Here is a 57,671-nt window from a genome sequence, read left to right as displayed (position 1 = left end):
ATATCTGGCACCCGTACAGCACCACTAACAGCAATGTAGAACTCTTTGCGGTAGAAAGTGCCGAGGGTGTTCGGCTGAAGTTGAGTGATGGCCGGGAAGTGATTGACGGTATGTCATCCTGGTGGAGCATGGTGCATGGTTACAACCATCCTGAAATGAATAAGGCCCTGAAAGATCAGATAGATCGCATGTCCCATGTGATGTTTGGTGGTCTCACTCACAAACCTGCGGTTGAGTTAGCTCGTCGCCTGATTGATCTGACACCTGATTCCATGCAGACGGTTTTCTTTTCCGACTCCGGTTCTGTGGCGGTAGAAGTGGCCATCAAGATGGCCATGCAGTACTGGCAGTGCAGGGGTGAAACCGGCAAGACCAAGATGCTCACTTTCAAAGGTGGCTACTATGGTGATACGACTGGCGGTATGTCGATTTGTGATCCTGAAAATGGCATGCACCATCACTTCACAGGCATTCTGCCGGAGCATTATTTCGTTGAACGGCCTGCCTGTAAGTGGGGAGATGAATTCGAAGAGGCTTACATAGAACCGTTTAAACAACAGTTGGAAGCACTATCTGGCCAGGTGGCAGCCGTTATTGTTGAACCTATTGTTCAGGGCGCTGGTGGCATGTATTTCTTCTCACCAGAGTTTTTGAAGCGGGTGAAAGAGCTTTGTGACGAACACGGTGTTCTGCTAATTCACGATGAAATTGCTACCGGCTTTGGTCGAACCGGCAAAATGTTTGCCTGCGAGCATGCGGGTATTGAGCCAGATATTATGTGTGTGGGTAAAGCGCTGACCGGTGGATATATGTCGATGGCAGCAACACTTTGTACCGCTCATGTCAGTGATACCATTTCTGCCAAAGAGCCGATGATGCATGGCCCAACATTCATGGCCAATCCACTCACCTGTGCCGCTGGTGTTGCCAGCCTGGAGATTCTTGGACGCGGTGACTGGCAGCATCAGGTAGCGAATATTGAAGAGATTCTTCAGGACCAGCTGTCTACTTGCCTTGAGCTTGATATTGTTCAGGAAGTTCGAGTACTGGGAGGCATCGGCGTTGTTGAGTTGAAAGAGCCGGTCGTGATGTCGGAGATTCAGTCAGAGTTTCCAAAGGAAGGTGTCTGGGTCCGACCTTTTGGTAAGCTGGTTTATGTCATGCCGCCTTATGTGATTTCTGATGAAGATTTGAAGTTCCTTTGTCAGGGAATCTATAAAGTTCTTGATCGTATGTACGGCAATAACTGAAATGTTAGGTTGGGGGTAGGTTAAGTGAGGGCTCTCAATCAAGCCCTTATTCCATGTTCTCTTCCAGCAAAGCGGGAGAAGACTTCAACTCCTTGTTGACCATTGCGGTCACACAGGAGTCAGACCAGACATTGATGGCACTTTCCAGCATATCGATAAACGCATAGAAAGGCAGAATTAACACCATCAGTTTCATATCCACACCCATGGCTGCCAGAAAGGCACTGGAGAGCATATAGCAGCCCATAGGGACGCCGGCATTACCAATCGCAGCCAGTGTGGCAATCAAAATCCATGAGAACAGCTCGATTCCTGAAAATTGAATACCATTGCTCTGGCAGACAAAAAGCACCGTAATCAGAATATAGGCCGCACAGGCATTCATATTGACTGTGATGCAAAGAGGCATGCTGAACCGGGCTACTTTGCCATTAATACCCATTCGCTGTTCAGCACAGTCGATAGCTGAAGGCAGTGCGGCGCTGGAAGACTTGGAAAAGAAAGCAACCGTCAGTGCTGGCAGCATTGCTTTAAAAGACGACAATGGCGATAAACCCTTGGCTTTCAACAGTGCAGGCAGAATAACACCAGCCTGAATCAGGTTGGCCATCAATACACAGCAAAGATAAAGGGCCAGCCCCTGAAGTGTCTCCTGATTCTGAACGTCCTGAACGAAAAGGTTTACAAAAGCCCAGACCGCCAGAGGCATTAATCTCAGGAAGAAACCGGTCATTTTCATGACTGCGGCGAATAGACTCTCAAACAATTGGTTTAGAGTTTGCTTATGATCTTTTCTCAGGGAAAGTGTTGCTGCACTTAACACCAGAGCCAGAAACAGTACGCCCATCACGTTGTTGTTGTAAAAGGGAGCGATGAAGTTTTCCGGGATCAAACTGAGTAAATAGTGCCAGTAGTTGACGGTTTCAACGGCACCTTCAATAGGGCTGGTCAGCATGATACTGGTTCTGGCCGGATCAAATAAAAGATAAAGCCCAAGTGCCAGAGTTGCTGCCAGTAAGGTCGTCATGAGGGTGTACTTTAGTACTTTTCCACCCAGTTTCTTTACATCAGAGGTTCCTCCCATTCCGGACAATGTTGCCAATAAAGAGAAAAAAATGATGGGCAAGCTGACCAGTTTCAAAAGGCGGATAAAAATATCTGCAATAACAGCTCCGGCCTGATTCAAAAAAGCAATATCAAGCCAGCCTGTCATCAGGCCAATCAGACCGGAGATGATTAAAACCGAGCCTGAATTAAGGTTCATGGATTTGTGACTATCGCACATCAAAGAGACTCTTATTTGAATGATATCTGAGAGTTAAGGTTAGCTTCAGTACCCAAGTCCGTAAGGCTATTTCGATATTTGAATATTCACTTCCTAATTAGCTCTTGCTTTGGGTTTAGTTTGGCTACACTTGTCGAGCGATGCAGTGATAGAGCGCTCTAGAACAGCTGTTCAGGCAGAGTTTTATGGCGAGTTTTTGTGAAAGGTTTCTGTTTCGAGCTCTTATTACGAACTCTAATTAATGGTACGACTTGTTCTGGAGGTTGACGATGGCTATCCGTTTAGATCCGCCCTGGCTGCTGGAAGAACAGGAAGAAGAACAGGAGTGTTATGAGGACGGCTTAATACTTCCTCCTCTTATTCGAATCGAAGGCTTCTCTGACGAAGTGGAAATGAGCCAGAGAAAAAGAGTCAGCTCCTCTCTTATTCAACTGAACAGCCACAGCTCTTTTAGAGCTGGCGTAACACTTGAACTGGGTAAACTGCCGGAAAGGAAAGTGAAACGGAAGGTTTTGCTTAGATACCCGTAAAATTCAGGTAGGAAAAAGGACAGAGTTAATGGCAGCGAAAATTATAATATTTAGACACGGCGAAGGTACTCATAATACTGGTGAGTTTTACAGCTCTGATCCTGAGCATCCCAATTACCGAAAAGCAGTACTGACAGAATTAGGTAAACAGCAGGTTCTGTCCTCTGTTAAACAGGTAGCAGCTGATCTGGAAGAGAAGAATATTCTTGCTGTGTTAAGTTCACCTTTGCCGAGAGCGCTGGAAAGTGCCCAGATTGCCATGGACTATCTATCGGTTCCAGCAACACTGTTGGAAAGTGACCGTCGTTTGATTGAAGCCAGAGCCGGTGAGCGTGAAAGTACGATCTACAGTGACTATCAGGATGAAGACTTCTGGTTTCCAGAACATCCGGAGTCTTTTGGTGGTGAAACAAACGAGCAGATCAGCTCTCGTGTGATCAGTTGCTACCGCGATCTGATTGATCGCTACTCATATAAAAGCTCAGACAAGAGCACAGAGCAAGGCGGTGTTATTCTAGCCTTCAGTCATGGTGTGCCTATCTATATGCTGATCGAAGCTGTATTAGGTAAGGGAAGGGGCTTTAAGCTGGCAACGGCTGGTTACATCAGCCTGCCTGTCAAAGCGATCTGATACAGCCTGGTAACATCTCTTTTCAATACCCTGACCCTGAATCCCCTGTCTATGGATAGGCATAAAGATATCTCTGAATTAAAATAGCCGGTCATTTCAGGATGAGGGCAAGCGGCTATGACTTCCAACAGTCAGGAAACAGCGAATGTGTGTACCATGGTCAGGGAAACCTTTCCGGTTGGCCCGTTGCAATGCAACTGCACCATTATTGGTGACACAATTACCAAAAAAGCGATAGTGATCGATCCGGGCGGTGATCCGGATGTCATTCTGGCCAAACTGGAAGCTAATGGTTTAAGAGCAGTTGCCCTGATTCATACGCATGCCCATCTTGATCATTTTCTGGCCAGTGGTGAGATCAAGAAGAAGACCGGCGCACCTATTCATCTGCACGAAGAAGACAAGTTTCTTTGGGATAACCTGGAGACACAGTGTCGTAGATTTGGTGTGCCCTACAATCCTATTCCCGATCCTGATTTCTGGCTGAAAGATGATCAGGAACTGCCCTGTTGTGATGGTGTTGCCATGCATACGCCCGGTCATACACCAGGCTCCATGTGTTTCCATTTTGAAAAAGCTGGTGTTCTTATTGCCGGGGATACGTTGTTCCGTCGTTCCATTGGCAGAACGGATCTATGGGGCGGTGATTTCAAAACCATTGAGAAGTCGATACGCCAGCGTTTGTATATCCTCGATGAGGAAACCACTGTGGTTGCAGGTCACGGCCCTAATACCAGCATTGGTGAAGAGTTACGTGAGAACAGTGTTATTCGTGGCTGAACCAGAGTAACTACCCCAATGTTTGAATACATATATTGATGAATAGTATTCAAACATTCCGATATATTCAGAGAGAGAAGTATGCTGAATTCAATGAAAAAGCTGGCTGTTGTTGGTGTGACTGCTGCTGTACTGGCAGGCTGTCAGACCACCAACCCTTACACCGGACAGCAGGAAACCAATAAAACATCAACCTATGGCGGTGTTGGTGCCATTGCCGGGGCGGTTATTGGTGGTCTGGTTGATGGTGAGAAAGGGGCTCTCAGAGGTGCTGCGCTAGGTGCTGCTGCAGGAGCGGGTTATGGTTACTATACCGATCAGCAGGAAGCGGCTTTAAGACAGGAACTTCAGGGAACCGGAGTTCGTATCAATCGTTATGGAAACGATATTCAGCTGGTAATGCCTTCCAATATTACGTTTGGGAGTAATCAGTCTGCTATCAAATCGAGCTTTTATCCTGTGTTGGTCTCTGTTTCAAAAGTTTTCAAGAGATACGATAAAAACCTGATCGAGATTATTGGTTATACCGATAGCACTGGCAGTCCGTCCCTTAATCAGCGTTTGTCTACGAATAGAGCAAAGAGTGTTGCCAGGTACTTTGAGTATCAGGGTGTTTCCTCAACACGGGTCACCTATTTCGGTGAAGGTGCTTCCAACCCGATTGGCAACAATAAAACCAAGGCTGGCAGAGCCATGAATCGCAGAGTTGAAATTAATTTGAAGCCAGCACCTCAACGCTAATCAGTTAGAGACAGTGATTTAGCGTATCTCTCTTATCATGACGGCAGAGGTGCTTTCCTGTTTTAAGGAAGGTACCTCTATTAGTAACCTGCGATTAGTAGCAACCCACAATACAATCCTTCCTGCGGTTGGCTGATAATAAGCACTCTATTCACTGACACCCACTGTGTCGGTAGTCTCACTGAGTATTTCTAGATGATTCGTAAACTGCCTCTCTGGGTCTGGGTTGGTGGCGTGTTACTGACTTTGTCTGCCGGGTTAGTGAATTCGGTTGCTCTGCTCAGCTTTTCTAATCAGGCGGTCACCCATGTTACCGGTTCCGTGACTCTGGCTTCGACGGCTCTGGCACAACAAAACTGGGCTGTGCTCAGCCATCTGTCCATGGTTGTGTTCTGTTTTTTCCTTGGTGCTGTTCTTGGCGGAGTTATTACCCGTGGCAGCAGGCTCAGGCTGGGTCGACGATACGGTGTGGCATTAATCGTTGAGTGCTTTCTGTTGCTGGTTTCAATGATGTTGTTCAAACACAGCTCTTTCTGGGGGCAAATGTTCGCATCACTGGCCTGTGGTTTGCAGAATGCTCTGGTCAGTACCTTCAGCCATGCGGTTATTCGAACGACACATATGAGCGGGATAGTGACCGATCTTGGTGCAAAAATTGGTTACTGGCTCAGTGGTAGAGGAATTGATAAACGACGTTTTGCTTTGTACCTGTTGCTGTTGTCAGGATTCTTCACGGGTGGCGTACTGGGAGCCTGGTGTTTCGGGCTGGTAGGTTATAAAACACTTATATTAGCTGCTCTGATAACAGGGCTTTCCGGAATTTTGTCATTGATACATGTGATGGGTATTCGCAGAAGAAGCGAGAGTTTGGTGATCAGTTAGGTAGTGAAGGAGAGAGAGGAAAGGAAGGGTGGATGCCGGTGTATTCTCATACGCTCGGCATCAAAAAGATTCAGCCAGCCATTGAAGATTGAGTGACCGGGCTGATGGAGTCTGCATTCTGAACTGCAGTCTGTGGCATTGCATAATAGCTTTTACTCTCTCTCTGGCTGGTAGGGCAGGGGTGGCTGCCTCGTGAACAGAATATGCAGCAGTCTCCAGCCTGTGGTGTCATCAGTGTTCTGCAGCTACGGCATTCATAAAGGTATACACAGGCATCCTGTGGCATGGTTTCCGGTTCGTTATGACCGCAGTTGTTGCAGGTGACAGTAGACTGGTTATGAGTGTGTAGTTTCATCATACTTTTCTCTTCATTTTTCTTTTCTATGGGGCGTAATAAACAGATGTCGGCCTCCTTTCTGATAGCTTTAGTAAACTGATCATGATTTTAAGCAAGAAATATGACAGTTATGTGAGAGCCTCTCTTACTAAGTAACTTATCCAGTTCCGCGAAAATTCATTTTCTGCTCTACACTTTCATACTTGATTCAGCCTGCTATTGCCTATCGTCTGAAGTCATTTTTATTTTCCCTCTGTGTAGCTGTGGAGCTGCATGCCGTTTCTGATGTCACTGAGGAATCATTGATGAAGAAGTTGCTTTATTACCTTTCTTTACCTGCTTTCTGCTGCCCGTTTTCCGGAACATTGTCTGCCGCACCGTGCGGTGCCGAGATAACGGGTAGTTGTGATATCACTGCCAGTAAAACAGCCGAAGGCCCTCTCTATACGATAAAAAATGGGGCGACAGGAACCGTCAATGTCAATGGTGAACTCAATGCCCAGTATCGAGGTGAGGTGTTCAGGTTTGAAGGTACCTCAACGGTTACTCTTAATATCAATAGCAGACTGAGTTCCGATGCAAATACGATTCTCCTTTTGGAAGGTGCTCGTACTGGTGCAATCAATTTTAAAGGCAGTGGTCTGGCAGTATCACGACAGAGGCACGCTATCTATGCACAGGCAGGAAGTGTATATCAGATTGATCTGGGCTCCAGTACTGGTCTCAGGTTACAGAGTACCGCTGATGGTTATCCGGCTATTAGAGTTGCCAACTCAGCTTCAGGGCAAATAAAAATTGATGGTGGAGTGCAGTCGGAGTCAGGTCATGCATTGTTATACGCAAATGATTCTGGTCATTTATGGAGTGGAAAAAGACTCCCCGTCGGCAGTAATAAACTGACGGTAACAAGTTCGGGCAGATTGCAGTCCGCAGCTAACAAAGGCCATATATCTTATGGTCGGTTCTTTTATAATGTAGGCAGAGAGCCTGAAGCCGGGCAGTGGAATAAGGCCAACTCTTTTAGATCACCGCTGACGTTTGATATAGCGCCTCAATCCGACTTACTGGTTCAGGCCAGAGATATTCCTTCTGATAACACATTCCTTTCCTCAGGGAACAGCTTTAACTTTGGCAGTGGCAGTAGAGTCAAAGTGCTGGGCAAACCAGCGATGAACAAGGTGTATAATCTGATATCAGCTCCCTCCGACTTGAATAAGCCAGCGCTGGTTTTGGAAAACCCTCTCGTGAGGCTGGAGATGCTATCCGGGCTCTCTGCTAAAGAAATTAAGTTCAAGGCTGTTCCTCAAACTATGGCCCAGAGCCGTCAGGAGCTCAGGAAGATGGGCTGGTCTGACCAGAGTGCAGAAGCGGCTGCAACGAGCATGGAGTTTGGGTCGAGAGAAGTGCAGTCAATGCTTTATGAGCAGTCTGATAATCAGGCGAGTCTCAAACAGTTAGTGACCCAGTTAACACCTGATTCATCTCATTCAGTAGAGCAGGCTATTTCCTTTGGACAGCAAGCCAGAAATCAGATTAGCCAGAGAGTGGCAGCTTCGGGCTTGCAGCAAACAGGTATGAATGCTGGTGATGGTATTGAACGACCTGCTGTCTGGGCTGAAGTTCTCGGTTACAAAGGGAAATTAAATTCCCATGGAGAAGACCCGGGTTATGACTCTGATGTCAAAGGGCTTGTGGCTGGTGTAGATACTGTGTCAGAGGAGCTGTGTACATTGATGGGATTTGCTTTGTCTTACCAGAAGGCAGATACCGACTATTCAAAAAGCAGCAGTACCAATACCGATAGCTGGTTGATTGCTCTCTATGCCGACAAAGACTTTGGCGCTATTGGTATGGAGTCCATAGTCAGCTATTCATGGGCCGATAATTCCTCAAAGCGCAGATATGCGAATAAGGAAGACAAGGCAGATTATAAATCCACAGCAGTGACGGTTCAGGTATTGGGTTACCTGCCTTTACCGGTTCAACCATTGATGGGGCTGAATATCAGCTACGTCAATGTCGACGACTACCATTATCGACAGCTGGATCAACGCATCAAGAGTGTTTCTGAAACCGTCATTGAGGCGGGCTTTGGTGTTCGGTATTTCCCTCAGGAGGAAGGCTTTTCTCCCAGAGCTAAAGCGATGCTCTGGTACAACTTCTCGAACAGCGACCTGGAGACTCGCTATACCGTCGGAACCAGTCCCGTTGCGGTGGTTTCAAAAGGTAAAACACCAGACCGGCTGACTCTGGCAGGTTCTCTGGGGTTCGATTATCGAATGAATGCGATGCTTGTAGGTTGTGATCTGAATGGTGCCTATCGGGAAAACTACACAGAGACTGGCATCACCTGTCGTGCACGGTATGAGTTTTAGGAGCAGATGGCATGACTATTAAACGACTAACAGCTGCACTGGGCAGTCTGACTTTATCTTTTCTGATTGGTTTTTCTCCAAACGCACTCTCTGCACCAAAGACCATTCAGCAAGTTCGTGGTGACTCAAGTCTCAAAGGAAAAGACGTAACCCTGGAAGGCGTTGTGACTCATATAACAGCGGACAGTAGAGGGAAATCTGGCTACTATCTTCAGGATGGAACATCTACATCACCGACATCATCAGCGATTTATGTCTATGAAAAAGGAACCAAGGTTACTAAAGGAAATACTGTAGAAGTCAAAGGCAAGCTGGGAGAGTACAAAAATCAGCTGCAGATAACAGGCTCAGTGACATCTACGGATAAAGGGGCCGGGTCACTACCGACAGCTGTTGTCCTTCAGGCAAGCGAAACAGGCTATTCCGGAGCTGACCTGGAGAAAATGGAAGGTATGCTGGTCTCTGCCCAAGGGTACACTCTGAGCAAGGCATACAGTTTTGACTACGGAAGAAAGAAAAATAATCTGTTTGTTGCTGACTCCGTCCAGTTCAAATCGACACAGTTATATCCGGGAGGAAAGGCTGCTGAAGATCATGCTGCTAAGAATAAGGCGCGTCGTTTGGCAGTGATTGAAAGTGGTAAAACACGATCAGGCGAAATTAATTACTATGCCGCTTTTAACTACTGGGCAAATTATCTCAGAGTGGGCAGTAAGTTAGGTGATTTCAAAGCTATAGTAAGCCAGCGAGACAGTAGTTATGAATTGCTGGTGGATTCTGATTGGGCCCCTGATAGCGTGACATTACCGGCCGGAAAACTGGCGCGACCTACTGCTTCATCCATTCCTGACAGACAACAAATTTCAGACCTTCGCTTGGCAAGCTTCAACTTACTTAACTGGTTTACGGACGATGTTATTGAAGGTGCACCTGAATCTCCAGGCAACAGAGGTGCTAAGTCAGTAGAAGATGGCTTACTGCAGTTAGAGAAACTGACCTCGGCGATAAGGCTTATGGATGCAGATGTTCTGGGTTTGCTGGAAGTCGGTAATAACGGTTCAGGTGATAAGTCAGCCATTGGGTTTCTTGTTTCCAGTTTAAATCTTCTTGAGGCCGATGAAACCAGGCGGTATCAATTTGTCTACCCTAAGAATGCCAGTCAGATTGGAACTGATGCGATCTCTGTAGGCTTGATTTACCGACCTGTTAGAGTGACTCCCAAGGGAGAGGTAGAAACTCTTGAAATGCCAAGAGAGGTGAGTGGCAGTAACGATGTTGTTGGCATGCGTGAAAGCCTGATTCAGGAGTTTTGTCTGAAGGGGCAGCCAGGTAAGTGTTTAACCATCGCTGTCAGTCACTTCAAATCCAAACGCTGCAGTGGTTGTGCTGATGATCCTAAAGGTGGCCCCGATGAACAAGGCTGTTGTACAAGATTAAGATCGACTGCAGCGAATGTACTTGGCAAACGGCTACAGGCCGAAGCTCAATCTGGCGATGTATTGTTACTCGGTGACTTTAATGCTTATGCAAAAGAAGACCCTGTACGTATTTTGACCGAGGATACCATTTCACCGGCTATTGTGACTTCCTCCCGGGCATTTTTTGTCAGTGGTAAGCCGCTTGAACAGTCAGAGCAGATAACGAAAGGCTTCAGCTATAAGCCACTCACGCCTGTTCCAAATCCTTTACCAGCAGAAGGTCAGTACGCTGAAAAAATACCATTCAGCTATTCATACAATGGTGAATTGGGAAATCTTGACCATGGTCTTGTGAGTGTAAGCCTTCATGGCAAGATGAGGCAGGCAGACGACTTGCATATCAATTCACTGGAGTCGCCATTGTTTGAATACTCAGGAAGGTATACAGGGGGAAGTGAGTACAAGGGAGGACTGATGAAATCTTCAGGGGAGTTGAGTTCAAGTGATCATGATGCTGTCTGGGGGGATTTCAGGCTTTAATATTGAAGGCATGGCAAGAGAAATTGGAAGCACTCGGTTTGTTTAACCGAGTGCTTCCAGATCAAGCATCAGGCTTTTTCAGCAGAAGCCTGAATAGCCGTCAGAGCGATGGTATAAACAATATCGTCAACCAGAGCACCGCGGGATAAGTCGTTAACCGGCTTGTTCAGACCCTGCAGCATAGGACCAACACTGATAACGTTGGCACTGCGCTGTACAGCCTTGTAGGTGGTGTTACCGGTGTTCAGATCCGGGAAGACAAATACTGTTGCACGACCAGCCACACTTGAATCCGGGGCTTTACTGCGAGCTACTGATTCAACAGAAGCCGCGTCGTACTGCAATGGACCATCGACAATCAGGTCTGGACGCTTTTCGCGCACCAGCTGAGTTGCTTCACGAACACGCTCAACGTCCTCACCGATACCAGAAGAACCAGTGGAATAACTGATCATTGCAATTCTTGGTTCGATACCAAAAGCAACCGCAGAGTCAGCACTTTGAATGGCAATGTTCGCCAGCTGCTCAGCGTTAGGGTTAGGGTTAACGGCACAGTCACCGTAAGCCAGAACCTGATCAGGCAGCAGCATAAAGAACACGGAAGAAACCAGTCCACCAGCGTCTTTTTTGGGTTTGATCAACTGGAACGCAGGACGGATAGTGTTGGCTGTGGTGTGTACTGCACCGGAAACCAGACCGTCAACTTCATCGGTAGCCAGCATCATTGTGCCAAGCACAACGGTATCTTCCAGTTGCGCTTTAGCCATAGGTTCGTTCAGGCCTTTATGCTTTCGCAGCTCAACCATAGGCTCAACATAACGACCACGGGTGCTTTCCGGGTCCATAATGATCAGTCCTTCAGGCAGTGAGAAACCGTTGTCTCTGGCCACCTGCTCAATCACTTCACGCTTACCCAGCAGGATGCATTCGGCAATTCCGCGCTCCTGACAGATAACAGCCGCCTGAATGGTTCTTGGCTCATCACCTTCCGGTAGAACGATACGCTTGCGAGCTTTCTGAGCACGACGTACCAGACTGTAGCGGAATGCTGGTGGAGACAGACGACGCTCAACCAGGCTGGCACAGTGTTTCTTGAACCAGCGAGTGTTGAGGTTTTCAGCGATGGTGTTCATTACTTTCTCAAGACGTTCGTTGTCGTCCAGAGGCAGTTCGTCGCTCATGCGGTCAAGGCGGGTTGCTGTGGTGTAGGAATCATCCTGAGACAGCAATACCGGCAGGCCGGTTGCGATGGCTTTGGAGCAAAGACCAGAAACTGCATCGGAAATGCCGATGCCGCTGGTCAGCAGCAGACCGGACAGAGGCACGCCGTTCAGTGCTGCCATAGCAGTAGCCAGAACGATGTCATCGCGGTCACCAGGGCAGATAATCAGGTTGCCCGGCTTCAGGTGGTGAATCATGTTGGTGGGTGTACGGGCACTCAGGGTGTAGGAATTTACACGACGAGTGGCCATTTCACCTTCATGCAGAATCTCGGCACCCAGGTGATTGGCAATGTCCAGAGTACGCGGAGAGGACAGAGCCGGATCCTGACTGACATAACCCAGAGGCAGGAAGTCCTTGCGGGCAAACTCTGGCAGGCACTGAATCTGACCATCAGGTGTCAACTTGTCAGCGGTCTCTTTGCTGAGCTTGTTCAGAATGTAGCCGACCATGTTCGGGTTCTTGATGCCACCAAAACTGTCTGCTGCAATTTCCAGCTTGTCTGCAACGTCTTCCAGAGAGTCTTCACCCTGCTCGGATACCAGAATGATATCGGCGTTCAAGGTTTGAGCCATATCACTGTTCAGGCGGTTGGCGTAAGGCATGTTGCGGGTGGGTACCAGACCTTCCACAACAACGACCTCAGCACCGTCGCGGGCTTCGTCGAACAGAGCGACGATGTCTTCCATCAGCTCGTCACCCTTGTTGTCACCCAACAGGTTCTCAACACGGGCGGTGCTGATTGGAGTAGGTGGCTCATGGTCCATGATGCGCTGGGCCAGACGTGTGGAACGTTCAGGTCCCTTGTCCATGGTGTGCAGCTGGGCGATAGGCTTGAAGAACTTGACTCTCAGACCGAGGCTGTCGAGAGCACGCACCAGACCCAGAGAGACGGAGGTCAGTCCAACTCCGTAGCGGGTAGGTGCCAGAAAAAATGTACGCATGACGTTTATCCAGAATTGTTGGCCGACATCAATGGCAGGTAAACAGTGTGACCGCTGAGACGACTATATCTTTTTATAATAGAAAGCTGACATAAAAGTCAGCTTTCTTTAATAAGCTTGAAGACTCAGGCAGTCAGAGCTTGGGTATCACGGGAGATCATCAGCTCTTCGTTAGTTGCAACAACCATTGCAACAGTAGAACCTTCCTCAGTGATCACACCGCTTTTGCCACGGAATGTCTCTTCGTTCAGCTGTTCGTTCAGCTTGAAGCCAAAGATGCTCAGACGCTCAATAACCTGCTTACGCAGAGTGGCAGAGTTTTCACCGATGCCGCCGGTGAATACCAGAGCGTCGATACGACCCAGAGCGGCAGCAAAACCAGCCAGCTTCTCAGCCAGTACGTGGCTGAAAACGTCCAGGGTCAGCTGTGCGCGCTCGTTGCCTTCAGCAGCAGCGTCTTCAATAACGCGGCAGTCGCTGTCCATTTCAGACAGACCCAGCAGGCCACTCTTCTTGTTCAGCATGTCGGTGGTTTCGTCCAGGCTGTAACCCAGAGTTTTGTTCAGGTAGCTGAACAGGTTAGGGTCAACATCGCCGGAACGAGTACCCATTACCAAGCCTTCCAGAGGCGTCAGGCCCATAGTGGTGTCAATGGACTTGCCGTTCTTGATAGCACAGGCAGAAGCACCGTTACCCAAGTGAGCAACCAGAATGCAACTGTCGTTGATGTCCATACCCAGCATATCAGCTGTAGTCTGGCCAATGTAGCGGTAGCTGGTGCCGTGGAAACCGTAACGACGTACACCTTGTTCCTTGTACAGGCTGTATGGAACGGGGTACAGGTAAGCTTCAGCAGGCATGGACTGGTGGAAAGCAGTGTCAAAGACAACAGCATTTGGCAATCCAGGGAAGATTTTCTGGCAAGCGTGGATGCCGGTCAGGTTAGCCGGGTTGTGCAGTGGAGCCAGCTTAATGGTGTCTTCGATGGCCGCCAGAACTTCATCTGTTACCAGGCAGGATTCAGTGAAGGTTTCACCACCGTGTACAACACGGTGACCGATTGCAGAGATACTTTCGATCAGGTTTTCCTGCTTCAGTACGTCCATCAGAGCAGAAATAGCTTCTTCATGAGCAGCCTGACCCAGGTCCTTGCTGCCTTTCTGACCGGCGATCTTCCAGCGAATCAGTGCTTCGCTGCTACCCATACGCTCAGCGATACCGTTGATGGTCTCTTCTTCAGTGGCCGGGTTGATGACTGCGAACTTCAGGGAAGAACTGCCACAGTTAATAACCAGAATGCTGTCTTTGCTCATTGATTGCGTACCTAACGAAACAGGGCTGAGAGGGGGATGTGCACCGAGATCAGAATTTACCGTGAAGGTCAGCAAATTCACTGGTGCTATTTGGCGGTTCGATTGTCGTCTATCCGGAACAAGAGGTGAAACTTAGCTGATCGCAGACGTTCACCTTGTGGAATACCGGCTGGAAAGCGAACTGATGCCTTACAAGATAGTAGGAATTATAACGATTGATACAGGTCAATGGACTGCGTAATGATGCGTATCAAGTTACGATCTGAACAACATTGATCGCAGTCATATCTGTATATTCATGTCTATAAAGTAGCCGTTTACAGGGGATACTCAAGCCCGGCCCAGTCCGATGCCAGTTCTGGCAATGCCTGAATATAGACGACCAGCATTTCCTGATTCAGCCAGGCACCGACTCCAGCTGCCACCATAAGACAAACTGGCAGGTAAGCACCAATAGCTCGAGTAATACCACGAGGTTCTGGTGGAACATCGCCGTACATGTTGGTCATTTTTGAGCCGCTGGAAAAACTGATCCACAGTAACAGCAACAGGTTGACTACAGGTATGACCAGAAAGAACCAGAGCCAGCCACTGCGCTCCATATCGTGAAGTCGGGTTATGGTGATATAGACCATGATTAATAGAGCCAGTGCATGAATACCCAGTACCATGGAAACTGTTTCCTGAATGGTAAAGGTACCGCCTACCAGTTGTGGCAGATACTCAGGAAGAAACCAGGCGATCAGATCTATAGCAACAACCAGCCAGCACAAGGCCAGAAAACGACAGCGTCCTATCCGACCAAAAGGTTGAAGAGGTTGTCTTTTCTGCTTTAAAGAAGTTTTCTGTGCCGGAGTGGCGGAACGATTATCAGCGGTAATATTGTCGTCAAAAGCGGCTTCATGAGTGCTGCCTTTATGGGAAGGCGCTAATGTTCTGGAGCCATCCATGCTGACAATTCGGCATTCAGCACCGACCTTATTGATGGCCTTTTCGTATTTTCTGGCTTCACGTTCGGTGGCAGGTTTACGAATAGAATAGGCTTTACCAGAGAAGAGGCGTTCCATTCGCCCGTCATCCGCTTTGAAGAGATGTTGGAGGCGGGTTCGAACCTCATCAGAGTCGAACCCGGGCAATACTTTGCCTTCAAATAGAACCTTGTAGTCTTTGTTTCCCATGACCCTGATCCGTAGACTTGCGATAATTCGCAGTCTTTATCGGCCAGATCGGGTCATATTTCAGGGGCTATCTTTCAGATACGGTCAGCAGGCGGCTATCAGATTCTGTTGAGCAGCAAAGACCGCCAGACCACCCTGAGAGGTTTCACGGTATTTAGCCTGAAGGTCAAGACCGGTCTGGTACATGGTTTCAATGCAGGAATCGAAGGATACCGCGTGCTCACCATTACCACGCATGGCCAAACGTGCAGCTGTGATAGCCTTGATAGCTGCCATACCGTTACGTTCGATGCATGGAATCTGAACCAGCCCGGCAATCGGGTCACAGGTCATGCCAAGATGATGTTCCATACCAATTTCGGCAGCGTTCTCAACCTGTTCAACAGTACCGCCCTGAACGGCAACCAGAGCACCAGCTGCCATAGAGCAGGCAGAACCCACTTCAGCCTGGCAGCCTGCTTCGGCGCCAGAAATAGAAGCGTTCATCTTGATCAGGGCACCGATAGAAGCAGCGGTAGCAATAAAGTCACGAATGCCTTGCTGGTTGTTTCGGGACAGGAATCGGCTGTAATAAGCAATAATGGCCGGAATTACACCGGCAGCGCCATTGGTTGGTGCAGTGACGACACGACCACCACAGGCATTCTCTTCATTAACGGCCATAGCGAACAGAGTCACCCAGTCCATAATGGCAAAGTGATCGTTCAGCATGGCTTCCGGATTAGCGGTCAGTGTCTTATGCAGATCAGCGGAGCGACGCTTGATGCCACTCATTGGCAAAGAGCCTTTCATGCGAGTGCCGCGATCGATGCAGGCACGCATAACGTCCCAGATGGCATCAATACCTTCATTCACAGCATTCAGATCACCGTTATGACGAGCTTTTTCATTTTCGATAGTCAGCTCGGCAATAGTCATATCGTGTTTTTTGCACAGAACTACCAACTCTGCAGCAGAGCTGAACGGGAAAGGTATTTCAGATTCGGTGTTGCCTTCAGCGCTGTCGTTGTTTGTGGTGGCATTGCTTTTAGAAGCATTGTATTCATCGGCACAAACAATAAAGCCGCCACCAATAGAAAAGTAGGTTTTGTAGTAAACGACAATGCCATTTTCATCGGAAGCAAAAATGCGCATGGCATTCGGGTGTTCTGGCAGGCTTTCACCATTGTGAAAAATCAGCTGGGTATCGTAATCAAACGGAATTTCATGGACACCGGCCAGTTTAATTTTCTTGCTGCTTTTGATCTCTTCAAAAATGCGGTCAGCGTCGTCCGGATCAATCGTGTCAGGCTGGTAACCGGCCAGACCTAACAGAGACGCCTTGTCAGTGCCATGACCAATACCGGTCAGGGCCAGAGAGCCGTACAAACCAACCCGTACGGAAGAAATACTGTTAAGAATTCCCTTTTCTTCCAGCTCATTCAGGAAACGTTTACCTGCCCACATTGGGCCCACTGTATGAGAGCTGGACGGTCCGATTCCGATCTTGAAGATATCAAAGATGCTAAGCATGCTGGTTAATCGCTGTTCAAAAGATATTTGGGCGCATAGTGCGGGATAGAAACGAAAAAGGCATTCCGGAGCAATACTGAAATTACTGCGGAATGCCTGTTATTCAGAGTTTAATTCTGAGAGTTGCTGTTGCTTAAGCTGAACGATTCAGCTTTGAGCGAGAAGTTATTCACCACAAGGTGTGGTGAATAACTTACATATTGAGAAATTACAGCAGCTGAGAAGCGATGAAGCCGGTGATCGCGATGATACCCATGATCAGGGTGAAGATGTTCGCTTTGGATTCGTACTTTTTCATGCTTGGAATGCGCTTAACAGCGTATACCGGCATGATGAACAGGATGGCAGCGATAATTGGCGATACGATTGATTCGATCATACCCATAACGCTCACATCCAGGTAAGCAACCAGCCATACTGCCAGAGTGATGAAGATCATGATGCCGCGATCCAGAGCTTTCTGGTTCAGCTTCTTCCCGGAACCTTCAAACTGCTTGCTGATCAGACCGGTCAGACCTTCGCGGGTACCCATGTAGTGGCCGAAGAAAGAAGAGGTGATCGCAACGATAGCAACGATCTGTGCCAGCCAGCCGAACATGGCGTTGTCAGTACGCTCAGCGAAGTAGCTCAGGATAGAGATGTTTGCCTGCTTGGCAGCCATCAGTTCAGCCGGGCTCAGAGTCAGTACACAGCTGTATACGAAGAACATAGTGAAGCCAACCAGCATCATGGCTGCACGTTTCAGGGTTTTGCTGGCCTGAGCTTCAGCGTTGTCGCCCAGATCCTTGCGGTAAGCCGCAGAGAAAGAGGACACTGCTGGAGAGTGGTTGAAAGCAAATACCAGAACTGGAATGGTCAGGAACAGAGTCTTGATGAAGCTTACTGCGTCAGGAGCAACGCTGAACTGAGCGGCAACGTTCCACTGAGGAACCAGGTACAGAGACAGGCCAACCAGTACGGCAATCAGCGGGTAAACGATAGCAGAGGTTACTTTCAGAACCATCTTCTGACCGCAAACCATAACACCTACCAGACCTGCAACCAGAACAAAGCTCAGCAGTGCGCGGTTAGGGGCGGCTTCCCAACCCATCTGGTTAACCAGAAGGCTGGAAACAGTGTTGGTGATACCAATGCCGTAAATCAGCAGGATAGGGAAGATAGCGGCGAAGTAACCGAAAGTGATCAGGGAGCCAGCTTTAGGACCGAAGTGTTCAGCTACTGCGTCGGTGATGTCGGCATTCGGGTTGGAAGCAGACAGGCAGAAGCGGGACAGACCACGGTGAGCCAGGAAGGTCATAGGACCGATCAGCAGGGTCATAAAGATCAGTGGCCAGATGCCACCCAGACCGGCGTTGATTGGCAGGAACAGTACACCGGCACCAACAGCTGTACCGAAAAGAGTCAGACACCATTCAGTGTCACGTTTGGTCCAGCCTTTGGACTGAGCCGCGCTGCCAGTCTGATTCTGTGAGATTGCCTGTGCGTTAGCCATTGTATCCTCGGAAACCCGAAATTTAGATTAAGTTCAGAATTAAACTGCGACGACTTTCGTGTATTTCAATGACGCACTCGTAAAACTCTTTAATGAGGTCAGTTCATTAAAACTATTCATTAAAACTATTCATTAAGAGATATGAATTGAAATCAGGTTACGTCGCTGGATTCTGTATTGAATGATTCGTAACGGGGGCGAACTTTACAGATATTGGCTTTACAAAGTATTGACTGAGACTGGTTTGTTGAATTCTGGATTCGTGTTAAATTATGCGAACTTTCAGCATTAATAAAATTCCCTTCGGTTTCTTCTGACTCTTCTTCCAAATGTGTCTGCTTTTTGATCTGATTGATATGTAATCAATCGTTTGATCTAGGTGTAGATAGCTTTTTAATCAAGTTTAATGAACTGTTGTTCAAAATTAATCGTCGATCGGGTTGGTGTTGATGATTTTTTTAGCAGGATAATTAATTGAGATGGGTCAATTTTTTAAATTATGATATTAACTTTTTTTAGTTTTTCGCAAAACTTTTAAATAGAAAATAGTATTGATGAAAAAGAAAAAAGCGGTCACCTGAAAGTAGTGAACCGCTGCTCAGATCTTATACCTATCACACTCAGAAAGGTCTGACGACAACCAGTATCACAATGCCCAGTAAGAAAAAGACAGGAACTTCATTAAACACTCTGTAGAAGGTGTGTGAGCGAGTATTACTGTCAGTAGCAAACTTCTTCATGAAGGCGCCACACATATGATGATACCCCACTAACAGAACCACCAGCGTCAGCTTGGCATGAAACCAGGCACTGCTCATATAAAAAGCGGGTGAGTAAGTCATCAGCCAGATGCCCAGGGCGATGGTGGCAATCATAGAAGGGGTACCAATACCACGATACAACTTTCGTTCCATGATTTTGAAGCGGTCTTTGCTAGCCTGATCGTCACTCATGGCGTGATAAACAAACAGTCTCGGCAAATAAAACAGCATGGCAAACCAGCAAACCATGGCGATAATATGAAAGGCTTTAACCCAGAGCATAAAGAGATCCCATCTTCGTTTTAAGCATTAGCCGCTGAGAGTAGCAGAAAAAACGCCAGCGCTTCGACTGCAGTAAGGCTAAATACGAAAACTCTTTTTTAATATTCTCTGGCTCAAACCCTTTTCTCAAGTTCGCTGTCTGGCAGGTGAAGCTTGTCCAGATAGTAACTCTCAACATCTCTTCGAGTGATAACGCCGCATATTCTTCGCCCGGATTTTTCCAGGCTGACGACAGGTAAAGCATCCAGAGATTGTCGGTTCATCTGATCCAGAGCCTCATAAAGGGTTGCCTGAATCTGTACAGGACGGCTGGCTTCCGGCTCTATGGTTGTGTGTGTTGAGCTAATCAGAATATCGTTGCTATCAGGATATAGCAGCCACTCAATGTTCTTGTACTTCAAACGCTGCATTTCTTCAGGGTTGGGAATCAATCGGCAGCGAGCAAAACTGGACGACATCAGACTGGCAACACCGGTTTGGCTCAGTGTCTGGTGAAGGGGGGATGGGTCAAAACTGAGACCACCCACAATCAGCTGTTGATCAAAGATGCCGCGGTTGTTGAAGAAGCGGCCGGAAATCAGGCAGGCAATCACGATGACAAACATGGCCGGCATAATAACGTTCGGGTTACGGGTTAATTCCAGTACGGTGACCAGTGCCACCAGTGGTGCCTGAAGAGTGGCTGCCATCATGGCAACCATTCCCAGTAATGCCTGAAACGAACCGTTGATATTAGGAATGCCTAACATCGTATCGCCAAGAATGCTGAACACAGAACCTGTTACTGCACCAATAAACAGGGTTGGACCGATAATGCCGCCAGGAATACCCAGCCCGGTCATCATCGGTGTGAGCAGCATCTTACCGAACAACATAAGCAACAAAAAAGACAGTGTGTAGCTGCTTTCATTCAACAGGTCGCTGATGGTGTCATAACCCATGCCCATGAGGTCGGGAGCAAATACACCTGTAATACCCATAATAAATCCGGCGGATAAAACCGGCATTGCCAGTCTGCCTTTACGGGCGGTAGCAATGCCTGTCTGTAATTTAATAAAGGAAGCCGCCAGTAAACCAATAGCAACGGCCATCAGGGCAGCCAGCAGAAACTCTGCCATTGAATTCATATGAATGGGTGGAATGACAAAGGCAGGCTCAAACCCGTAAAAGTATTGCGTCATTAATGAAGCAATAACGGATGCAGCCATAACCGGAATAAAACTGACCAGATTATAACGGCGTACGATGACCTCCATGGCAAAAACGACGCCTGCCAGTGGTGTGTTAAATGACACTGATATAGCTGTAGCGACACCACAGCCAGCCAGTGTCGTCAGTGTATTGTCTGGCAGTTTAAGCTTTTGACCCAGCTGGCTGCCTGCAGCAGCACCTATATGAACGGCCGGACCTTCCCGACCAACAGAGAAACCACTGGCCAGTGCGGTAAGCGCAGTAAAAAACTGCAGAGCCATACTACTGGCAGGCAAGCGCCCGCGATTAAGAGCCAGCCGCTGAATAACATGTGCTACACCAACGCTTCGTCGGTTAGGACGACAGAGTGTAATCATACTGAGAATCAGTAGTGAACCAGCCACAGGCAGGAAAAAGCGCTGTATATCAGAGAGTGACTCAAAGCGATCCTCTCCTGCCGGCATCAATACGACAGTTGCCAGCTTCAGTAATTCATTAAATCCAATCAGCAGGCATCCACCCAGAAAACCAGTCAACAGACCAAGAAAGGTCAGGTGTGGCAGAGCATCCGCTTCTGAGAGCTGAATACGCAGGTTATGCAAAGAAAAGCGACGTCGCTGTGCTGGCAACAGATACTCCTTAAAGGCATTTCAGGACAGTAGGGGATATTTCAGCATCATCATTGTATTTATCAGGCTGAAAATGTCTGTACCAGAAAAAACTGATTGTAGAGAAGTTAATATGGGTATTTTCTCATACTGACGAGGTGACTGGAATGGAGAGCCCGTTATAATCCTGTAGATACTATTAACTGCTGGTCAGCCCATGTTCGATAAACAGGACCTTGTTAAGCTCGCCCGAATGACCATGCCTTTTGGTAAGTACAGTGGCCGGGTGCTGATTGATCTGCCGGAAGAGTACCTGCTCTGGTTTACCCGCAAAGGATTTCCGGAAGGTGAACTGGGCAGGCTCATGCAGCTGGCTCTGGAAATTCATATTCACGGGCTGACCGAAATTATCCAACCATTGAAAGAGAATAATAACAGATGTCACTGAACGAACTGCTTAGCCAACTGAAAGAGTCCCCTGAAACTGTTGAGTTTCAAAATGTCATGTCAGTGATTAACGAGAATTATGAGTACACAGCTTGCGGTTTCAAAAATGGAGATCAGCAGAATACGGCAGGAACCAATGAAGGTTCCTGCAAAATTCTTGCATTTGGTCAGCTCAATAAGCTGTCAGAAGCGCACACCCTGCACTGTTTTGGACTCTACTATCGCGATGAAGTACTGAATGATTCTGAGGGTTCAAGTCACGGTAATATCAGGGCCTTTATGAAAACAGGCTGGTCTGGCGTTGAGTTTGAGCAGTTTCCCTTGAAAGAAACTGAATAAATAATTATTCTAATAAAATAAATAAAAATTCATCATTTGATTGGAGAGATCATGGTTAAGGTCGGAATCGTGGGTGGCACCGGGTATACCGGGGCCGAATTACTGCGTCTGCTGGCGGTTCACCCCGATGTCAGCGTGGAAGTCATCACCTCCAGGAAGGAAGCGGGCCGACCTGTCAGTGATCTTTATCCGGGCCTGCGTGGCAAGATGGATATCGCTTACTCGGTTCCGGACGATGAAGTATTGGCTCAATGTGATCTGGTGTTCTTCGCTACGCCTAATGGTATTGCCATGAAGTCAGTACCCACTCTGCTGGAAAAAGGTGTGAAGGTGGTTGATCTGGCTGCAGACTTCAGGCTCTCCGATCCGACTGTCTGGAAACAATGGTACGGTGTCGATCATGCCTGCCCTGAATTACTGGACGAAGCTGTTTATGGTTTGCCGGAAATGAACCGTGAACAGATCAAATCGGCAAGGCTGGTGGCTAATCCGGGTTGTTATCCGACAGCCACACAGCTAGCTCTGCTGCCGCTGGTGGAAGCAGGGCTGGTAGACGACACTATTATTGTAGATGCAAAGTCTGGTGTTAGTGGTGCAGGCCGTGAAGCGAAAACCGGCAGCCTGCTGTGTGAAGCTTCTGAATCCTTCAAGGCTTACGGTGTTGCTGGTCATCGTCACCTGCCCGAGATCAAACAGGGCGTAGCGAGAATGCCTTCATCCGGCGACAAGGTTTTCTCGGGAGAGTTGGTATTTACTCCGCACCTGACACCGATGATTCGTGGTATTCACTCGACTGTCTATGCGACAGTAAAAGACCATTCTGTCGATCTTCAGAAACTGTTCGAAGACAAGTTTGCCGATGAACCTTTTGTGGATGTAATGCCTGAAGGCAGTCATCCGGAAACCCGTTCAGCCAAAGCATCCAATGTCTGCCGTATTGCGGTGCATCGTCCACAAGGTGGTGATACTGTCGTGATTCTGTCTGTTATTGATAACCTGATGAAAGGTGCTGCCGGTCAGGCTGTACAGAATATGAATATTATGTGCGGTTTGGATGAGCTGGCTGGTCTTGAAGCCCCTGCTTTAATGCCTTGATCTTTTTCAGGCATTCATGACAGTAGCAACTGGCGGGCTCTCTGGAAGCAGAGTCATAAACAGGAACCGGAAGAAGGATTTCACCTTTTTCCGGTTTTTTTATGTCTTGTAGGCACCAGCAGCTTTCAGCTGGTTGGCCAAGCCCAAAAGCACACAGATTATTTTTGCCACATGCAGGACAGGTTGAAACAGAGAGTTCTCTTACCATAGATAGCCAATAGTACATTGTGAATAACGATGACATATTACAGATGAACATGGAAAAAAATAAGAGAAGAGCTCAATGAAAAAAAACGAGAAAAATAAATTTTAATTCACGTGATCCTTAACTATTCTGATTTGTGAATATAAATCATGAATGTCTGTGCAGGTTAGGTTCCGAAACATATATTCTTATTTCATGATTACTGCTGAACTTTTGGCAAAATCTGAAAATATGATTTTCCAGGGTGTGGAAGTGAAATTGTATAAGGATGGACAGTAAATGGCGAAGAAAGCCTAATTAAAATAAATAAAGAAGTACCACTAAATGGTACTTCTTAAAGAGGTGAGTGTATGAAGTATAAAGCTCTTGTTCGATCAACCCTGAGTCGTTTTCTTTTGATTTTAGTGGTCTGCCTTCAATCAATTACAACCTATGCAGGAGAGACGGTTGTAGTCACTGAAAATTGGGATATGTCATCCCGATACTATTCAATCATGACAATGGATCGTTATCTTGAAAAAAAGACCTATATTTCTTATGGTCTTAGGTTGAACAGATCAAACTGGAAGGGATCAAACTTTGAGAGTCTCAGCTTTATAGGTGCGTTTGTTAAAGAGGTATATATCAAGAGAGCCGGGAATGGGCTTTTTGTATATAGTCTGGAGTATGGACGGGACAAAATTGATAAAGAGTCTCATGAGAAAGCAATGAGTAGCTCGGTAGTGACAGAGAGCAGAGCGAATTGTCATGATGAAATATGTAAAGTGGAAACTTATAATACTGTTTTTGTGACAGGCTTTTTAAATGCAGATGATAAACAGATTGTGATTTATAAAGACGCGTTAGATACCTATGAACTGGATTCTGGTCTTTTGAAACAATTGATGGAAGATGGTGAGATTTTGAGTCTGACTAGCTACATTACCAGGTTGACTGCTTATTATGATCAGGAAACTGGTATTTAACCGGCGAGAACTGACTGATTGGTAAAGCAGGAATAGCGTTAAACAATAACGCTATTCCTGCCCTCGCAGTTTTAATCCTGCGGCTCTGTAAATACTGTCGATTAAGCGCATGTTCTCAATAGAGTCCTGATGGGATTCTGGTGAGAAGTCTCGTTCATTGATTCTACGACAGAATTCTTCCAGTTGATAAAAGTAGGTGGATTCAGCCTTCAGCTTTTCAAGGGTCTTACCCTTACTGTTGAATACAACCAGCTTGTGAAACAGCTGGGGAAGGTAGGGATTTTTGATGTACAGCTTGCCGTTTTCACCTTCAACTTCAAGTTTCAGTGACACCAGTTTCCATGACCAGAGTGAGTTGCTGGTTCTGGCTGTTGTGCCGTTAGGCCAGGACAGGTGCGTTTCCATATGCCGGTCAATTTCGGCACCTTTCAGAGAAGCTTTTGCCTGATCAACATCAGGAAGCGCTGCCAGATCGGGGTCTCCGGAAGCTTTGGCAACCAGTCTTAAAAGGTTGGTGGTGTAAGCACCTACATCCATTGTGGCGCCGCCTCCCAGAGCATAGTTGTAACGAATGTCGTTAAACATAGGGAGGGGGAAACACATGCTGGTATGAATGTGTTTGATTTTTCCCAGTGTTGGCACCAGTTCTTTTACTCGCTGAATAAGCGGGTGATAGCGGTAATGAAACGCTTCCATCAGCACCTGCGTCGAGGCATTGGCGGCTTCAACCATCGCTTTGGCGTCTTGCTCATTATTGGCAAATGGCTTTTCGCAGAGAACATCCTTACCTGCCTTTAATGCCTTAATGCTCCACTCTGCGTGCAGACTGTTTGGCAGAGGGTTGTAGATGGCATCAATATCTTCTCGAGCAATCAGTTCATCATAACTGTCGCAGACGACAGGTATCTCATGCTTTTTGGCAAAGGCTCTGGCTTTTTCCGGATCTCTGGCTGCGATAGCGGTAACTTCAACCCCAGCCAACTTTTTTGCTGGCTCAATCAGTGCCATGGGAGCAATTCTTGCCGCTCCCAGAATGCCTATTCTTATCATTGTTTAGCTGCTTTATTTCATTTTTATCAGGCTCAGAGTGCCTTTTTCAGATAGCAGTGGCAAGAGCCATAGTTCCTAAAGAATAACTGTTGTGTGATTACAAAGCTGTCTGTGAGAGCGCCTTCTAGTCAAAACAGATTATGCAAAGCAGATTCAGATCACTGATATTTGGCTGAAATCAATTCAACTGTCCATGTGTTTTGGCTGGTTCTCCATGTGGGAGTTCCAGATGTCCGACACCTGGGAAAAGAATAACAATAATGAAGGTGCAGGCTGTGTCCGGAAAAACGCTTCCTACTGAACCCCGAGAATTGTCAGAAGTCGCAGATTGGTTTGCTGAAACTGATGTTGTTGTTGTCGGCCTCGGTGCTGCTGGTAGTTGTGCGGCTATTGAAGCGGCCGATGCCGGTGCGAAAGTGATGGTTCTGGAAGCTGGCAGTGTGGGTGGTGGTACAACAGCAATGGCTGGCGGTCAGATCTACTTTGGTGGTGGGACACTGCTTCAGAGTGAGTGCGGCTTTGAAGACACGCTGGAAGATATGTATCAGTTTATGGTCAAAAGTTGTGGGCCGAATGGTGATGAAGAAAAGATTCGTCTCTATGTGGATAATAATCTTGACCACTATCAATGGCTGCTGGATCAGGGCATGGAGTTCAAGGCTGAATACTACGCTGAAAAATACACCAATACGCCCAATGATGAAGGTTTGATCTGCTCCGGTAATGAATACGCCTATCCCTATGACACCATTGCTAAACCAGCGCCGCGAGGGCACAAAGGTAAAGCCCATGGTGAAGACGGTGGCGCTTACCTGATGAGAACGCTCACAGCTGCACTTGAAAAACGACAGGTGTTGATCAGTTATGAGAGTCGAGCACTGACGCTTATTCAGGACGACAGCAAAAGAGTTGTTGGTCTGGTTGTCCGTATCGATGGTGAAGAGCGCTGCATTAAGGCGGCTCAGGGCGTCATTCTCTGTGCCGGTGGCTTTATCATGAATGATGAGATGGTAAAGAACCATGCGCCAAGATTGGCAAAAGCGTCTTTGCCTCTTGGTAACCCGAATGATAATGGCGTTGGTCTGCGTATGGGGCAGGGTGTTGGTGGTTCACTTATAGGAATGAGTGAAGGTTTTGTTGCTTTGCCTTTCTACCCGCCGTCTTCCTTTGTCGATGGTATTATTGTCAACGGTAAAGGTCAGCGAGTTATTAATGAAGACAGCTATCAGGGAGTAGTTGGTGATCTTATTCTCAATGCCCCTGATGAAAAATTCTATCTGGTGATCGACAGCCGAAATTTTGAAGCTTTGGAAAAACCGCCACTGGGTGGTTTTGGTGTGGCAGGTGTCGGTGAAACCATTGAAGAGCTTGAAGAAGAGCTGAACATGCCAGCTCGCTCATTGTCTCACACTCTTGAACAGTTCAATTTTCATGCTGCAGAGGGGAATGACCCTTTGTTTCATAAGAGAAAGCCCTATCTAAAACCATTGAATGAAGCACCTTACGCCGCTTTTGATATCTCCATTAACAGTGGCGCCTATTTCCCCGTATTTACCTTTGGTGGATTGAATACCCAGCCAACAGGTGAAGTGCTTACTGAAGACAGACAAGTTGTTACCGGATTGTACGCTGCTGGTAGAAACACCTGTGGTCTGCCACGAAGTGGCGCAACTTACAGCAGCGGTTTTTCGATTGGTGATGCCACTTTCTTTGGCCGTCTGGCCGGAAAAACTGCAGCTCAGAACACTAAATAATAATAAAAAAGCAGAGGACAACGTAATGGGTTTACTGGAAAAGCTGGAAGCGATCGAAGAAATCAAAAAGATGAAGCATCGATATTATCGCTATGTTGATTGTAAGCAGCATCGTCAGCTTGCAGATCTATTTACTGAAGATGCGACAACACGTTATGACAATGGTGGTCATGTTCAAAATGGACGTGAAGAAGTTTATAGCTTCTTTGTTGAGATGATGAGTAATCAGAGAATTCTCAGTCAGCATCACGGCCATCATCCTGAAATTGAGATCACCAGCCCTACTACCGCGACAGGTGTCTGGTATATGGATGACACTGTCCATATTTTGGATGCCAATATGCGGGTTCGTGGCAACGGCATTTACTGGGATGAGTATGTGAAGGCTGATGGTGACTGGAAGATCGCTCATACCGGATACGAGAGAGTATGGTGCGTCAAAGAAGTGTTGCCGGAAAATGAAAGCCGCCAGTGGCAGAGTATGTTTGACGAAGATGAAACCCGTAAGCGTAATGAACGGATAAAGCCTGAAGGAAAGCCTGATTTGTGTGATTTCTGATTATCGTAAAATAGCTCACAGGAAAAGTAGTAAAGACAGGTTTTGTGAACTGTATTTAATTTGTCGTTTAATTGCTGCTATGATGCAGACATACAAAAAACTACAATTAAAATAAAATTATGTGGAAAAAACTTGTCTTGCTGCTGGCTCTGGTAATCGGCGGCCTCTACTTTGTGCCTCCGGTTAACTATATATCCGAACATGCTTATTATCGCGATAAGGCAAAGATTGACGTTATTGCTCATCGAGCGGGACATGGTCTGAAGCCTGATAATACGGCTGATGCTGCTGCGCTGTCTCACAAGCTGGGTGCTCTTATCGAGATGGACATCCATAGCAGTAAGGATGGTCATCTGATAGTTCGTCATGACGATACGGTTAATGCAACCACCAATGGCTATGGTCCGGTCAAAGAGAAAACGCTTGAAGAGCTGAAGGCTCTGGATGCGGGTTATATGTTTGACCCCAATAAGGATCAATCCTATCCGTATCGTGAAGTAGGCATTACCATTCCTACGTTTCAGGAGATAGTTGATGTAACTCCAGGTGCTCGCTACGTCATTGAGATCAAGCAGGAGCGTCCGAGCATTGCCAGAAAACTGTGTAAATCACTGAAAGATAACAATATCGATCAGAAGGCTATTATTGGCTCTTTCAAGCATGAGGCTCTGGAAGAGTTTCGGGCAATCTGCCCGCAGGTTGCGACATCAATGTCGCCGGAAGAAGTGAAGCTGTTCGTTGGTTTACAGAAAGTAGGTCTTTCTCATTTACTGCCAGTGACTGCACAGGCTCTTCAGGTACCATTGGTTCACTCTGATCTTGAGATTGTTACTCCGTCTTTTATTGAGGATGCCCAGAGTCGGGGATTGAAAGTGGAAGTCTGGACCATTAATGAAACGTCTGAAATGGTCAGCCTTATTGATGATGGCGTTGACGGTATTATCACTGACTATCCGGATCGCCTGAATAAGCTGCTTTGATAGCATCGAGTATGAGAAATATATCAGCCATGGGTGAAAGCTCAGGGTAAGAAATAACAATAATAAGAGAAACCAATGGCTGATTTTGGACGAATACAATTCGAAGGTATTGAAGGGATAAGAACCGGCTGGAAAGACCACGTCACGGCTTCCTTCGTAAACTACCGAATAGGTGACACCCTTATTGATTGTGGCCCGCTCAGGCAGTGGCAATTTGTTCGGCCTTTTATCGCTGAAAAAGACGTCAGGCAGCTATTGATTACGCACTTTCATGAAGACCATACTGGTAATATTAAAAACATTCATGATGAGTTTGATGTATTGGCATCAGGACATGAGCGTACCGTCAGACAACTCAAGAAAGGCTTCTCTATTACTCTTCTGGAAAAGATTTTTTGGGGTTCTACGCCAAAGATAGCGATACAACCCTTTCCTGAACGAATAGAGCTGGATGACGGTTCACAGATTATTCCGATTCATGTGCCTGGACACTGCCATGATATGCAGTGTTTTTTTGTGCCTGAAAAGGGCTATATGTTTACTGGTGATCTTTATATTGCCAGTGCCGTGAAGTTTCTCCATGAAAAGGAGAACCTGGGGCAGCAGATAGACGATATTCGTAATGTTCTTAACTACGATTTTCAAACCATGTTCTGCCCTCACAGAGGTGTAGTAGAAGATGGCAAGCAGGCGCTGAGCCGTAAGCTGGAATATTTGGTCGAACTCTGTGGCAATGCTCAGCATCTATTTGGCCAGGGAATGACCGTAAAAGAAGTCACTAACCAGTTGCTTGGCCCAGATTCGCTGGGCGCTTATCTGACCCGGTTTAATTTCAGCAAGCGAGGCTTGATTAAAGGCTGTCTTGACGTACAGCTTTAATCAGAGCAGACGTTTAAGTTCCTCCTTGCATATATCTTTCTAAAGATTCATTTGATTTGCATCATATGTTCGGGTGTTTCACTCGGTTATTATCCATCCATATACTTTTTATAGAATACAGGATGATAGAAATGAGTTGTTGTGGTGCTTGCGGTGGTCAGGATGTTGAGAAGAAAAAAGAGCAGGAAGAAGTAGCCGGACACCAGGAAGAAAAGTCTGCAGAGAAACAAGAGCAGAAATAAGTCGGGTGTTTTGATCTTCAGCGCTTCTTCCAACCGGGATAGAAGCGCTGAGCATAGATGTTTATATTGATAGCCTATGCAGTATTAAACTGCAGCTTGGCAAGCCTCTGATAAAGAGGTGAACTCTCCAGCAATTCCTCGTGGGTTCCTATCGCCACTAACTGTCCCTTGTCCATAACTGCAATGCGATCAACGTGAGTTATGGTGGCTAATCTGTGGGCAATAACCAGTGTCGTTCGATTTTTCATAAGTTCATTCAACGCCTGCTGAACCAGATATTCGCTTTGAGCATCCAGAGCGCTGGTGGCTTCATCGAGCAGAAGTACTTCCGGATCACGGAGAATGGCTCTGGCTATCGCCATTCGTTGCTGCTGTCCGCCTGAGAGTTTTACACCACGTTCTCCCAGGTCACTGCTGTAACCCTGTGGCAGGTTTTGAATAAATTCATCCGCGTGAGCGGCTTTCGCGGCAGCAATAACTTCCTCATCGGTCGCTTCAGGATTACCGTAACGAAGGTTCTCCCAGACATTGGTACTGAACAGAACCGGATGCTGAGGAACCAGAGCAAAGTGACTTCTCAATCTTGCTGGCTTCATGTCGTTTATAGCAATACCATCCAGAGCAATATTGCCTGATTGAGGCTCTCTGAACCGAAGCAGAAGATCAAACATGGTTGACTTACCTGCACCGGAAGGGCCGACCAGAGCGATACGTTCACCCGCCTTGATGTTCAGGGTCAAATTATCAATAGCTGACTGATCAGGTCTTGAGGGATAAGCATAAGTGACCTGATTAAGAGTCAACTGTCCTGAAACCGAAGCAGGGTTGACGGGGTGCTCAGGGGCAAGAATTTCAGATTTAATCGCCTGCAATTCACGTATCCGGTCAACAGCTCCTGCAGCCCTTTGCAGCTCTCCGTACACTTCTGTAACCGCTGCCAGCGACCCAGCCACGATAATCGCATAGAAGACAAAGGCTGCCAGCTCTCCTCCTGACAGATTACCTTCCAATACGTCGCGACCACCAATATACATCATGCTGCCAACCGCGCTGAGCACCAGCAACATCACCAGCCCGATTAATGTTGCTCTTGTACCCACACGTTTAATAGCAACATCAAAAGCCTGTTCAGCAGCATCATTAAACTTATCAATAACCAGTTGTTCACGGTTAAACGCCTGAACGACTCTTATGTTTTGTAAGCTTTCTCCAACCCAGGCTCCAGCAGTAGCAATTTTATCCTGACTGGTTTTGGAAAGGCTTCTGACTTTACGGCCAATAAACAGCAGTGGAAAAACCACCAGAGGAACCGCGACCAGAACCATCAATGTCAGTTTCAGGTTGCTGATCACCATCAAAACAAGGCCACCAATAAACATCAGGGTATTGCGAAGGGCAAAGGAGATCTCCGAGCCGATCACGGATTGAAGCAGAGTTGTGTCTGTAGTGATGCGGCTTTGAATTTCACCGGAATGGTTTTCTTCATAAAACCCCGGGTGGAGTTTAACCAGTCTGCCATAGAGGTCTTTTCGTATATCAGCAACCACCCGTTCTCCCAACCAGGAGACAAGGTAAAGCCTGCAGTAAGAACCCAAAGACATGGCAAGGGTGAGCCCGAGAAATATCTGCAGAGCTTGCCAGAGCCCAGACACTGAGCCTTCAACAAAACCCTGATCGATCATCAGTTTGACACCCTGCCCCAAAGCAAGTGTTAAACCGGACGTAATCACAAGCGCCAGTAGCGCCCCCATCAGGTGCAATCGATAGGGTCGAATATAGTGCCAGAGCCAAGTCAGCATCACGCATCCCTGTGTTAAGAAACGGTTCTCGTCTTTCGTGAAGACCATGAACAGCTTCTAAGAAAATAAGTGTATTAAATTGAAATTTATTATTGGCAGGTTACTGACTGGATCCTGTCGACTCAATAGGGTGAAGCTAAACTGACGGAACTTTACTTTTATGTCATTTGATTTGGGGCTTGCTAAACCGTAAAAAAAGTCTGATGTAAGCAGTGATAATTCAGGTATAAAAAAAACAGTGAATCAAGTTAGCGAACCTGAGTGTGTAGACCTACACTGATCGACATCGCATTGATTGTGAACATCTGAAAAATACTTTTCAGAGCAATCCGTTTACAGGGAGTAAACATAACTGTTTTTTTTCTGAGGTGAATGAGAGATGTCCTACAGAAGAAACCTGCTGCCATTAATTGCTGCTGGTTGTGTTTCGATAAATGCTTTTGCCGACCTTAAGGAAGGTGACTTTGCTGGTAAGATTGGTGGGGCATATATTATGCCCAGCGATGCTTCAGTGAAAGTTGAAGGTGTTCCTGATCAGGATGGCAAGATTCAGGGTCATAAGCTGGATACCAAGAGAGATGAGAGCGCAATTTCTGTAAATATTGAAGCGCTTTATATGGTGACTGATAATATTGCAGTAAATATTGGTACATTTTGGCCTTCAGAAATTAAGAGCAAACTGGGTGGATCTGATAGTGCCAAGTTCAAATACAAAGTGTGGCCGAGCTACATTGCCGCTCAATTTTATTTGAATGATCCCGGCGAGGAATTCCGACCTTATGTTGGTGCAGGTGTCCATTACACAAAAGTAAGTGATGTCCAAACCGACAACGGTGCATTTGGTAAGTCTGATATGGACGGTTCTTTCGGGCTGCTTGGACAGGTCGGTGGGATTTACAATATCAATGAAACGATGTTTGTAGACTTCTCTGCTCGCTACATGATGATGGAAGCAGAAGGTAAGCTGGATTACCAGTTCACAGGAACCGGCAATAAAAAATACTCAGGTAAGGGTAAAGTGAAGGACTTCAAAATTGACCCTTGGGTGTTTAATGTCAGTTTTGGTGTGAAGTTCTAATACGCTATTTTAAAGGGGCTGGAACTCTTTAGCCCCTGTCTTTTCGGTGGGGGTCCTGACTATTTATGACCGCTACCAAGGGTAGCTGAGAGAAAGTCCATAATAGTTCTCTTTTAAATCTGTATTGATGTGCAACCCGTTATCAAACGGCTCAGTGAAATACCAGCTGCTCAATACCCCGAGTGCCGCACCTGCCAGAACGTCAACAGTGTAATGTTTCTCTGCATCAACCCTGCTGTATCCAACAAATGCTGCGCCTAAATAGGCAGGGACAGCGTATTGCCAGCCATATCTGAAATGTATGAATGAAGCTCCCTGAAAGGCGGCGGATGTGTGGCCGGATGGAAACGAGTCACGATTACCATTATTGGGGCGCTGTTTCCTTATTGTCTTTTTCAGGCCATAAGTGCTGATCACATTGGTAGCAAAGGATTTATAGAAAGCAGTTCGACCTTCAGAGTCATCCATATAGAAGGTAGAGGCAAAAGCTGCAGAAGGTATCAGAACCTGAAGAATGTCCCCTGTTTTTTCGGTGTTAGCCTGAGCATTACAGGACAGAAAAACACCAAGGCAGAGGGCGGAAAACAGGTGGATTGAGCGCTTTATCATAAAGTAACCAGATTGGGCTTATTTCAGCTTGTATCTGTTCAATCCGGATGTATCTTTAGAATTGTGCCTGCATTGCGTAACAGTAAAAATGCAGTACAATATCTTCAGCTTTAAGGTATGTCTTATTTATGTTTAGCATTTCGAAGTTCCATAGCTGTAGCTCGTCCTGAAGAATCATAAGTAAAAGTGGTACTTTTAGCTGAGCGGTCATCCAGACCATTTACTTGCGAATATTTCGGGAAAAGACTATGTCTACTTCTACTGGAACCGTTAAGTGGTTCAACGAGTCCAAAGGTTACGGCTTTATCGCTCAGGACGAAGGTCCGGACGTTTTTGCTCACTTCCGCGCTATTGTTGGCACCGGCTTCAAAACTCTGGTTGAAGGCCAGCGTGTTAAATTTGAAGTTACCCAGGGCGCAAAAGGTCCTCAGGCTGAAAACATCGAAGTTCTCGACTGATCGGGGCTTGATTAAAGAAGGCAACACAGCATCGCTGGTTGCCTTTTTTTGTGTCTGTTATCTATGGAAGCAGAGGCTTTAGATCAGTTCCTTGATGATTCGGGCTATTACCAAACCAAACAGCAAAAAAATAGCAATTCGAGAAAGCTTTGCCTGCTTACTCTGGCTCATGGGTTTGCCATAGCGTTCGACTGTCATAACCACAATGGCCAATGTCAGAAACAGTAGAAACAGTATCTTTAGTAGACTCATATTACTCCGTGACGGTAGCCGTCCTCTCTGCTTTTTTTATTGTCTGATAGCCACCCCATACCCTGGTAGCGGTGGTGAGAATACAAATTGCTGCAAACAACATTGCCAGTTCAGGGAAGTATTCAGGGAAAAGGCAGAAGAGCACAAAAATGGCAATGGTCTCTGTTCCTTCTGCCAAACCATTCATATAGTAAAACGATTTATGGCTGAAATCAGGGTCAGAAAGCTTCTTCTTTTCCGCCATGATGGCATAGGCCAGAAAGCTTGAACCTGTCCCCATAAAGGTAAAAACCAGCAAACAGGCGATGAGCGCATTGGCTGTCGGATCGGCCAGAGCAAAGCCGAACACAACGGCAGAGTAAAAGATAAAATCCAGCGTAATATCGAGATAGCCGCCCGCATCAGAAGGTGTGCCCAATCGAGCCAGTGCACCATCAATACCATCAAAAATACGGTTGCAGAGAATCGCGACCAACGCCAGCTCATATAATTGAAATGCCAGTAAAGGTACTGACAGCAGTCCAATCAAAAATCCGGCAAAGGTCACCTGGTCTGGAGTAATGCCTCTGGCTTTTAAAGTTTTTGCCAGCAGCCTGAGTGGCGGTGCAATTAATCGGGTGGTCCAGCGGTCAAGCATAGTTACCTGTCTAGTGAGTAGTTACTTTTCATATCAGAGGCTATTCAGGGCCTGTCAGCAAGCTATCATACAATTGACGAAGGGGATCGAATAGTTCTTGTACGTAAAGCTCAGGATGTTAAATGAAGAACAATATCTTATTAGGACGCTTGTTTGAGATAGATATAAGGCTTGTGTATAGTTCCGCTGACAGATTTTCAGTGATATCCCCTTCAACGGTTTACTCCTTATTCAGGCCAGTACTGGACACGTTCAATGACTGATACGCAATCACCTTCCCCCAAGGTATATGGACCCGGTAACCTGAAGGTTGTACCCCATGACCCTGCTAAAGAACGACGCAAGCGCAATATTCTGATCGTTACTTTTCTGGTGTCTGTTGCTCTTTCGTATTGGCTGGGGGGCAGGATTTCTGATACCGAAGCGGCAAGACTGAATAATGAAAACATTCGTCTTGAGCGTATTAACAAGACGCTCATTATGGAAACAGAAAAGCTGATTCAGCGTGTCGCTATTCTTGAGAGAACCGGGCAGGTTGATAAAGAGTCGATCAAGAATATTCGCGGTTTAATTCGTGAACTGGAAGGGGAAAAAGCGGCATTAGCCAAAGATCTGGCCTTTTTCAAAAGTATTCTTGCTCCGGAAAATACCGCTCAGGGTGTGAGACTGCATGAGCTGGAGCTGTTACCTGGCGATGCTGAAAATCGTTTTCTGGTCAGGCTGGTGGTCTCTCAGGTTGCTCGGGACAATCCTTTTCTGAAAGGAACCATGACCGTTGAGGTTGATGGTCTTTCTGGTGGTAAGAAGAAAACCCTGTCGCTGCTGGAGCTGTCAGGGCTGGATAAAACCCAGTCACTGGGGTTTCGCTACTTTCAGGCATTTCCTGAAAAAGAAGATTACTTGCAGATGGAAATTCCTGCAGGCTTTACACCAGAGAAAATTCGGGTGGCGATCAAGGTCAGACGTGGTGCCGTCAAAAGTATTGTCAAAACATACAGTTGGGATCAGGAGCTGGCCAGCAGCCTTAGTAGGGAGTAACTGCAGCCTGCTGCGGTTGTTAATAGTTGACTACTCTGCTGGGTTACTTGGATAATGCAGCCATAATAGTGATAACTGCGGGTTATCTGCTGTACGGATAACACGGGAGGATAAATGAGCGCTGTAGTGGAAACGGTCATGCCAGACCCTATTGAGCTAACAGAAACTGCGGCCAATAAGGTGAAGCAGCTTCTTGATGACGAAGACAACAAGTCCATGCGACTCAGGGCCTATGTAACAGGTGGTGGTTGTTCTGGATTTCAGTATGGCTTCAAGTTTGATGACCAGCTGGCTGATGATGACACCCTGATTAAACGAAATGGCGCTGAAATGGCTGTTGATTCCCTCAGCTACCAGTATCTGGTAGGTGCAGTAGTGGATTATGAAGAAGGCCTTGAAGGTTCACGCTTTCTGGTTAAAAACCCTAATGCAACCGCTACCTGTGGTTGTGGTTCATCCTTCTCGATCTGATTTCCATAAGGGCGAAGACTCTCTGTTTTCGCCCTCCCTCTCCTGATACTCTCCCAAACCCTCTTGCTCTATTACACTGAAATAAAGACACAAATACCCGGACATATGAATTCATAAACGATTTCCACGCCGCAGGCGGAGAAATCGCAGTCCAGTATTCAATCACGTGTGTCTGCACACTTAATCATCATACGCAGGGATCAGCTATGAGTGGTGGCTCGGTTTCAGGACCTGATCAGGGTAGTTCTATTGCAAGGCATCAACCTTTACTAGATGACCGGTCCAAAGTTGTTGAGGCTGAATTGGGTGGAGTTAAGCGTAGAATTCAGCATTTTGAACAGCAATCGAGCCAAATAGGTGCCAGAAAAATCTCGGCGCCTGATACCAGCCTGAAGAGTCGTCATGTAGAAAGAGTCGCTCCTAAAAGACAGCTTTCGCCTGATGCTTATCGGGGTGTTGATTCAGAGAAGAAAGTCGCGAAAAAAGATAAACCTGCCCCACCACCCAAGGCAGAGCACTTACAAAAAAAACAGTCCCAGCAAGACAGTGATTTCATCAAGCAGCTAAAAGGTGCTCATAACGAGCAGGTACGCCCCCGTTTGTATGAAAATCTCACCGTATTTGGTGAGCCTAAAGAAGTAAGAGCCACTCAGGATGAAATCAGGGCGATCAGTAAGCAGGTACGGGAAGAGCCTCTACCTTCAGAACAATCAGTTTCAGAAGAGCAAGTGCCAGACCTTGTTAAGAAGGAGGCTGCGGAGTCTGATAAGACAGAGCCTGAGTACGTAAACGTGGGACTTGGCAAAGACCATCCATGGCTGAAGCCAACGGATGAGGATAGGCGAGAACCGATTCGGCGTGAGGCTCTCTATGAGAATACTGCGACTTATATGGCTTTGACGCCTATTGGTTATGAAGACCCTTCTGATCCTGGATACAGCACTGTAGGTCATGTTAAAGAGAGCCCAGGCTCCAGTCACTACAATATTCCCAGAAGTGATAATGTTCTCAACAGTGATCTATATGATATACCTCGATCCTTTATCAACGGGGAAATGGTGCCCGTTGATAAAAACAACTACACCCTGATCGGTCCGGATCTGAACCTGTTGTCACAAGCAAATGCTATCTATGAAGAAATCAGGCCACAAAGCTATGGTCAGTCGGATACTCCACCCCCTTTGCCGCCCAGAATAACCGTTGCATCTGCTCATTTGCAGTCGTTGCATGAGAAAGGGGTGACGCTGGATAAGGCTGATTTGCTCAAGCCAGACCAGTTACCGGATGCCCATCCTGCCCGCTTTGCGCCTCTCTACCAGAAGCTGGAAGGAATGAAACAGGAATTGCCGGAATTAATTGAGGCATTTTCGAAAGCTGCGCCCTCCAGGCTTTCAACTCGCAAGTGGGTCAAACACAGAATGCAGCTGGCTGAACTAAAGAAGCTGGCGGGAAAAGCCAGTAAGCTGCAAGCCACTTCAAAGTTGCTGGTTGAAAAAATGAAGCAAAGTCAGTTGTCTCTGAGAGATAGAATTGATATCGATGATCAGCTTCTGGATTTGAATAGAATTCTACGACCTGCTTGTGTAACGAAATATGGTTTCTTCGCAGCCCCGGATAAACTGATGCATCTGCCTGTTAAGCTCAGGCAGGATAAATAGCACCAAGCATTCTGAGCCCTTTGGCTCCGGTAACTTCTGGTAAGTTACTGGTCAGTCTTCCAAGCGTCCTACTGGCTAACCAGGCAAAAGCAATCGCTTCCACCCAGTCCGGATCAATGCCGAGGAAGGATGTGCTTTGAACCTTACAGTGACTCAGCTCCTGCCTTAATAACTCCATTAAATTGGCATTTCTGGCTCCACCACCGCAGATATAAACGGCTTTGGAGTCAGGAGAGTATTGCTTGATGTGAGTGGCAATACTGACGGCTGTCAGCTTGCACAGCGTGGCTGCAACCGTATTGGCAGATAAATGAGAAAAATTGTTCAGCTGCCCTGAAAGCCAGTCAGGATTGAACAGCTCTCTGCCGGTACTCTTGGGAGTCGCCTGCTGAAAATAAGATTCGGTCAGGAACTGCTTCAACAATGCTTCATCAGCAGAAGTTTTGGCTGCCCAGTCGCCATTATTATCAAAAGGTTGGCCAAGGTGTTGTTGAGTCCAGTAATCCATCAGGATATTACCAGGACCGGTATCAAACCCTGTGACAGGAATACTGCTGTCAGCAGAAAGCAGAGTCAGGTTAGCCATACCGCCAATATTCACAATCACTCTGTCTTCATCACCCTGATGAAAGACCGCTTTGTGAAAAGCAGGCACCAGCGGTGCACCTTGACCTCCTGCTGCAACATCCCTGCGACGGAAGTCTCCGACTACCGTGATGCCAGTCAGTTCAGCTATCAGACTGGGATCGCCGATTTGCAGGGTATAACCTTTTTCAGGTCGATGACGAATTGTCTGACCATGACTGCCAATAGCCTTAATCTGATCAGGCTTGTAGCCGGACTTTTCCAAAAGATTGTGCACAGCTGTAGCACTCTCGGATGCAAAGAGAGGTTCTGCTTCAGCCATTCGTTCAATTTCATTATCGCCAGGGAGGGTCAGCGTTTGCAGTTGCTGTTTAAGCTCTGCTGGAAGAGGGTGAGAGAGGGAGGCGATTGACTGGCACTGATCGTTTTCTATGGCAACTAGGGTGGCATCAATAGCGTCCAGACTGGTTCCTGACATCAGGCCAATGAAGAGTTCAGGCATCAGTTCCTTCCCTGATTAAAACAGAAGAGGCAACCCGGAACCGGGTTGCCATAAGAGATTGCTTAAGGCTGGTTGCTGGCCAGCATGGTGCCGCTGTGCTGCTCAAGCTGAGCCAGAATCTTGCTGGCATGAGCCTTGAAGTTAGCACGCTCTTTCTTGGCAATAGGCGCTGCATCAGGCAGTTTAACCGTCATCGGGTTACGGTGAACGCCATTAACACGGAACTCATAATGCAGATGTGGACCGGTAGCCCAGCCTGTCTGCCCGACATAACCGATGGTTTGTCCCTGTTTAACTCTGCTGCCCTTACGGAACTTCCGGTTTACCCGGCTCTGGTGAGCATAAACAGTCACCACGTTGTTGGGGTGCTGAATATAAACGACGTTGCCATAGCCTCGCTGTTTACCGATAAACTTGATTCTTCCGTCACCAGCCGCCTTGATAGGAGTACCGGTTCTGGCTGCGTAATCAACACCACGGTGTGGGCGCTTGGTCTTGAAGACCGGGTGCAGTCGGTTAGGGTTAAAGCGTGAACTGATACGGGTAAAATCTACCGGCGTTCTCAGGAAGGCTTTTTTCATGCTCATACCGTTGGCAGAGTAGTAATCGGTGTCACCATCCCTGTCGGTATAACGAACAGCCTTGAAGACCTCACCTCTGTTGGTAAAAGTGGCTGCAAGAATATTACCATTCTCCAGCTTTTCCCCGTCCAGGTATTTTTCTTCATAGATCAGGTTGAAGCTGTCGCCTTCACGTATATCAAGAGCGAAGTCGATGTCCCAGCCAAATATACCGGCCAGCTCCATGGTCATATTCTCTGGTATTCCTGCCCTCTGGCTGGCCAGAAATAGAGAGTTTTTGATGTTGCCTTCGGCATAAGCCACTCTGATCTCTGGAGTCAGAGTAACCTTCTGCGCGGTGTAGCCTTTGTCAGTGTGCTCATAGAAGATACTGTTCAGGCGATCCTGAACATAACGCATCTGGGTCAGGGTGCCTTCACTGTTCACCCTGAACTTGAGCTTCTGACCGGGGCGAATATCGGTCAGTTTTTTACCCAGTTTCGGGGTTTTGGAAATATTGTAAACCACGCGAGCACTCAGGCCTGCGTCGTTAAACAGTGTTGAAAGGTTGTCACCGGACTTGACTGTCAGAGTCTGCCACTTGCCAAGAGCCGCTTCTTCAGCAGCCAGACGGGCAGCTTCCTGCTTAGCTTTTTCACGGGCAATACGCTGTTCTTCGGTTTCTTTGGCAACCTTAGGCGTTTTAGATACAGAAGGTGCTTTAGATACAGAAGGTGCAGAATTGGCAACCGCTTTCAGGGTTTCTTTTATGGAGTCTTTCTGGTCATCGGACTGGTGCCCATCGATTACCAACTCCATTTCAGAGCGTTTGGCTTCAACCTGAGAAGAAGGCAGAAGACCAATCACTGTCATCACCGCAGCAGCAACACCTGTCACAACGAGGAGGTGTCGCTTTGGAAATTTTTTGATGCCGCCGATACTGCGATCACGCGAGGCACTTTGTGTAGAGAGCTTTGTCATAACGCAATATGCATGTTTATGTTAAGTAACTATGTGTTTAATTATATCTCGAAAAGCTAACGAATGAATTGATTTATAGCTATAGGTGATTTGTAAAGTTTTCTGCACAGTTCTGACAAAAAATCGACAAGGTCTGTGTAGTCGCTTTGCAGCGCTACGCAGGAAGGCTCTTTCCCATAACCTTGTTAGGTATATTTCGCCCTGTTTAGCCGCAGAATTACTGCAGTCCGATAAAAGTCACGAGTATTCAGCAGCAGGAGCCAATTGCGGCTTTGTTCTGGCGTCATTTTGTTGTATTTTGTCCCGTTCTTTACGTAGACCTTATGCTGGTTCGCCAAAGGCCTGTTTCGTTGAACTTCGACAGAAAGTTTGAAACATGGTTTTAGAGCGTTGATCAGCATAAGTGTTTGAATCAGCAGACGCTTTTGATCAGCAAAAAGCAGCAGGAAAGGTAAATGTCCGAGAGTCACAACCCGCTACTGAATGACCTCCAGGCCCGCCAGCTCATCGCGCAGACTACTGCCGTCGAGGAACTGGACGCTCATTTGAGCGAACAGCCTCGAGTTCTTTATTGCGGCTTCGATCCGACTGCCGACAGCCTGCATCTTGGTCATCTGGTTCCACTGCTGGTACTCAAGCGCTTCCAGGAAGCCGGCCACAAGCCTATTGCTCTGGTTGGCGGTGCAACCGGTCTGATTGGTGACCCAAGCTTTAAGGCTGCGGAACGTCAGCTTAATACTCCTGATGTCGTAGCCGGTTGGGTAGACAAGATCAAAGGTCAGGTCAGCCAGTTTATTGACTTCGATTGTGGCGACAATTCTGCACTGGTTGTGAACAATCTGGACTGGACCGGTGAAATGTCCGCTCTGGATTTCCTGCGTGACGTGGGCAAGCACTTCTCTGTGAATGCCATGATCAACAAGGAATCGGTTCAGCAGCGTTTGAACCGTGAAGGCGCCGGTATCTCTTTCACTGAATTCTCCTACGCTCTGTTGCAGGGAATGGACTTCTCCGAATTGAACCGTCGTTACGACTGCACTCTGCAAATTGGCGGCAGTGACCAGTGGGGCAACATTGTCGGTGGTATTGATCTGGCTCGTCGTCAGAACAAATCCCGTGCTTTTGGCCTGACTGTGCCACTGATCACCAAGTCTGACGGCACCAAGTTCGGCAAGACCGAAGGTGGTGCGATATGGCTGGATCCAGCCAAAACCTCTCAGTACGCTTTCTATCAGTTCTGGATGAATACCGCTGATGCTGACGTTTACCGTTTCATGAGTTTCTTCACCTTCCTGTCTCAGGAAGAGATTGATGCCATCAAGAAGGCGGATGAAGAACGTGAAGGTCGTCCGGAAGCTCAGCGTATTCTGGCAAAAGAAGTTACACGTCTGGTTCACGGTGAAGAAGGTCTGCTGGCTGCAGAACGAATCACTGCTGCACTGTTCTCCGGTGATAGCAGCAGCCTGTCCGAGAATGACCTTGAGCAGCTGAAGCAGGATGGTCTGCCAAGTGCCACCCTCAAGCGTGATGAACTGAAAGGTCAGCCAATGACTCAGCTGTTTGCTGAGAAAGGCATGGTTAAATCCGGTAAGCAGGTTAAAGATGCTCTGGCTCGCAATGCTGTCTTCTTTAACGGTACAGCTCGTGGTGCAGCCGACAATATGAACCTGCCAGAATGTTTCTCTGCGGAAAATGCCATGTACGGCCGCTTCTTCATGGTGAAACTGGGTAAGAAAAACCACTTCCTGTTTGAAGTCGTATAATTGTTGTTGGCTTAAAGTTTGATTTAAAAAAATACTAGCTATTAAAAAGGCTGCTCCTTAACAGGGCAGCCTTTTTTTGTTCCTGTAAAAAACAGCTTCTTAAACGTCAGTTAACTGCTCTTGTCTTGATTCAGAAACTCAAGGTTCAGCAGTGAGTGCATGAAATCATCAATATCGGCTTGATGTTTACTGTCGAAGTGAAAAGTATTGTGAAAACCGATAAACATCTTTACCTGTTGGGTTCTTAACATAACGGTATAGCCGTCATAGGATGAAGAGGCAAAGAAGCCTTCGTAATAATATTCGTCGTCTATTTTTTTACCATTCTCGCGAATGATCTCAAATATTTTTAACACCCTGATGATATCAATAGCGTGTTCCATAAGTCACTCCTGTAACAAATAGCAGCATGATGACCAGACCGGTAATCGTAAGTCGGGTTGTGTAATAGCTTTCGGTTATCTGATTGTTTCTTAGCAGATGCAGATCGACCAGCAACAGAACAACCAAACTGATTATATAAACTGAAATCTGTAGCACGCCGAACGGCAACATCACCAGACTGACCCAGGCGGACAACATAACAAGGTTACTGATCCAGAGTATCCGACAGTCTGATGGCTGGTTCGAATGAAGAGTATTGCCCCAGTGTGACCCGGCAAGAAAAGCGATGATCAGAGCCGCATAAGTTGTGCCTGCCAGGTCTACATGGCCCAGAACAGGTATCAGGTCTATCTCCATGAGTCGCAGTAGTGCCCAGGCGGCGAAGGGGACAACACCTGCGGTGGCCAGAACTGCATACAATCGTACTCTACTCATTCTCTACTTCCTCCATGAAGATGGATTAAGTATAGAAAAAGGCTAAACAGTACTGGTTTATAGTATGGAGGTACCTGCTTTAAGCTCTGTCGCTCCAACGGCCTAAAGCAGGTATAACGGTTTAGAAATGGTTTCTTCCCACGTCATTCAGGCTTTTAACATACACAATTCTGGGCTCAGGCTGATATTCATGCGCTGCGAAATCTTTGGCCAGATTAGCGAAAGCAACACGCTTATGGCCCTGGTCGAAGATACTGTAGAAACTGCGCAGGAATGAGTCGCCAAATGTCCAGTCAATGCCTGGGTCCATGCTAACATCTACCGCCAGAACACAGGCCTGCTTTCCCTCACTGTCTTCTGCTTTAACAATGAGTTGCTCTACAGGTATTACATATTCCTGGTCGTCCACTGTGATGCTGACTTTCTGGCCATCGAACTGATGTATGTTGTCGCAATTTTGATGGACAGGGAACTCAGTGTACAACGTTGTCATGGTGTCGTCAGAAACTAACAGGAAGGATGATCCTGTATCTACAACGGCAGGGCAGCCAGTATCAGCACAGTCTTTTTTGACCTGTTCTACCTCTTTGCCGTTTATTTTGAATCCTTTTACGGCAAGGGTGTAATAGGATTCTACGGGCATACTTGGGGTAGGTTTTATCTGTGAATGCCAGTGAATATCCCCTTCGTAATAGCTGGAGACAGGAGAGCCGACAATCATCTTACTGTTGGCGCCGTTGATCTCATTGGAAAGATAGAATGAAAACATCGGCGCATCGATTTTCTGCTGAGCGTATGCATTCATAACCCATGAGTTAACGTGGTTGTGAGACAGTGCTGGATAGGCCAGTCCGAATATGCCATCGAATGCAAATTGGGCAAAGTTTGGTGACACCGTATGAGCCAGTGCAAACAGTTGATTTTGAACACTGATGCCGCCGAGAGTGACCTGATCCTGAACCTCTGTTCCGTTCATAGCGCCAGACATATACAGAATGCTTAGAGGCTTATTAGTGTTAACGAATGTCTGGCTGCTGCCTGGGTCAAAGTGCGGTTTATTGATACAACCGGTTGCCGAGCATTTAGGGCCGGGTACCCAGATATCCGTTGAGCCAGTATCCATCAATACAGTGAATTTCTGATTGTCTGAGCCAGCCTCAAAGGTCGCCATATACTGCATTTTATTTTGGTTAGTGATCGGTATTATCGGCTTACTTGAGGGCAGTTCATCCACTGCGTCTTGATCTTCAGAAGCAAACTGCTTAAACCACTCCTCCTTCGTCGGTGTTCTGAGGTCAATCATTATTCGGTTGTTGTCGTAAAGAAACATGTCTTCATAGCCTGAGACAGGGCTGGCCTGAAGCAGTGGAGCAGCAAGAAGAAATGCCAGTGGCTGAAGAAGAACAGCAGGTTTATAGCTCATAGGTCACCTGACTCTTTCAGAGTGAAAGTAGAATGAACTTAAGTTGAACTATGGAAGGATAGAAGGAAGAAAAAGAATGGCAATTCACAATGGTTGTTGGATGTTTAATAACAAGCATTCTTGTTAAGTATCAAAAGGTATGAGAATCAAATAATTGATATACATTTATCGTCGTATTTGTTTGAAAGCCAAGATGAAAGCTAATTAATAAGCATTAATTATATTGATTTAATTATTTCTGATTCTTAATATTTATTAAGCGTGAATTAAAAATTTAACCCAAAAAACATTTTTAAGATTTGTGGTTCGATTTTCTAAGGAATAAATTTACTGACAGTGCATAAGTACTAAGTCATATGACGAATAAATATAAAAAAATAAATTGAAACGCGACATCGAAGTGTTTAATTAAAACAACAGTAACAGTAAAAAAGACAGTCTTTCGCACTCGTTTAAGGTACAGATGCTGAAACTCAGCTTTGATGCAACAACCAACAGCACCTGAAGCCCTATAGACAAGCATGGCTGTTTATTACGACAACTTGATGAGCAAAACAAAGACAGGAAAATGCTGACTCAATTATACGCCTTAAAACTATCGTTGGTAATCTTCCGCAACAGCTATATGGGCAGTCAAAGGGGCAAACTCTCCAAAATCACCTAGCTTTGGTTTTATTTGACTTTTATACGCGGAATACATGATGCATGTCCGACTTGTTATACAACTAATGTAAGAGATTATGGAGTAGCCTATAAACAGGCAGTTGATAACTTATTTTGACTAGAAGTTGTAAAACCAAGCAATCCTTATGGCACTAAAGATTCTTTTACTATTCCATTGACGGCACTTGATAGCGAAGCTGTGTCAATGTTCAAGAGCGAAGTTAAACTAATGACAGCTGATGGAGCTATTGCTTCGTATGAAGGAATAATCAGAGGGGCTCGAATTGCAAGCGATGGAAGAATTGAACGACGACTAATAATTGTGTTATCTGGCGGGAAGGACTCTGAATCAGATACTCATTCAGGGCTTTTGGATCAAGGTTGCTGCAATGTTATCAGGGATAAAACGCCTAAGAATGAAGCGAAGTCTGTTTATACCAGAATTGCGGTGATTGGTATCAGGTATTCTGTTACCACAGATCCTAATCTTACAAGGTGTGCGGGTAGTGATAATGTATTTGACGCAAAAAATATGGCTCAAGTAGAAAAAAGTTGATTGAACTTGTTAGTGAAGAAATAGGGCATATTTATACCGACACTGTCTCTGATTGAGAGTACCCACCAAACTTAAAACACTGATACCGAAAGCAACTCATATCCTCAGGCCATTCATGGCTCTGTAGAGCCGATTTATACTTAAGGTGTAGTAAAAACTGCACTGAAATTTAAGGCAAAAAAAGTAACGCTGTAACAACGGTTTTGATTAAATAAAATGTTGAGATATTACTGGGTGTAAAGTGAATTTATGTTTAATTTTATTAAGTCTTAATAAAATATTATTTTATGCTTGTTGTTTAAATAAATGGTTGGGTTTGTTTTTTTTGTTTTTGTCTATAGAACTATTTTTAATTGCAGGTGTCTGAAGGTTTTGAGAAGCCAAAGAAATATAAAACAAGAGTGTTTGTTGTTTCTAGATGGTGTTTTCAAAATTATTCAGTAGTCGTTACTAATCACACTTTATAAGGTTGTTATAGAGTGCTGGTAGCGTTAAGTAGCATTATTCTGAATATATCTTATTAGTTCCTCAGATATTAATGGAAAATACGACCATGCTGCACCACTTTTCTCGATTTATCAGTCTTCTCCTGTCATTACTGGTATTGAATTCATATTCAGATTTGTCTTTTGAGCGCAAGCTCAACATGCCTTATCATCATCCTTCAGCGTATGCTGCATCTGATGAATTATTTTCTCTCGGAGTACTCTCCAAATTGTTCGAACCCCTCAATAATTATGAACTGCCACGGAGACTCTTAGGAATACTGGAGAAGGGGATATTAGAGACGGGTGTGATAGACGGGCTATTAGAAAATGAAGTTGGCGATGAAACACCGGTACTAGTCAATCAACATGATGATAATCCTTACAATGAATATTCTGATGACCTTGGTGAAAGGGAAGCTGCGATAGAATGGGATCGGCAAATGGGTAGCTTTGCATGCAGTGAAATCAAAGCTGTCCAGAGTGAAATCGTACCCCTGGGCAGTATGAATACACTTGCAGATCATGCAGCCCAGCAAGCGCTTCCAGAAAGTATTGTAGTTTATTTGCCTCTAGGTGATGAAGACGATAAATGCGCTGAAGAAAGTGATGGATCAAAAGAAATACAAGAACCTGGACAAAGTGAACCAGAAGAAATGGAGGTGGGGTTGGCTGAGCTACACCTGGATCCGTGTAATTTAATAGCTAAAACAACCGATCAAGGTGAGCCGACTTATTATCTTTGCTTTTATGATTTGGAACAAAAAATAAAAGACAATCTGGGTGTGAAATTTTTGTGGCCAAAGACCCACAGCGTGACAGGAGGTAAAAGTCTTAATTTCAGCTGTGTTAAAAGCGCAACAATGGCTGTGTTCACGTAAATAGTTGAATGAGCTACACTCCCTATGTCTTCTAGTATTTCTGGGGGTTGTTATGCAGTCAGAGCTATTCCAGAACTTTATCGATTCCATTCCATCATTAAACAACGAACAGTGGGGTATTCTTGATAAAACGCTACTCAATGCTCGTATTCCCATTGATGATTCAGAGGAAAAGCCTGATTTCGCTCCTGTAGACAGCAAACCCTCTTCCAATAACCAGCGCTCGACGCCTGATCTTGCAACAAGCATATTAACCCACTTTGCAGAACAACCTGTTTGCCCTGAATGTAAAAGCCACAGCATTTATCGCTGGGGGGTTCAAAGTGGTCGGCAACGCTACCGCTGTAAATCATGCAAGAAAACATTTAATGCATTCAGTGCAACGCCTCTGGCAAGACTTAGATATCCAGAAAAATGGAATAATTATCTTACCGGCATGACTTATTCCATGACTCTTCGTGCTGCTGCCAATGAATACAATATTGATTTGAAAACCTCCTTCCGATGGCGTCACCGCTTCCTGGAAGTTATCAATAACGATCAGGCTGAGAAGCTTTCGGGCATCACTGAGCTTGACGAAACTTTTTTCCGTGAATCCTTTAAAGGGCAGAGAGAAGGTCTGCCAAGACCCTCTCGCAAACGCGGTAATGATCAGAACAAAACCAGAAAAGTCCCGGTAATGGTGGCTCGTGACCGTAATCGGCACACTGTTGATGGTGTTTTAGAAAACGAGAGTGCAAATGAGTTGTGTCGTCATTTGAACGGCCGCATATCAATTGAAGCAACGGTCTGTGCTGATGCCCATCTTGCCCACGAAAAGCTTGCAGAGAAGCTTGGGTTTGAGTTTAAGGAATTGGTGACCTCAGCGGGTCAACATGTTCTTGAAGGCATTTATCATATTCAACATGTTAACTCTTATCATAGTGACTTAAAACGCTGGATCGGAGGTGTATTTCGTGGGGTAGCAACCCGTTACCTCCCGCATTATCTGGCTTGGAAGCGAGATCTATCAGGTGCAGTAAAGTTAAATACTGAACGATCCGTTAGCAGAATTGCAGAGCATTGGGGCTTTCAACTATCTGCGGGAACTTAGCCCGCAACAATGGTGGAATTCCCGGCTGGTGCATTCCCAAAAAACACTCAAACTGATGTGCGTTTTATGACCTCTTTTGATGCCGGTAGATTGTTTCCCGAACTTTCTGACCATTACGAATTACACTCAGCAATCTATATCCTGATGGTTGGTCAGCCAACGCAGGAACGTATCAGAGTGGCACTGCAACACGTTAAAACAGGACGTACAGAGGAGCTTAATAATAAGGCAAAAAACAATCAGTTACTGATTGTTTGTAGAAACTGTGATGTTGAAACAGGGTTGACTCCACTTGAAGAAAAACCCATAGATGTGTTCTATGAGCAGGAATATTCTAATGCTGATGGTGTCACTCGTCTGGGTAGATATTGTAGTTTCAGGGCAGAAATAACCAGTCGACTAATCTTCTGTGTATGCCATAAAAAGTATTGGGGTGAGTGAAAGGTGGTAAGTTAAGTTGATTTACTCACCAAACTTAAAACACTGATACCGAAAACAACTCATATCTTCAGGCCATTCATCGCTCTGAAGACCCGCCTTCTGTTTAAGGTGCAGAAGAAACTCCACAGGGTCGGGTAACTGTTCCCAGACCTGGGGCAGAAAGGTCGCGCTGTGATAGCTGCTTTGAATCAACAGACCATCGATATTAGGTCGGATGCTTTCCAATAACTCTTCTTCAGAACTGATATCCATAGCCTGCATAGGGCTGAGTACTGAAATTTCTATTTGAATATCAGCCAGCTCTTCTTTCTTTACCGGATAAAAGCGACTGTCACTAAAGGCGCTGGCAAATGCATTATGTACGACATCTTCAGCAAGTGTTCTTTGTGGCTTCAGAGATCCAATACAGCCACGAAGCTCACCTGATTTCTGCAAAGTCACAAAGGTTGCACATTGAATACGAAGTGAAGAAGGAAGCTCTGACAGATCAACTTGTGAAGCATGGCTTGAATCGCAACCCTCTGTAATAGAGTTGCGAGCCAGCTTGAGTAGCAGGGACTGATCAGAGGCGCTGATTGAAAAGGCCATAAACTCACTTGCTTCCTGCTTTGCTGTTATTTAGGCAGTCAAAATGATTACTGAATGACATAAGCGCCATAACCGACAACCCGTTCTCTGTCCCCGGCTGTATCACCTGAATTTCTTACATCCAGAGTAATTACTTCCATGCCCCTGTCCTGAGCTACTTTCATCATGCCATTCAGAGGGTAACAGCCACAAGCCTGTCCACCCGTAAGTGATGGATTAAGCTGTTCGATGGCTTTGGTGGTCATGCCATCACGCTGGCGAGCTTCTTCATAGCTAAGGTAATGACTGAGGTCAGAACTGATGACAAACAGGGTTTCATCGCCCCCCCAGAGGTGATTAATAACGTCTGCTACGGAATAAACAGAAGCGTCACCCACCACCAGAGGAATCAGTTTAAAGTCAGAGAGTATTTCCTGAAGAAATGGACACTGGACTTCCAGGCTGTGTTCATTCTTATGGGCAGAGTCCAGAATCTGTATTTGACTGAAACGGCTATTGAGAGCTGACATAGCTTCGGTATCAAGAGCTATGTCTCCAAGAGGTGTTGAATAGCTTTCGCAATCAGGTAGAGCAAGGCCCTCAAAAGGCACCTGATGAGAAGGTCCTAACAAAACGACTCTGGTTATTTGATCTTTAAAGGGAGACAGTTGTGTATAGCCGGAGGCAGCTATAGAGCCAGAGTAGATATAACCGGCATGAGGAACAATAAGTACCTTGGGCGACAGATCTCGTTCAGGTGCGCCTGCCAATAAATGACTGAGAACAGCCTGAAGAGCTTCCGGCTGATCCGGATAGAAGGCACCGGCAACAGCTGGTGGACGAATGGTCATGATCCTTTCCCCCGTATATATGCAGCACTACAATTATACAACAGGTGCAGAAAGAAAGCAGGTTGACTATGACCGATTTCATAATGGCTCCAGCGCACTTTCCCACAGAATACTGGCACTCATTAAGTGATGGCAGAGTTCAGTGTGATCTTTGCCCAAGAGCGTGCAAGCTTAGAGAGGGACAACAAGGGTTGTGTTTTGTCCGAGCCTGCCACGACCAGAAAATTGTGTTAACCAGTTATGGGCGCTCCAGCGGTTTTTGTATTGACCCAATAGAGAAAAAACCGTTAAACCATTTTCTGCCGGGAACTCCGATCCTTTCCTTTGGTACGGCGGGTTGTAATCTTGCCTGTAAGTTCTGCCAGAACTGGGATATGAGCAAATCACGGGAAATGGATACTCTAGCCGACAGAGCGATGCCGGAACAGCTGGCTAAAGCTGCACTCGATACAGGTTGTCGCAGTATGGCGTTCACTTATAACGATCCTGTTGTTTTTATGGAATACGCCTGTGATGCGGCTGATGCAGGTCATGAGCTGGGCATTAAATCTGTTGCTGTCAGTGCTGGTTATATCTGTGAAAAACCGAGAGAAAAGTTTTTCAGTCATATGGATGCCGCGAATATTGATTTGAAAGCTTTTACTGAATCGTTTTATAAAAAAATATGTGGTGGTTCACTGGCCATGGTTTTGGAAACCCTTAAATACTTAAAGCACGAAACCCATGTCTGGTTTGAAATCACAACACTGTTGATTTCTGAAGAAAACGACAGTGATAAAGAGTTGCATGAAATGACCGAATGGATTGCTGAGAACCTCGGGTATGATATTCCTCTTCATTTCACGGCGTTTCACCCTGACTGGAAAATGCAGCAGCATGCTCATACACCAGCTTCTACGTTATCATGGGCTCGACAGATAGCAATCAGCAAAGGCTTGAATTATGTCTATACAGGTAATGTGCATGATTCTGAAGGTGGTAGTACCTGGTGTCCGAAATGTGCTGAGCTTTTGATTGGGAGGGATTGGTATCGATTAGGGCAGTTTAATATTGAGAATGATCATTGCCGATCCTGTGGGCATCAAATCGCAGGAGTATTTGAAAATAACCATGGTGAATGGGGAGCCAAAAGATTACCAATAAGAATAAATAGCAAGCCCGACCAGAACGGTCGGGCTTGAGAGGGTCAACTACTCTCTTTAGCCAACTCAGAAATCTCCTTCAACCTCTGAACTACCTTAAAATTAATAGACCCCTTCGGATACTGCCCTTTGGCATTCACATTACCCGGCTTGCAGCCCATCAGAAGCTCAAGTGCTTCTTCCGCATGGCTGACGGCATAAACGTTGAACTGCTTCTTGCGAACCGCATCGACAACCTTTTGATGCAGCATCAAATTACGAACGTTGGTCGCAGGAATGATCACGCCCTGATTACCGGTCAGACCTCGTGCTTCACAGAGATCAAAGAAACCTTCAATCTTTTCATTGGCACCACCAATGGCTTGCACTTCACCGTGCTGGTTCATAGAACCGGTTACCGCAAACCCCTGATTGATAGGTGTGTTAGTTAGAGCGGAAACCAGACAGCAGAGTTCAGCCAGTGTTGCGCTGTCTCCGTCGAGATAACCGTAAGACTGCTCCATGGTCAGGCTGGCAGAAATAGCCAGAGGGAATTTCTGAGCGTACTTGCTGCCCAGATATCCGGTCAGAATCATTACACCTTTGGAGTGAATAGCCTGACCCAGAGACACTTCTCTTTCGATATCAATAATGCCTGAGGAACCTGGGTAAACGGCTGAGGTAATACGGGCAGCGGAACCAAAGCTGGTATCACCAATAGACATCACCGTCAGGCCGTTGATTTTACCCACCTGTTCACCGTCGGTATCAATCAGAATACTGCCTTCAACCATTTCAGCAAGAATCTGCTTGCTGACACGGCCGGTTCTCTCAGCCTTGGCAGCCAAAGCACGGTCGATGTGTTCATGGTTGATCTTACGACCACGGCTCATACGACGAATAAAGTCAGACTCTGCCAGCAGATCGAACAGGTCACCAATCTTGGCAGAAATTTCACCCTGGTGTTCTGCCATACGAGAACTGTGTTCTACCATACGGGCAACGGCTGAAGCCGTCAGTGCTGGATACTTTTCATCATCCGCACGATTCTTCAGTAATTGTGCAAAGGCATGAACAGACTCAGAATCCCTAACAATGCGATCATCAAAATCAACCAGCACACGGAACATCTCGTGGAAGTCCGGGTCCAGTTGTTGCAACAGGTAATAGATATCGCGGGAACCCACCAGAAGAATTTTAACATTCAGAGGAATGGATTCAGGGTTCAGGGTAATGGTATTGAGCAGCCCCATTTCTGAATAGGGTGATTCAATGGTCAGCTGTTTTTCTTTTAGTGAACGCTTAAGTGCTTCCCAAACAAACGGTTCTTCCAGCAGCTTGTTAGCATCCAGCAGCAGGTAACCGCCATTGGCTTTATGAAGAGAACCCGGGCAGATCTGACGATAGTTGGTCACCAGAGCCCCCATATCCGTCGCATACTCTATACGACCAAACAGATTTTTATAGTTGGGGTGTGACTCATAAATAACCGGTGCAGCACCATTATTAGCGTTGGCAATAATAGTGTTCGGACTGTATAGCTCAACCAGAGCCTGACGCTTGGTTGAATCGTCTTTGGATTCCAGACGATCATCGGCCAGTAAATCAATAACAGTTCTGTGCAGATGTTGCTTCACTGCTTCAAGGTAATCCAGAACACCCTGCTGGTTGCTGTAGTTCTTGCGGAATACTTTAAGCAGAGGTTCCAGAGCCTGATCAATGGTTTCCTGATTCAGGGTCTGTAACTTTTCATTAGATTCGCGTTTCCACTGAGGCAACTCGACCAGAGAGTCGTTCAGCATGCCCTCAAGTTCGCTGATGTCGTTATTAAACTTGGTGCGTTTTTTGTCAGGCAACTGAGCGAACTCAGTTTCGTCCATTGCCTTGCCTTTACTCATGGGAGTAAAGCTGAGGGAGCCGGAATCGCGATAGAGAGCAATCTCTTTTTTCAGCGCTTCCTGTTCAATATTGTCGATGACCTGGTCGTAGCTCTTGTTGAACTCTCGCTCAATCGCACTCTTGCGCTGCTGGTAGGTCGGGTTTTCAAAGGCTGCCGGGAAGGTCAGAATCAGGCTATCAATTAGCTGATCGAAATCCTTTTGCAGCTTTTCACCAAGACCTGCCGGAAGTTTGAGTACTTTCGGCTCACGAGCATTATCGAAGTTATTAATGTAGGTCCAGTCATCGGGTGGAGACTGACGTTTGGCTTCAGTCTCAAGGTATTTTCGTAGGTAGGACATTCGTCCGGTACCTGATTCACCCATGACATAGATGTTGTAGCCCGTTCGGTGCATGGCAACACCAAACTGAATGGCACTGGTGGCCCGTTCCTGGCCAAGAATGCCGACATAGTTTTCCAGTTCATCAGTGGACTTGAAGCCAAGTTCCTTCAATGACTGCTTTGCGATAAGTTGACTGGTTGATAGTTGTAACTTTTTCACTAATACCTGCCGTGTTACTGACGTGTTCCTGTGTCGGGGTTCGCTGATGTTACATCCTGGGAACTTGTTTGAAGGTTCCTTGTAATACCAGAGCCTGTAAATAGGATAATGCTTTTATCGAGTGCCTGTCATGGAATCTGTTATCTCAATGACAAATAAAGGATGAACAAGTACATAGATACTTGAAATAAAATCTAAATCAGGCCTTTTCTCGCACCACCGTGCAAAGGCTTTTTAATTCTATATGTTGAGGTGAATAAAACGTAAATAAACAGAGTGGCAGGTTTCATTCAAAAGTCTATTTATGTCAATCTAAATACATAGCTGTCAATTGCCGATAGACGGAAGATATTCATTGACTCATTTTTGTTGTGATGCACATTCACAACATAATGGTACCAATAGGCTTAGAGGTCTGATTGTGAACCGAAGAAAATTCTTTCTGTTTTTTTATTTGCTGATTCTTCCTTCTATTGTACTGGCTCAGTCGACATTGGTTCGGCAACTTGAGACGCTGGTTGAAGAGCTGCCTGTTGGCAGTATCTACTCTATCCAAGTGCGTGACCCTGTCAGTGGTAAAGTACTTTTTGAAGATGGTGAACAGCAGAATCTGGTTCCTGCCAGTGTTCTGAAAGTACTGACAGCAACACTGGCCTACGAAGCTCTGGGCGAAGAGTTTCGATATGTTACTCGCTTTGAATCAACACGGTCTGTCAGGCAGGGAATTGTAAAAGGCCCAGTGGTATTAAAGTTCAGTGGTGACCCTTCTCTTACTCATGACAATATCAGAGGTTTAATTAAAGAACTTAAAGAGAGAAACGTCAGAACCATAGACAGTAACCTCTGGATTGATGGTGGTGTTTTCTCCGGTTACGACCGTGCTGGCGGTGTCAGCTGGGATGATCTGAATATCTGTTTTGCAGCACCGGCGGCAGCAATGGTTCTTGATCGAAATTGCTTTTACGCCTGGCTGAAGCCCGGAAGAAAAGAAGGCCAGAAGACTCGAATAGAGTACGACAATTCCGACTGGGGACTGACCGTTGAGAACAAAGTCATAACGACTGAAAAAGATTGCCCGCTCTCTGTGTTTCCTTCAGCAAAGCATGAATACAAGCTGGAAGGCTGTGTTAGCCCAGGCTCTCGTTCTGTTCGGCTGGCGTTTTCCATCAGTAATGTAGAGCGAGCTGTCAGGAAATTTATTCTCACGGAGCTGAGAAAGAGTCATATTCAATTGAAAGGGCGAATCCTTGTTGGACGACCTGACCAGGAAACACCGATTGTTCTCGCAGAACATCAGTCGGAACTTTTGCCTATGCTGCTAAAGCCGGTTTTGGAAAAATCAGACAACCTTTATTCCGACAGTATCCTGAAAACAGTGGCTTATGCTCATTCCGGAGAACCCGGTAACTATGCTGCGGGTATTCAATCCGCCAGAGAGCTCTTGGGCGAAGGTGGTGTTGGCTTTGGTTCCAGCAGGCTGGTGGATGGTTCGGGGTTGTCCCGTTATAACTTTATCAGTGCTTCCACGCTGGTGGATGTATTAATGTTTGGCTGGAGTCGTTGGGGAGAACAAAGTCCGTGGTTGCTCGACCGTACTAAAAAGGAACGCTGGTTAAAGACGGGTTATATGAGTGGCGTTAGCAGTATGGCCGGTTATGTCTTTCAGGAGGATGAAAAGCCACTGGTGTTTGCCGTTATCCTGAATGGTTTGATGCCACCTTTGCCAGCCAGCAGAGAAGAGATGCGTGCATTCAGAAAGAGTATTCGCAGTTTCCATCAATCTTTTTTAAAGGTTTTGTCGACTGCTGATAAAGGCTAACGGGTGTGCAGCAAATTTGAGACAGCTTTTCTATTCAGATAAGCAAACGCATGATGCGCGGGAGCTGGCTTACAGACTCTGGGTGCAGAGTTAGAACCGGCTAACATTCTTACGATGCCTTTTCGGATTACTCTCTTTTCTTTGGGCTTCCGATACAGAAAGCGAAGAAGGTAAAGAGCTCACTCTAATATGTTCCTCAGAGGCAGGGCCAGGCGTGCTGGCTCGTAGCTCTCTGTTTTCAATGGGAATCTGCTTCAGCATTGACTCCAGCCTCTCGACCGCTTCTCTCATAGAAAGGCGGTCTCTACCTTTATTTCGAGTTAGAGCAATGATCAAATCAATCATTTGATCGTCTAAAGGGCTTGGGTTCTTAATAAGTCTCTTTAGATAGACCTTCTTTGTTTTGTCGTCCATTTGGGCAAAGTGAAGGATTCGGGATTGCATGTTTTCAGGGCTTGGTTCCAGGTCTCTCTGAAGAGCTGCTGTTGTTTTGGTTGGTATATAATCAAAAGCAATTTCAGCCAATAGAAGGCCGGCTCCCCAGCAGTCGGTGTTGCTGTCAGAGGTAGGGGGGTATTTAAAAATTTCAGGAGGTGAGTAGGGTGCAGAGCCGTAATAATCATAGGTCGGTGTGAAAGCAGAAGTTTTTGTTACAAATCCCCAGTCACACAGTTTTGGGGTGTTGTCACGCATATCCAGCAGAATGTTTTCAACTTTTACATCCCTGTGGACAATGTTGTAGTTGTGAAGAGAGGAGAGCACTTTACATATAGGCAGTACTATCTTCACAGCTGTTTCAGAACTATAAGAAAAGCGGGCATATACATGCAGAAAGTTAAATAAATCACCTCCTGGAATGTAGTCATAAATTGCAGCAACTATTTGATAGTTACGCTTGTCTTGAATTGTATCGAGTAGCGTTGAGTTAATGAGAACGACACTTTTATCCCTTAAGTCCTGTAGAAATAAGGCATGGCACTTGGGCATGTTCTCATGCTCTGAGTGTTTTAAAGCGATAGCTTCTCCAGAGTCGAGGGAAAGGAGTTGGGCATTCGAATCTGTTTTTGAATTTTCATTGAATAATTTGACAGCTAGGGGGTGGCCGTCAGTAGTATGGCCGAGTAGTACTGAAGCAAATGAACCACTTCCAAGAACCTTTTCTAATGTAATACCTGCGCAATGTTTTACTATGGTTGTAAAATTATTGCTTCTGACTCGTCGACCAAATGGGTGGCGAGGTTTAAGTGTATAAGTTTCAGGCAGAGGATTGATTCTATATTCTGTAAGAGATGAAGCAGGCTGTTTCTTCTTACTATCTTCCAGTTTTGGAATAGAGGATCCTACCTCAGTAGGCTCGACAGAGCACCGACCGGAGGTACTGTAACCGGTCGCTCCCGTACTACTACTGATTCCTGTTGTTTGAACTGCACCTACTTGAGCTGCACCTACACCTAAAGGATCCATGGTAAACCTTTATATCCTGGTTTCTTATTAACTTCAGACACTGAACCGAGAGGCGTGTTCATAACAATAGAGTCACTGTAACTAACAAGGCTGATGGTGTGATGAATAGGTGGAAATACATCGTTGCCAAACATCCGATTGATCTATAAAGTACGGCACCTCAACGACGCACCGCTCTTAACGAAACGTTAACGAGCAGCCAGTCAGGCAGTTATCAAATGCTTCTTTCCTCTCTTAATAACGAGAACGAAAACAGCGATTGACAACAACGGCTGACACGGTAGAATGCGCCGCCGCTGACCAAGAAAAGTTCTTCGCAAGACGAACGAGGCTAGCGAGTTGCAACCCGGTTCTACGGATTCGAAAGAGTCTGAAAAAAACAAACGGTTGACAACAAAAACGGTCGCGGTAATATAGCGGCCTCGCTGATCGGCACCGACGCCGATTCAGAGTTTGAATTAAGACGCTTTCGAGTGCTTCAAACAGGTTCTTTAAAAACATATCAGACAATTCGTGTGGGCGCTTGTGTGATGAATTCGGTTAATCAGTTCTTCTTCGGAAGGATTGAAAAAAATACCAACTCATCGAATCAAGCGAACACACTCGTTATTAAGGTTTCTTAGGAAGCTTTAACTAATGTGAATGTTCATTTGAAGTGATTGAGTCGCTGACTGTCCTCGGACATGATGCAAAACGATTTAAACTGAAGAGTTTGATCATGGCTCAGATTGAACGCTGGCGGCAGGCCTAACACATGCAAGTCGAGCGGTAGCAGAACTAGCTTGCTAGTTGCTGACAAGCGGCGGACGGGTGCGTAACACGTAGGAATCTACCCAGTAGCGGGGGATAGCCCGGAGAAATCCGGATTAA

The 57,671-nt window shown here is 46.2% G+C and carries 52 protein-coding genes and 1 rRNA gene (1 of these 53 running past the window's edge); 29 read left to right on the top strand and 24 right to left on the bottom strand.

Annotation, left to right across the window (positions count from 1 at the left end):
- Positions 1-1,250, top strand: partial view of an adenosylmethionine--8-amino-7-oxononanoate transaminase gene (gene bioA, locus EOPP23_RS10720; RefSeq protein ID WP_153765990.1) — the 3' portion only. Its footprint begins 46 nt before the window's first position; 1,250 of the gene's 1,296 nt are visible here — the last part of the coding sequence; its start codon lies beyond the left edge, outside the window; the stop codon is at positions 1,248-1,250.
- Between the two features lie 46 nt (positions 1,251-1,296).
- On the opposite strand, the gene EOPP23_RS10715 is transcribed toward bioA, so the two are convergent.
- Positions 1,297-2,535 carry a dicarboxylate/amino acid:cation symporter gene (locus EOPP23_RS10715; protein ID WP_228550682.1) on the bottom strand — a complete coding sequence of 413 codons (1,239 nt, stop codon included), beginning with the start codon at positions 2,533-2,535 and terminating at the stop codon, positions 1,297-1,299.
- 269 nt (positions 2,536-2,804) lie between these two features.
- Between EOPP23_RS10715 and EOPP23_RS10710 the strand changes: the two genes are divergently transcribed.
- The 5 genes from EOPP23_RS10710 to EOPP23_RS10690 all read left to right on the top strand — a co-directional run bounded on the left by EOPP23_RS10710 (position 2,805) and on the right by EOPP23_RS10690 (position 6,099).
- Positions 2,805-3,065, top strand: a complete 261-nt coding sequence (locus tag EOPP23_RS10710) for a hypothetical protein (protein ID WP_153765989.1) — start codon at positions 2,805-2,807, stop codon at positions 3,063-3,065.
- A 28-nt stretch (positions 3,066-3,093) separates the two neighbouring features.
- A complete protein-coding gene (locus tag EOPP23_RS10705; protein WP_153765988.1) occupies positions 3,094-3,696 on the top strand; it encodes a histidine phosphatase family protein in 603 nt (200 codons plus the stop codon).
- 117 nt (positions 3,697-3,813) lie between these two features.
- Positions 3,814-4,476, top strand: a complete 663-nt coding sequence (locus EOPP23_RS10700) for an MBL fold metallo-hydrolase (RefSeq protein ID WP_153765987.1) — start codon at positions 3,814-3,816, stop codon at positions 4,474-4,476.
- A gap of 81 nt (positions 4,477-4,557) precedes the next feature.
- On the top strand, positions 4,558-5,217 hold the full coding sequence (locus EOPP23_RS10695) for an OmpA family protein (protein WP_228550681.1): 660 nt from the start codon (positions 4,558-4,560) through the stop codon (positions 5,215-5,217).
- A gap of 195 nt (positions 5,218-5,412) precedes the next feature.
- Entirely contained in the window at positions 5,413-6,099 is a 687-nt protein-coding gene (locus EOPP23_RS10690) for a YoaK family protein (protein ID WP_153765986.1), read from the top strand.
- Between the two features lie 70 nt (positions 6,100-6,169).
- Here EOPP23_RS10690 and EOPP23_RS10685 read toward each other — a convergent pair whose 3' ends face one another.
- Entirely contained in the window at positions 6,170-6,457 is a 288-nt protein-coding gene (locus EOPP23_RS10685; protein WP_228550680.1) for a GDCCVxC domain-containing (seleno)protein, read from the bottom strand.
- Between the two features lie 284 nt (positions 6,458-6,741).
- Here EOPP23_RS10685 and EOPP23_RS10680 point away from each other — a divergent pair, with 284 nt between their 5' ends.
- Positions 6,742-8,811: an autotransporter domain-containing protein gene (locus EOPP23_RS10680; RefSeq protein WP_153765985.1), complete on the top strand. Its 2,070-nt coding sequence runs from the start codon at positions 6,742-6,744 to the stop codon at positions 8,809-8,811.
- 11 nt (positions 8,812-8,822) lie between these two features.
- Positions 8,823-10,769: an ExeM/NucH family extracellular endonuclease gene (locus EOPP23_RS10675; protein WP_153765984.1), complete on the top strand. Its 1,947-nt coding sequence runs from the start codon at positions 8,823-8,825 to the stop codon at positions 10,767-10,769.
- Between the two features lie 68 nt (positions 10,770-10,837).
- Here EOPP23_RS10675 and pta read toward each other — a convergent pair whose 3' ends face one another.
- The 7 genes from pta to EOPP23_RS10640 all read right to left on the bottom strand — a co-directional run bounded on the left by pta (position 10,838) and on the right by EOPP23_RS10640 (position 21,292).
- Positions 10,838-12,934, bottom strand: a complete 2,097-nt coding sequence (gene pta / locus EOPP23_RS10670; protein WP_153765983.1) for a phosphate acetyltransferase — start codon at positions 12,932-12,934, stop codon at positions 10,838-10,840.
- 125 nt (positions 12,935-13,059) lie between these two features.
- Complete coding sequence (locus EOPP23_RS10665) at positions 13,060-14,247, bottom strand: acetate kinase (protein ID WP_153765982.1); 1,188 nt, start codon at positions 14,245-14,247, stop codon at positions 13,060-13,062.
- 317 nt (positions 14,248-14,564) lie between these two features.
- Positions 14,565-15,425 (bottom strand): DUF805 domain-containing protein, encoded by an 861-nt coding sequence (locus EOPP23_RS10660; protein WP_153765981.1) that lies wholly within the window; start codon positions 15,423-15,425, stop codon positions 14,565-14,567.
- 84 nt (positions 15,426-15,509) lie between these two features.
- A complete protein-coding gene (locus tag EOPP23_RS10655) occupies positions 15,510-16,937 on the bottom strand; it encodes an L-serine ammonia-lyase (RefSeq protein WP_153765980.1) in 1,428 nt (475 codons plus the stop codon).
- Positions 16,938-17,145: 208 nt separating this feature from the next.
- Positions 17,146-18,429: an amino acid permease gene (locus EOPP23_RS10650; protein WP_153765979.1), complete on the bottom strand. Its 1,284-nt coding sequence runs from the start codon at positions 18,427-18,429 to the stop codon at positions 17,146-17,148.
- A 620-nt stretch (positions 18,430-19,049) separates the two neighbouring features.
- Positions 19,050-19,472: a protoporphyrinogen oxidase HemJ gene (hemJ, locus tag EOPP23_RS10645; RefSeq protein ID WP_153765978.1), complete on the bottom strand. Its 423-nt coding sequence runs from the start codon at positions 19,470-19,472 to the stop codon at positions 19,050-19,052.
- Positions 19,473-19,585: 113 nt separating this feature from the next.
- The gene (locus EOPP23_RS10640) at positions 19,586-21,292 is read right to left on the bottom strand and encodes a chloride channel protein (protein ID WP_153765977.1); all 1,707 of its coding nucleotides are present in this window, start codon (positions 21,290-21,292) and stop codon (positions 19,586-19,588) included.
- Positions 21,293-21,488: 196 nt separating this feature from the next.
- Between EOPP23_RS10640 and EOPP23_RS10635 the strand changes: the two genes are divergently transcribed.
- The 3 genes from EOPP23_RS10635 to argC are packed head-to-tail and all read left to right on the top strand — an operon-like array spanning position 21,489 to position 23,152.
- Positions 21,489-21,719: a DUF3820 family protein gene (locus EOPP23_RS10635; protein ID WP_153765976.1), complete on the top strand. Its 231-nt coding sequence runs from the start codon at positions 21,489-21,491 to the stop codon at positions 21,717-21,719.
- The gene (locus EOPP23_RS10630) at positions 21,710-22,057 is read left to right on the top strand and encodes a HopJ type III effector protein (RefSeq protein ID WP_153765975.1); all 348 of its coding nucleotides are present in this window, start codon (positions 21,710-21,712) and stop codon (positions 22,055-22,057) included. Before EOPP23_RS10635 ends, EOPP23_RS10630 begins: the two co-directional genes overlap by 10 nt.
- Positions 22,058-22,108: 51 nt before the next feature.
- Positions 22,109-23,152 (top strand): N-acetyl-gamma-glutamyl-phosphate reductase, encoded by a 1,044-nt coding sequence (argC, locus tag EOPP23_RS10625; protein WP_153765974.1) that lies wholly within the window; start codon positions 22,109-22,111, stop codon positions 23,150-23,152.
- Here argC and EOPP23_RS21780 read toward each other — a convergent pair.
- Positions 23,097-23,360 carry a cysteine-rich CWC family protein gene (locus tag EOPP23_RS21780; protein ID WP_194842578.1) on the bottom strand — a complete coding sequence of 88 codons (264 nt, stop codon included), beginning with the start codon at positions 23,358-23,360 and terminating at the stop codon, positions 23,097-23,099. The genes argC and EOPP23_RS21780 overlap by 56 nt on opposite strands.
- A 347-nt stretch (positions 23,361-23,707) precedes the next feature.
- Here EOPP23_RS21780 and EOPP23_RS10615 point away from each other — a divergent pair, with 347 nt between their 5' ends.
- Positions 23,708-24,322, top strand: coding sequence for a hypothetical protein (locus tag EOPP23_RS10615; RefSeq protein WP_153765972.1), 615 nt, complete (start codon positions 23,708-23,710; stop codon positions 24,320-24,322).
- A gap of 51 nt (positions 24,323-24,373) precedes the next feature.
- On the opposite strand, the gene EOPP23_RS10610 is transcribed toward EOPP23_RS10615, so the two are convergent.
- Complete coding sequence (locus tag EOPP23_RS10610) at positions 24,374-25,372, bottom strand: Gfo/Idh/MocA family protein (protein WP_153765971.1); 999 nt, start codon at positions 25,370-25,372, stop codon at positions 24,374-24,376.
- A gap of 260 nt (positions 25,373-25,632) precedes the next feature.
- Here EOPP23_RS10610 and EOPP23_RS10605 point away from each other — a divergent pair, with 260 nt between their 5' ends.
- The 4 genes from EOPP23_RS10605 to EOPP23_RS10590 all read left to right on the top strand — a co-directional run bounded on the left by EOPP23_RS10605 (position 25,633) and on the right by EOPP23_RS10590 (position 29,544).
- Positions 25,633-27,126, top strand: a complete 1,494-nt coding sequence (locus EOPP23_RS10605; protein WP_153765970.1) for an FAD-dependent oxidoreductase — start codon at positions 25,633-25,635, stop codon at positions 27,124-27,126.
- Positions 27,127-27,151: 25 nt separating this feature from the next.
- On the top strand, positions 27,152-27,685 hold the full coding sequence (locus EOPP23_RS10600) for a nuclear transport factor 2 family protein (protein WP_194842577.1): 534 nt from the start codon (positions 27,152-27,154) through the stop codon (positions 27,683-27,685).
- A gap of 119 nt (positions 27,686-27,804) precedes the next feature.
- On the top strand, positions 27,805-28,665 hold the full coding sequence (locus EOPP23_RS10595) for a glycerophosphodiester phosphodiesterase (protein WP_153765968.1): 861 nt from the start codon (positions 27,805-27,807) through the stop codon (positions 28,663-28,665).
- A gap of 75 nt (positions 28,666-28,740) precedes the next feature.
- Positions 28,741-29,544 carry an MBL fold metallo-hydrolase gene (locus tag EOPP23_RS10590; protein WP_153765967.1) on the top strand — a complete coding sequence of 268 codons (804 nt, stop codon included), beginning with the start codon at positions 28,741-28,743 and terminating at the stop codon, positions 29,542-29,544.
- Positions 29,545-29,860: 316 nt separating this feature from the next.
- Here EOPP23_RS10590 and EOPP23_RS10585 read toward each other — a convergent pair whose 3' ends face one another.
- Positions 29,861-31,585 carry an ABC transporter transmembrane domain-containing protein gene (locus tag EOPP23_RS10585; protein WP_153765966.1) on the bottom strand — a complete coding sequence of 575 codons (1,725 nt, stop codon included), beginning with the start codon at positions 31,583-31,585 and terminating at the stop codon, positions 29,861-29,863.
- A gap of 379 nt (positions 31,586-31,964) precedes the next feature.
- Between EOPP23_RS10585 and EOPP23_RS10580 the strand changes: the two genes are divergently transcribed.
- Positions 31,965-32,663: an OmpW family protein gene (locus tag EOPP23_RS10580; protein WP_153765965.1), complete on the top strand. Its 699-nt coding sequence runs from the start codon at positions 31,965-31,967 to the stop codon at positions 32,661-32,663.
- Between the two features lie 72 nt (positions 32,664-32,735).
- Here EOPP23_RS10580 and EOPP23_RS10575 read toward each other — a convergent pair whose 3' ends face one another.
- Positions 32,736-33,272 carry a phosphatase PAP2 family protein gene (locus EOPP23_RS10575; RefSeq protein WP_153765964.1) on the bottom strand — a complete coding sequence of 179 codons (537 nt, stop codon included), beginning with the start codon at positions 33,270-33,272 and terminating at the stop codon, positions 32,736-32,738.
- Positions 33,273-33,520: 248 nt separating this feature from the next.
- Between EOPP23_RS10575 and EOPP23_RS10570 the strand changes: the two genes are divergently transcribed.
- Positions 33,521-33,730, top strand: coding sequence for a cold-shock protein (locus EOPP23_RS10570; protein ID WP_153765963.1), 210 nt, complete (start codon positions 33,521-33,523; stop codon positions 33,728-33,730).
- Positions 33,731-33,808: 78 nt separating this feature from the next.
- Here EOPP23_RS10570 and EOPP23_RS21350 read toward each other — a convergent pair whose 3' ends face one another.
- Together EOPP23_RS21350 and EOPP23_RS10565 are read right to left on the bottom strand one after the other, a co-directional pair.
- Positions 33,809-33,982, bottom strand: coding sequence for a hypothetical protein (locus EOPP23_RS21350; RefSeq protein WP_194842576.1), 174 nt, complete (start codon positions 33,980-33,982; stop codon positions 33,809-33,811).
- Position 33,983: 1 nt separating this feature from the next.
- Positions 33,984-34,619 (bottom strand): CDP-alcohol phosphatidyltransferase family protein, encoded by a 636-nt coding sequence (locus EOPP23_RS10565; protein ID WP_153765962.1) that lies wholly within the window; start codon positions 34,617-34,619, stop codon positions 33,984-33,986.
- A 255-nt stretch (positions 34,620-34,874) separates the two neighbouring features.
- On the opposite strand from EOPP23_RS10565, the gene EOPP23_RS10560 reads away from it, so the two are divergent.
- From EOPP23_RS10560 to EOPP23_RS10550, 3 genes are all read left to right on the top strand, one after another.
- Positions 34,875-35,657 carry a DUF6776 family protein gene (locus EOPP23_RS10560; protein ID WP_153765961.1) on the top strand — a complete coding sequence of 261 codons (783 nt, stop codon included), beginning with the start codon at positions 34,875-34,877 and terminating at the stop codon, positions 35,655-35,657.
- A 114-nt stretch (positions 35,658-35,771) separates the two neighbouring features.
- A complete protein-coding gene (gene erpA, locus EOPP23_RS10555) occupies positions 35,772-36,128 on the top strand; it encodes an iron-sulfur cluster insertion protein ErpA (protein ID WP_153765960.1) in 357 nt (118 codons plus the stop codon).
- Between the two features lie 206 nt (positions 36,129-36,334).
- A complete protein-coding gene (locus EOPP23_RS10550) occupies positions 36,335-37,786 on the top strand; it encodes a hypothetical protein (protein ID WP_153765959.1) in 1,452 nt (483 codons plus the stop codon).
- Here EOPP23_RS10550 and EOPP23_RS10545 read toward each other — a convergent pair.
- On the bottom strand, positions 37,770-38,873 hold the full coding sequence (locus EOPP23_RS10545; protein ID WP_153765958.1) for an anhydro-N-acetylmuramic acid kinase: 1,104 nt from the start codon (positions 38,871-38,873) through the stop codon (positions 37,770-37,772). The genes EOPP23_RS10550 and EOPP23_RS10545 overlap by 17 nt on opposite strands.
- A gap of 62 nt (positions 38,874-38,935) precedes the next feature.
- Positions 38,936-40,414 carry an OapA family protein gene (locus tag EOPP23_RS10540; protein WP_153765957.1) on the bottom strand — a complete coding sequence of 493 codons (1,479 nt, stop codon included), beginning with the start codon at positions 40,412-40,414 and terminating at the stop codon, positions 38,936-38,938.
- Between the two features lie 455 nt (positions 40,415-40,869).
- Here EOPP23_RS10540 and tyrS point away from each other — a divergent pair, with 455 nt between their 5' ends.
- Entirely contained in the window at positions 40,870-42,177 is a 1,308-nt protein-coding gene (gene tyrS, locus EOPP23_RS10535; protein ID WP_153765956.1) for a tyrosine--tRNA ligase, read from the top strand.
- 110 nt (positions 42,178-42,287) lie between these two features.
- Here tyrS and EOPP23_RS10530 read toward each other — a convergent pair whose 3' ends face one another.
- The 3 genes from EOPP23_RS10530 to EOPP23_RS10520 form a co-directional block, all read right to left on the bottom strand.
- On the bottom strand, positions 42,288-42,560 hold the full coding sequence (locus EOPP23_RS10530; protein WP_153765955.1) for a DUF3081 family protein: 273 nt from the start codon (positions 42,558-42,560) through the stop codon (positions 42,288-42,290).
- Entirely contained in the window at positions 42,544-42,996 is a 453-nt protein-coding gene (locus EOPP23_RS10525) for a DUF3429 domain-containing protein (protein ID WP_153765954.1), read from the bottom strand. The genes EOPP23_RS10530 and EOPP23_RS10525 overlap by 17 nt, the downstream gene beginning before the upstream one ends.
- 121 nt (positions 42,997-43,117) lie before the next feature.
- On the bottom strand, positions 43,118-44,419 hold the full coding sequence (locus tag EOPP23_RS10520; protein ID WP_153765953.1) for a pepsin-like aspartic protease: 1,302 nt from the start codon (positions 44,417-44,419) through the stop codon (positions 43,118-43,120).
- 868 nt (positions 44,420-45,287) lie between these two features.
- Here EOPP23_RS10520 and EOPP23_RS10515 point away from each other — a divergent pair.
- The 4 genes from EOPP23_RS10515 to EOPP23_RS10500 all read left to right on the top strand — a co-directional run bounded on the left by EOPP23_RS10515 (position 45,288) and on the right by EOPP23_RS10500 (position 48,538).
- A complete protein-coding gene (locus EOPP23_RS10515; RefSeq protein ID WP_153765952.1) occupies positions 45,288-45,638 on the top strand; it encodes a hypothetical protein in 351 nt (116 codons plus the stop codon).
- Positions 45,639-46,176: 538 nt separating this feature from the next.
- A complete protein-coding gene (locus EOPP23_RS10510; protein WP_153765951.1) occupies positions 46,177-47,004 on the top strand; it encodes a hypothetical protein in 828 nt (275 codons plus the stop codon).
- Positions 47,005-47,056: 52 nt separating this feature from the next.
- On the top strand, positions 47,057-48,097 hold the full coding sequence (locus tag EOPP23_RS10505) for an IS1595 family transposase (RefSeq protein ID WP_153765950.1): 1,041 nt from the start codon (positions 47,057-47,059) through the stop codon (positions 48,095-48,097).
- A gap of 9 nt (positions 48,098-48,106) precedes the next feature.
- Positions 48,107-48,538 carry a hypothetical protein gene (locus EOPP23_RS10500; protein ID WP_153765949.1) on the top strand — a complete coding sequence of 144 codons (432 nt, stop codon included), beginning with the start codon at positions 48,107-48,109 and terminating at the stop codon, positions 48,536-48,538.
- A gap of 21 nt (positions 48,539-48,559) precedes the next feature.
- On the opposite strand, the gene amrA is transcribed toward EOPP23_RS10500, so the two are convergent.
- Complete coding sequence (gene amrA / locus EOPP23_RS10495) at positions 48,560-49,126, bottom strand: AmmeMemoRadiSam system protein A (protein WP_153765948.1); 567 nt, start codon at positions 49,124-49,126, stop codon at positions 48,560-48,562.
- Positions 49,127-49,173: 47 nt separating this feature from the next.
- Entirely contained in the window at positions 49,174-49,956 is a 783-nt protein-coding gene (amrB, locus tag EOPP23_RS10490) for an AmmeMemoRadiSam system protein B (protein ID WP_153765947.1), read from the bottom strand.
- Between the two features lie 68 nt (positions 49,957-50,024).
- On the opposite strand from amrB, the gene amrS reads away from it, so the two are divergent.
- A complete protein-coding gene (gene amrS, locus EOPP23_RS10485) occupies positions 50,025-51,137 on the top strand; it encodes an AmmeMemoRadiSam system radical SAM enzyme (RefSeq protein WP_153765946.1) in 1,113 nt (370 codons plus the stop codon).
- Between the two features lie 5 nt (positions 51,138-51,142).
- Here the strand turns inward: amrS and EOPP23_RS10480 are convergent, their stop codons facing one another.
- Entirely contained in the window at positions 51,143-53,518 is a 2,376-nt protein-coding gene (locus EOPP23_RS10480; protein ID WP_370514752.1) for a Lon protease family protein, read from the bottom strand.
- A 421-nt stretch (positions 53,519-53,939) separates the two neighbouring features.
- Here EOPP23_RS10480 and dacB point away from each other — a divergent pair, with 421 nt between their 5' ends.
- Positions 53,940-55,337: a D-alanyl-D-alanine carboxypeptidase/D-alanyl-D-alanine-endopeptidase gene (gene dacB, locus EOPP23_RS10475; RefSeq protein ID WP_194842574.1), complete on the top strand. Its 1,398-nt coding sequence runs from the start codon at positions 53,940-53,942 to the stop codon at positions 55,335-55,337.
- 90 nt (positions 55,338-55,427) lie between these two features.
- Here dacB and EOPP23_RS10470 read toward each other — a convergent pair whose 3' ends face one another.
- The gene (locus EOPP23_RS10470; protein WP_153765944.1) at positions 55,428-56,801 is read right to left on the bottom strand and encodes a protein kinase; all 1,374 of its coding nucleotides are present in this window, start codon (positions 56,799-56,801) and stop codon (positions 55,428-55,430) included.
- 700 nt (positions 56,802-57,501) lie between these two features.
- Between EOPP23_RS10470 and EOPP23_RS10465 the strand changes: the two genes are divergently transcribed.
- Positions 57,502-57,671 (top strand): 16S ribosomal RNA (locus EOPP23_RS10465); the annotation flags it as partial.

Source organism: Endozoicomonas sp. OPT23 (assembly GCF_009653635.1).
Lineage (GTDB): Bacteria > Pseudomonadota > Gammaproteobacteria > Pseudomonadales > Endozoicomonadaceae > Endozoicomonas_A.
Note: the sequence above shows the minus strand (reverse complement) of the source record. Positions and strands in the feature narration are given on the sequence as shown.

Bases quoted from the DNA above. Each gene is read 5' to 3' on its own strand.
- EOPP23_RS10580 (WP_153765965.1), top strand. From the start codon at position 31,965: ATGTCCTACAGAAGAAACCTGCTGCCATTAATTGCTGCTGGTTGTGTT.
- EOPP23_RS10630 (WP_153765975.1), top strand. From the start codon at position 21,710: ATGTCACTGAACGAACTGCTTAGCCAACTGAAAGAGTCCCCTGAAACT.
- EOPP23_RS10680 (WP_153765985.1), top strand. From the start codon at position 6,742: ATGAAGAAGTTGCTTTATTACCTTTCTTTACCTGCTTTCTGCTGCCCG.
- EOPP23_RS10575 (WP_153765964.1), bottom strand. From the start codon at position 33,272: ATGATAAAGCGCTCAATCCACCTGTTTTCCGCCCTCTGCCTTGGTGTT.
- EOPP23_RS10700 (WP_153765987.1), top strand. From the start codon at position 3,814: ATGACTTCCAACAGTCAGGAAACAGCGAATGTGTGTACCATGGTCAGG.
- amrS (WP_153765946.1), top strand. From the start codon at position 50,025: ATGACCGATTTCATAATGGCTCCAGCGCACTTTCCCACAGAATACTGG.
- EOPP23_RS10565 (WP_153765962.1), bottom strand. From the start codon at position 34,619: ATGCTTGACCGCTGGACCACCCGATTAATTGCACCGCCACTCAGGCTG.
- EOPP23_RS10605 (WP_153765970.1), top strand. From the start codon at position 25,633: ATGAAGGTGCAGGCTGTGTCCGGAAAAACGCTTCCTACTGAACCCCGA.
- EOPP23_RS10590 (WP_153765967.1), top strand. From the start codon at position 28,741: ATGGCTGATTTTGGACGAATACAATTCGAAGGTATTGAAGGGATAAGA.
- EOPP23_RS10545 (WP_153765958.1), bottom strand. From the start codon at position 38,873: ATGCCTGAACTCTTCATTGGCCTGATGTCAGGAACCAGTCTGGACGCT.
- EOPP23_RS10690 (WP_153765986.1), top strand. From the start codon at position 5,413: ATGATTCGTAAACTGCCTCTCTGGGTCTGGGTTGGTGGCGTGTTACTG.
- EOPP23_RS10660 (WP_153765981.1), bottom strand. From the start codon at position 15,425: ATGGGAAACAAAGACTACAAGGTTCTATTTGAAGGCAAAGTATTGCCC.
- EOPP23_RS10530 (WP_153765955.1), bottom strand. From the start codon at position 42,560: ATGGAACACGCTATTGATATCATCAGGGTGTTAAAAATATTTGAGATC.
- erpA (WP_153765960.1), top strand. From the start codon at position 35,772: ATGAGCGCTGTAGTGGAAACGGTCATGCCAGACCCTATTGAGCTAACA.
- EOPP23_RS10655 (WP_153765980.1), bottom strand. From the start codon at position 16,937: ATGCTTAGCATCTTTGATATCTTCAAGATCGGAATCGGACCGTCCAGC.
- EOPP23_RS21780 (WP_194842578.1), bottom strand. From the start codon at position 23,360: ATGGTAAGAGAACTCTCTGTTTCAACCTGTCCTGCATGTGGCAAAAAT.
- EOPP23_RS10610 (WP_153765971.1), bottom strand. From the start codon at position 25,372: ATGATAAGAATAGGCATTCTGGGAGCGGCAAGAATTGCTCCCATGGCA.
- amrA (WP_153765948.1), bottom strand. From the start codon at position 49,126: ATGGCCTTTTCAATCAGCGCCTCTGATCAGTCCCTGCTACTCAAGCTG.
- EOPP23_RS10675 (WP_153765984.1), top strand. From the start codon at position 8,823: ATGACTATTAAACGACTAACAGCTGCACTGGGCAGTCTGACTTTATCT.
- EOPP23_RS10470 (WP_153765944.1), bottom strand. From the start codon at position 56,801: ATGGATCCTTTAGGTGTAGGTGCAGCTCAAGTAGGTGCAGTTCAAACA.
- EOPP23_RS10560 (WP_153765961.1), top strand. From the start codon at position 34,875: ATGACTGATACGCAATCACCTTCCCCCAAGGTATATGGACCCGGTAAC.
- EOPP23_RS10665 (WP_153765982.1), bottom strand. From the start codon at position 14,247: ATGAGCAAAGACAGCATTCTGGTTATTAACTGTGGCAGTTCTTCCCTG.
- EOPP23_RS10715 (WP_228550682.1), bottom strand. From the start codon at position 2,535: ATGTGCGATAGTCACAAATCCATGAACCTTAATTCAGGCTCGGTTTTA.
- EOPP23_RS10635 (WP_153765976.1), top strand. From the start codon at position 21,489: ATGTTCGATAAACAGGACCTTGTTAAGCTCGCCCGAATGACCATGCCT.
- EOPP23_RS10500 (WP_153765949.1), top strand. From the start codon at position 48,107: ATGGTGGAATTCCCGGCTGGTGCATTCCCAAAAAACACTCAAACTGAT.
- pta (WP_153765983.1), bottom strand. From the start codon at position 12,934: ATGCGTACATTTTTTCTGGCACCTACCCGCTACGGAGTTGGACTGACC.
- EOPP23_RS10570 (WP_153765963.1), top strand. From the start codon at position 33,521: ATGTCTACTTCTACTGGAACCGTTAAGTGGTTCAACGAGTCCAAAGGT.
- EOPP23_RS10600 (WP_194842577.1), top strand. From the start codon at position 27,152: ATGGGTTTACTGGAAAAGCTGGAAGCGATCGAAGAAATCAAAAAGATG.
- EOPP23_RS10585 (WP_153765966.1), bottom strand. From the start codon at position 31,585: ATGCTGACTTGGCTCTGGCACTATATTCGACCCTATCGATTGCACCTG.
- EOPP23_RS21350 (WP_194842576.1), bottom strand. From the start codon at position 33,982: ATGAGTCTACTAAAGATACTGTTTCTACTGTTTCTGACATTGGCCATT.
- EOPP23_RS10615 (WP_153765972.1), top strand. From the start codon at position 23,708: ATGAAGTATAAAGCTCTTGTTCGATCAACCCTGAGTCGTTTTCTTTTG.
- EOPP23_RS10650 (WP_153765979.1), bottom strand. From the start codon at position 18,429: ATGGCTAACGCACAGGCAATCTCACAGAATCAGACTGGCAGCGCGGCT.
- EOPP23_RS10540 (WP_153765957.1), bottom strand. From the start codon at position 40,414: ATGACAAAGCTCTCTACACAAAGTGCCTCGCGTGATCGCAGTATCGGC.
- EOPP23_RS10525 (WP_153765954.1), bottom strand. From the start codon at position 42,996: ATGAGTAGAGTACGATTGTATGCAGTTCTGGCCACCGCAGGTGTTGTC.
- EOPP23_RS10695 (WP_228550681.1), top strand. From the start codon at position 4,558: ATGCTGAATTCAATGAAAAAGCTGGCTGTTGTTGGTGTGACTGCTGCT.
- argC (WP_153765974.1), top strand. From the start codon at position 22,109: ATGGTTAAGGTCGGAATCGTGGGTGGCACCGGGTATACCGGGGCCGAA.
- EOPP23_RS10515 (WP_153765952.1), top strand. From the start codon at position 45,288: ATGTTCAAGAGCGAAGTTAAACTAATGACAGCTGATGGAGCTATTGCT.
- EOPP23_RS10520 (WP_153765953.1), bottom strand. From the start codon at position 44,419: ATGAGCTATAAACCTGCTGTTCTTCTTCAGCCACTGGCATTTCTTCTT.
- tyrS (WP_153765956.1), top strand. From the start codon at position 40,870: ATGTCCGAGAGTCACAACCCGCTACTGAATGACCTCCAGGCCCGCCAG.
- amrB (WP_153765947.1), bottom strand. From the start codon at position 49,956: ATGACCATTCGTCCACCAGCTGTTGCCGGTGCCTTCTATCCGGATCAG.
- EOPP23_RS10505 (WP_153765950.1), top strand. From the start codon at position 47,057: ATGCAGTCAGAGCTATTCCAGAACTTTATCGATTCCATTCCATCATTA.
- EOPP23_RS10710 (WP_153765989.1), top strand. From the start codon at position 2,805: ATGGCTATCCGTTTAGATCCGCCCTGGCTGCTGGAAGAACAGGAAGAA.
- EOPP23_RS10550 (WP_153765959.1), top strand. From the start codon at position 36,335: ATGAGTGGTGGCTCGGTTTCAGGACCTGATCAGGGTAGTTCTATTGCA.
- EOPP23_RS10595 (WP_153765968.1), top strand. From the start codon at position 27,805: ATGTGGAAAAAACTTGTCTTGCTGCTGGCTCTGGTAATCGGCGGCCTC.
- EOPP23_RS10510 (WP_153765951.1), top strand. From the start codon at position 46,177: ATGGAAAATACGACCATGCTGCACCACTTTTCTCGATTTATCAGTCTT.
- EOPP23_RS10705 (WP_153765988.1), top strand. From the start codon at position 3,094: ATGGCAGCGAAAATTATAATATTTAGACACGGCGAAGGTACTCATAAT.
- EOPP23_RS10685 (WP_228550680.1), bottom strand. From the start codon at position 6,457: ATGATGAAACTACACACTCATAACCAGTCTACTGTCACCTGCAACAAC.
- hemJ (WP_153765978.1), bottom strand. From the start codon at position 19,472: ATGCTCTGGGTTAAAGCCTTTCATATTATCGCCATGGTTTGCTGGTTT.